At 62.6% G+C, this 57039-nt stretch carries 45 protein-coding genes and 2 pseudogenes (2 of these 47 running past the window's edge); 18 read left to right on the plus strand and 29 right to left on the minus strand.

What is annotated here, in order from left to right; translation table 11 throughout:
- Positions 1-91, plus strand: partial view of a hypothetical protein gene (locus ACILSQ_RS03885; RefSeq protein ID WP_395742269.1) — the end only. 749 nt of this gene lie to the left of the window's left edge; only the last 91 of its 840 coding nucleotides appear in the window; the start codon falls outside the window, past its left edge; it ends in the stop codon at positions 89-91.
- A gap of 51 nt (positions 92-142) precedes the next feature.
- Here the strand turns inward: ACILSQ_RS03885 and ACILSQ_RS03890 are convergent, their stop codons facing one another.
- Complete coding sequence (locus ACILSQ_RS03890; protein ID WP_395742270.1) at positions 143-1534, minus strand: sulfatase; 1392 nt, start codon at positions 1532-1534, stop codon at positions 143-145.
- A gap of 22 nt (positions 1535-1556) precedes the next feature.
- On the minus strand, positions 1557-2420 hold the full coding sequence (locus ACILSQ_RS03895) for an alpha/beta hydrolase (RefSeq protein ID WP_395742271.1): 864 nt from the start codon (positions 2418-2420) through the stop codon (positions 1557-1559).
- Here ACILSQ_RS03895 and ACILSQ_RS03900 point away from each other — a divergent pair.
- The gene (locus ACILSQ_RS03900; RefSeq protein ID WP_395742272.1) at positions 2419-3432 is read left to right on the plus strand and encodes a VPGUxxT family thioredoxin-like (seleno)protein, type 2; all 1014 of its coding nucleotides are present in this window, start codon (positions 2419-2421) and stop codon (positions 3430-3432) included. The genes ACILSQ_RS03895 and ACILSQ_RS03900 overlap by 2 nt on opposite strands.
- On the opposite strand, the gene ACILSQ_RS03905 is transcribed toward ACILSQ_RS03900, so the two are convergent.
- Genes ACILSQ_RS03905 through ACILSQ_RS03925 form a run of 5 tightly spaced genes read right to left on the minus strand, consistent with a single transcriptional unit; the run spans position 3416 to position 6581 of the window.
- Positions 3416-4381: a right-handed parallel beta-helix repeat-containing protein gene (locus ACILSQ_RS03905; protein WP_395742273.1), complete on the minus strand. Its 966-nt coding sequence runs from the start codon at positions 4379-4381 to the stop codon at positions 3416-3418. The genes ACILSQ_RS03900 and ACILSQ_RS03905 overlap by 17 nt on opposite strands.
- A gap of 39 nt (positions 4382-4420) precedes the next feature.
- The gene (locus ACILSQ_RS03910) at positions 4421-5107 is read right to left on the minus strand and encodes an SDR family NAD(P)-dependent oxidoreductase (RefSeq protein ID WP_395742274.1); all 687 of its coding nucleotides are present in this window, start codon (positions 5105-5107) and stop codon (positions 4421-4423) included.
- Positions 5108-5143: 36 nt separating this feature from the next.
- The gene (locus ACILSQ_RS03915) at positions 5144-5569 is read right to left on the minus strand and encodes a DUF1348 family protein (protein WP_395742275.1); all 426 of its coding nucleotides are present in this window, start codon (positions 5567-5569) and stop codon (positions 5144-5146) included.
- Positions 5566-6171 carry a pyridoxamine 5'-phosphate oxidase family protein gene (locus tag ACILSQ_RS03920; RefSeq protein ID WP_395742276.1) on the minus strand — a complete coding sequence of 202 codons (606 nt, stop codon included), beginning with the start codon at positions 6169-6171 and terminating at the stop codon, positions 5566-5568. Before ACILSQ_RS03920 ends, ACILSQ_RS03915 begins: the two co-directional genes overlap by 4 nt.
- Before the next feature lie 38 nt (positions 6172-6209).
- A complete protein-coding gene (locus ACILSQ_RS03925; RefSeq protein WP_395742277.1) occupies positions 6210-6581 on the minus strand; it encodes a hypothetical protein in 372 nt (123 codons plus the stop codon).
- A gap of 120 nt (positions 6582-6701) precedes the next feature.
- On the opposite strand from ACILSQ_RS03925, the gene ACILSQ_RS03930 reads away from it, so the two are divergent.
- On the plus strand, positions 6702-7595 hold the full coding sequence (locus ACILSQ_RS03930) for a LysR family transcriptional regulator (protein WP_395742278.1): 894 nt from the start codon (positions 6702-6704) through the stop codon (positions 7593-7595).
- A gap of 5 nt (positions 7596-7600) precedes the next feature.
- Here ACILSQ_RS03930 and ACILSQ_RS03935 read toward each other — a convergent pair whose 3' ends face one another.
- From ACILSQ_RS03935 to ACILSQ_RS03985, 11 genes are all read right to left on the minus strand, one after another.
- Positions 7601-8488, minus strand: a complete 888-nt coding sequence (locus ACILSQ_RS03935) for a GH25 family lysozyme (RefSeq protein ID WP_395742279.1) — start codon at positions 8486-8488, stop codon at positions 7601-7603.
- Positions 8485-9204, minus strand: coding sequence for a phytanoyl-CoA dioxygenase family protein (locus tag ACILSQ_RS03940; RefSeq protein WP_395742280.1), 720 nt, complete (start codon positions 9202-9204; stop codon positions 8485-8487). Before ACILSQ_RS03940 ends, ACILSQ_RS03935 begins: the two co-directional genes overlap by 4 nt.
- Positions 9205-9237: 33 nt before the next feature.
- Positions 9238-10182: an alpha/beta hydrolase fold domain-containing protein gene (locus ACILSQ_RS03945; RefSeq protein ID WP_395742281.1), complete on the minus strand. Its 945-nt coding sequence runs from the start codon at positions 10180-10182 to the stop codon at positions 9238-9240.
- A 57-nt stretch (positions 10183-10239) separates the two neighbouring features.
- Positions 10240-12135 carry a sulfatase gene (locus ACILSQ_RS03950; RefSeq protein ID WP_395742282.1) on the minus strand — a complete coding sequence of 632 codons (1896 nt, stop codon included), beginning with the start codon at positions 12133-12135 and terminating at the stop codon, positions 10240-10242.
- Positions 12132-13436, minus strand: coding sequence for a sulfatase (locus ACILSQ_RS03955; RefSeq protein WP_395742283.1), 1305 nt, complete (start codon positions 13434-13436; stop codon positions 12132-12134). Before ACILSQ_RS03955 ends, ACILSQ_RS03950 begins: the two co-directional genes overlap by 4 nt.
- A gap of 26 nt (positions 13437-13462) precedes the next feature.
- A complete protein-coding gene (locus ACILSQ_RS03960) occupies positions 13463-14950 on the minus strand; it encodes a hypothetical protein (protein WP_395742284.1) in 1488 nt (495 codons plus the stop codon).
- Positions 14951-14985: 35 nt separating this feature from the next.
- Complete coding sequence (locus tag ACILSQ_RS03965) at positions 14986-16446, minus strand: sulfatase (protein WP_395740142.1); 1461 nt, start codon at positions 16444-16446, stop codon at positions 14986-14988.
- Positions 16446-18260: a sulfatase gene (locus ACILSQ_RS03970; protein WP_395742285.1), complete on the minus strand. Its 1815-nt coding sequence runs from the start codon at positions 18258-18260 to the stop codon at positions 16446-16448. Before ACILSQ_RS03970 ends, ACILSQ_RS03965 begins: the two co-directional genes overlap by 1 nt.
- 4 nt (positions 18261-18264) lie before the next feature.
- A complete protein-coding gene (locus ACILSQ_RS03975; protein ID WP_395742286.1) occupies positions 18265-22011 on the minus strand; it encodes a family 16 glycoside hydrolase in 3747 nt (1248 codons plus the stop codon).
- Positions 22012-22127: 116 nt separating this feature from the next.
- Complete coding sequence (locus ACILSQ_RS03980; protein ID WP_395742287.1) at positions 22128-23552, minus strand: sulfatase-like hydrolase/transferase; 1425 nt, start codon at positions 23550-23552, stop codon at positions 22128-22130.
- Positions 23553-23575: 23 nt separating this feature from the next.
- Positions 23576-24982 carry a sulfatase-like hydrolase/transferase gene (locus ACILSQ_RS03985; RefSeq protein ID WP_395742288.1) on the minus strand — a complete coding sequence of 469 codons (1407 nt, stop codon included), beginning with the start codon at positions 24980-24982 and terminating at the stop codon, positions 23576-23578.
- 106 nt (positions 24983-25088) lie between these two features.
- Between ACILSQ_RS03985 and ACILSQ_RS03990 the strand changes: the two genes are divergently transcribed.
- Positions 25089-25547: a hypothetical protein gene (locus ACILSQ_RS03990; RefSeq protein ID WP_395742289.1), complete on the plus strand. Its 459-nt coding sequence runs from the start codon at positions 25089-25091 to the stop codon at positions 25545-25547.
- Between the two features lie 4 nt (positions 25548-25551).
- Here the strand turns inward: ACILSQ_RS03990 and ACILSQ_RS03995 are convergent, their stop codons facing one another.
- Together ACILSQ_RS03995 and ACILSQ_RS04000 are read right to left on the minus strand one after the other, a co-directional pair.
- Positions 25552-26694, minus strand: a complete 1143-nt coding sequence (locus ACILSQ_RS03995) for a cytochrome P450 (protein ID WP_395742290.1) — start codon at positions 26692-26694, stop codon at positions 25552-25554.
- A gap of 111 nt (positions 26695-26805) precedes the next feature.
- Positions 26806-28218 (minus strand): sulfatase, encoded by a 1413-nt coding sequence (locus ACILSQ_RS04000; RefSeq protein ID WP_395742291.1) that lies wholly within the window; start codon positions 28216-28218, stop codon positions 26806-26808.
- A gap of 213 nt (positions 28219-28431) precedes the next feature.
- On the opposite strand from ACILSQ_RS04000, the gene ACILSQ_RS04005 reads away from it, so the two are divergent.
- The 4 genes from ACILSQ_RS04005 to ACILSQ_RS04020 all read left to right on the plus strand — a co-directional run bounded on the left by ACILSQ_RS04005 (position 28432) and on the right by ACILSQ_RS04020 (position 33473).
- Positions 28432-29802 (plus strand): sulfatase, encoded by a 1371-nt coding sequence (locus ACILSQ_RS04005; RefSeq protein ID WP_395742292.1) that lies wholly within the window; start codon positions 28432-28434, stop codon positions 29800-29802.
- A gap of 21 nt (positions 29803-29823) precedes the next feature.
- On the plus strand, positions 29824-31248 hold the full coding sequence (locus tag ACILSQ_RS04010) for a sulfatase (RefSeq protein WP_395742293.1): 1425 nt from the start codon (positions 29824-29826) through the stop codon (positions 31246-31248).
- A 78-nt stretch (positions 31249-31326) separates the two neighbouring features.
- Positions 31327-32862, plus strand: coding sequence for an arylsulfatase (locus tag ACILSQ_RS04015; RefSeq protein WP_395742294.1), 1536 nt, complete (start codon positions 31327-31329; stop codon positions 32860-32862).
- Positions 32863-32939: 77 nt separating this feature from the next.
- Positions 32940-33473, plus strand: a complete 534-nt coding sequence (locus tag ACILSQ_RS04020) for a hypothetical protein (RefSeq protein ID WP_395742295.1) — start codon at positions 32940-32942, stop codon at positions 33471-33473.
- A gap of 14 nt (positions 33474-33487) precedes the next feature.
- Here the strand turns inward: ACILSQ_RS04020 and ACILSQ_RS04025 are convergent, their stop codons facing one another.
- From ACILSQ_RS04025 to ACILSQ_RS04045, 5 genes are all read right to left on the minus strand, one after another.
- Positions 33488-34588: a radical SAM protein gene (locus ACILSQ_RS04025; protein WP_395742296.1), complete on the minus strand. Its 1101-nt coding sequence runs from the start codon at positions 34586-34588 to the stop codon at positions 33488-33490.
- 74 nt (positions 34589-34662) lie between these two features.
- On the minus strand, positions 34663-35859 hold the full coding sequence (locus ACILSQ_RS04030) for an NnrS family protein (RefSeq protein ID WP_395742297.1): 1197 nt from the start codon (positions 35857-35859) through the stop codon (positions 34663-34665).
- Positions 35856-37154: an SUMF1/EgtB/PvdO family nonheme iron enzyme gene (locus ACILSQ_RS04035; protein WP_395742298.1), complete on the minus strand. Its 1299-nt coding sequence runs from the start codon at positions 37152-37154 to the stop codon at positions 35856-35858. The genes ACILSQ_RS04030 and ACILSQ_RS04035 overlap by 4 nt, the downstream gene beginning before the upstream one ends.
- Before the next feature lie 14 nt (positions 37155-37168).
- Positions 37169-38665 carry a copper-containing nitrite reductase gene (gene nirK / locus ACILSQ_RS04040; RefSeq protein WP_395742299.1) on the minus strand — a complete coding sequence of 499 codons (1497 nt, stop codon included), beginning with the start codon at positions 38663-38665 and terminating at the stop codon, positions 37169-37171.
- Complete coding sequence (locus ACILSQ_RS04045) at positions 38662-39129, minus strand: group III truncated hemoglobin (protein ID WP_395742300.1); 468 nt, start codon at positions 39127-39129, stop codon at positions 38662-38664. Before ACILSQ_RS04045 ends, nirK begins: the two co-directional genes overlap by 4 nt.
- A 163-nt stretch (positions 39130-39292) precedes the next feature.
- Between ACILSQ_RS04045 and ACILSQ_RS04050 the strand changes: the two genes are divergently transcribed.
- The 9 genes and pseudogenes from ACILSQ_RS04050 to ACILSQ_RS04090 all read left to right on the plus strand — a co-directional run bounded on the left by ACILSQ_RS04050 (position 39293) and on the right by ACILSQ_RS04090 (position 52592).
- On the plus strand, positions 39293-39892 hold the full coding sequence (locus tag ACILSQ_RS04050; protein WP_395742301.1) for a hypothetical protein: 600 nt from the start codon (positions 39293-39295) through the stop codon (positions 39890-39892).
- Positions 39893-40017: 125 nt separating this feature from the next.
- Complete coding sequence (locus ACILSQ_RS04055; RefSeq protein ID WP_395742302.1) at positions 40018-41265, plus strand: alpha/beta hydrolase family protein; 1248 nt, start codon at positions 40018-40020, stop codon at positions 41263-41265.
- A 14-nt stretch (positions 41266-41279) separates the two neighbouring features.
- Positions 41280-42395 carry an acyltransferase family protein gene (locus tag ACILSQ_RS04060; protein WP_395742303.1) on the plus strand — a complete coding sequence of 372 codons (1116 nt, stop codon included), beginning with the start codon at positions 41280-41282 and terminating at the stop codon, positions 42393-42395.
- A gap of 52 nt (positions 42396-42447) precedes the next feature.
- Positions 42448-44898 carry a CehA/McbA family metallohydrolase gene (locus tag ACILSQ_RS04065; protein ID WP_395742304.1) on the plus strand — a complete coding sequence of 817 codons (2451 nt, stop codon included), beginning with the start codon at positions 42448-42450 and terminating at the stop codon, positions 44896-44898.
- 59 nt (positions 44899-44957) lie between these two features.
- Positions 44958-45503 carry a DUF6714 family protein gene (locus ACILSQ_RS04070; protein ID WP_395742305.1) on the plus strand — a complete coding sequence of 182 codons (546 nt, stop codon included), beginning with the start codon at positions 44958-44960 and terminating at the stop codon, positions 45501-45503.
- A gap of 64 nt (positions 45504-45567) precedes the next feature.
- Positions 45568-47916 carry an alkaline phosphatase D family protein gene (locus tag ACILSQ_RS04075; RefSeq protein ID WP_395742306.1) on the plus strand — a complete coding sequence of 783 codons (2349 nt, stop codon included), beginning with the start codon at positions 45568-45570 and terminating at the stop codon, positions 47914-47916.
- Positions 47917-48038: 122 nt separating this feature from the next.
- Positions 48039-49781 (plus strand): exo-alpha-sialidase, encoded by a 1743-nt coding sequence (locus ACILSQ_RS04080; RefSeq protein WP_395742307.1) that lies wholly within the window; start codon positions 48039-48041, stop codon positions 49779-49781.
- A gap of 87 nt (positions 49782-49868) precedes the next feature.
- Positions 49869-50345 carry an SRPBCC domain-containing protein gene (locus ACILSQ_RS04085; protein WP_395742308.1) on the plus strand — a complete coding sequence of 159 codons (477 nt, stop codon included), beginning with the start codon at positions 49869-49871 and terminating at the stop codon, positions 50343-50345.
- 122 nt (positions 50346-50467) lie between these two features.
- Positions 50468-52592, plus strand: a pseudogene (locus ACILSQ_RS04090) (NADP-dependent isocitrate dehydrogenase).
- Between the two features lie 520 nt (positions 52593-53112).
- On the opposite strand, the gene ACILSQ_RS04095 reads toward ACILSQ_RS04090, so the two are convergent.
- From ACILSQ_RS04095 to ACILSQ_RS04110, 4 genes and pseudogenes are all read right to left on the minus strand, one after another.
- Positions 53113-53697: a nucleotidyltransferase domain-containing protein gene (locus tag ACILSQ_RS04095; RefSeq protein WP_395742309.1), complete on the minus strand. Its 585-nt coding sequence runs from the start codon at positions 53695-53697 to the stop codon at positions 53113-53115.
- Positions 53698-53757: 60 nt separating this feature from the next.
- Positions 53758-54277 (minus strand): annotated as a pseudogene (locus tag ACILSQ_RS04100) (exonuclease domain-containing protein).
- Positions 54278-54534: 257 nt separating this feature from the next.
- Positions 54535-55161 (minus strand): dihydroxyacetone kinase subunit DhaL, encoded by a 627-nt coding sequence (gene dhaL, locus ACILSQ_RS04105; RefSeq protein WP_395742310.1) that lies wholly within the window; start codon positions 55159-55161, stop codon positions 54535-54537.
- Positions 55162-55244: 83 nt separating this feature from the next.
- Positions 55245-56213, minus strand: coding sequence for a 3-hydroxy-5-phosphonooxypentane-2,4-dione thiolase (locus ACILSQ_RS04110; protein ID WP_395742311.1), 969 nt, complete (start codon positions 56211-56213; stop codon positions 55245-55247).
- 98 nt (positions 56214-56311) lie between these two features.
- Between ACILSQ_RS04110 and ACILSQ_RS04115 the strand changes: the two genes are divergently transcribed.
- On the plus strand, positions 56312-57039 hold the 5' portion of the coding sequence (locus ACILSQ_RS04115; RefSeq protein ID WP_395742312.1) for a helix-turn-helix domain-containing protein. The gene runs 103 nt beyond the window's last position; the window shows 728 of its 831 coding nt (coding positions 1-728); the start codon lies at positions 56312-56314; the stop codon falls past the right edge of the window.

The following is a 57039-nucleotide window of genomic DNA, read 5'->3' on the forward strand; positions in this document are numbered from 1 at the left end:
GCCTGACCATAGTACACCAGAATATGTTGTCGAATTGAGCGATTATTTGGAAGAGAAAGAAAAGCAACGCATCATGGTTTATGAAGGTTAGCCGGGTCAGCTGACTCACAATCTCTTCAATTTGGCTGATAACAGCCCGGCATCAATCATCACCCTTCCCACCCGATGAGTCCGGATTCCTCGGTTCATCGTGTTTTGGCAGCCACTGCTGCAGCTCGGCTTTGACCTTGGCAGACTCCAGCTGGGTGGCGAGGTTGGTGCGCTCGAGCGGGTCTTTGTCGTGATCGTACAATTCCTCAGCGCCATCGGCGTAGCGGATGTAGCGCCAGCGGTCGGTGCGCAGGGCGTGGTTTTTGAAGCCAGCGGTGGTGAGAGCGGGACGGTCCCACGGCGCGGAGGGGTTTTTCAGCAGTGGCATGAGGCTCACGCCTTCGATGTCGGACTTGGCGGGGAGGCCGGTGAGAGCCACCAGCGTGGGGTAAAGATCCAGCAGGCTGACGGGATGCGTGCACACCTGCTGCGGAGCGACGCCCGGGCCGGCGATGATCAGCGGCACATGGGCGGAGCCTTCGCGCAGGCTGCCTTTGGACCAGTTGTGCTTTTCGCCAAACTCATAGCCGTTGTCTCCGCAGATGACGACGACGGTGTTCTGGCCGTTGGGTCCCTCGGTGAGGCCCTTCAAAATGCGGCCCACGCAGTCGTCCGCATAACGGGACGAGGCAAGGTAGGCGGAGAGGAGTTCTTTGCGCCGCTCAATGAGCACGGCCTCGGTCTTGTGCGACTTTTCGCGGACGGAGTCGGGTAGGCCCGCGTTTTCGTCGGCAGCAAGGTCGGGCACGGCGATGCGGGCGGGCGGGAAGAGGTCGAAGTACTCCTGCGGCACATACCAGGGTGTGTGAGGCTTCACGATGCCGCAGGCGAGGAAGAAGGGCTCGTCATGTTTTTTCGTGAGGAACTCCGCAGCCCATCCCGCCAGCTTCCAGTCCTCCATCTCCTCCTTGCTTTTGTAGAGCGGGCCCCAGGCGTGCTTGCCGATGGCGACCATGCCTTCGCCTTCCGGGGTGGGGGCGTGCTTCTTTTCTTTGCGGCCGAGATCGAGGCTCTCGGCCCAGATGCGCTTGCCCGCGGCGGCGGCGATGGCGGAGCTGAAGACTTTTCCGGCCCCTGCGAGGTGGTAGCCTTGATCGCGGAAATACGTGGGCAGCGAGATCCGGTTCTTCAAGAGGTGGTCCTTCGGCAGATTGTCCTGGCTGTTGTCATAGATGCCGGTGGTGGAGGGGCGCAGGCCGGAGAGAAAGGCGGTGCGTGAAGGATTGCACACGGGGGCCGCGCACTGCGCATTGGCAAACTTCATGCCGCTCTTTGCAAAGCGGTCGAGATTGGGCGTCACCGGCTCTGGTGAGACATCGGTGCGGCCGGCGTAACCGTTTTGATCGTCGAGCACGATGAGCAGGACGTTGGGCTTTGCGGTGGGAGCCGCCTGCGCTGAGGCCAGCGCAAGAAACAGGAGTGGGAGAAGGAGACGCGTTTTCATGGTGGAAATGGGAAGGCGGGTTTCAGGTCTTCGGCAGGCTTTGGAGCCACTCCAGCAGCAGCTCAGGCCACTTCGCGGGTGGGTAGCCGTTCTTCACGCGCTGGGGGATGAGATTGCCCACGCCGTGTGCGCCCTGATCAAAGACCGCCATGCGCACGGGCACGCCGAGCGTTTCGAGGTCGGCCTTGATGTCCTGCGACATCTCGATGGGCGCGCCACCTTGCAGGCCATCGTTTGTGGCATGCACGAGGAACACGGGCGGTGCATCTTTTGGAAACACAAAGGGCGATTCCTTCTGCCGCCAGTGCCAGGTGGCGAGGCCGACAGCGAAATCCGGGCGGCTGCTTTCGCGCTCGATGGGATCGGGCGACTGCGCATCGCCGCGATCAAAATTGGCCGCGAGATTCATGCTCAGATTGCCACCGGCGGAGTAACCGGCGATGCCGATCTGTCTGGGATCGATGCCCCACTCGGCGGCGCGATGCCGTACCAGGCGCACGGCGCGTTTCGCGTCCAGCAAGGTCAGGGCCTGGATGCCTGCATTGTCCACCTTGTGCGGCGGGCGCAGGCGGTACTTCAGGCCGATGATGGCCACTCCCTTCGGATTGAAAACTTGGGCTGCGTATTCCACATGCGTTCTCCAGTCCAGCGCGCCGTAGCCGCCGCCGGCGCAGACGATGAGGGCCATGCCGGTGCGCTTTTCCGCAGGCGGAAGAAAGAGGGTGATGGCCGGCACGGTGACATTTCGAATGGTGCCGCGCGCTTCCTGGATCTCCGCAGGTGCGTTCTCGAGAAACTGCGGCGGTTTGCCGGGCCAGAGAGGGATCGACTCCGCGGCACCGAGCACGGCGGCGGAACAGAACCAGAGGCAGCAGAGCAGTTTCATGGTCGGCCTCCTGAAACGCTGGAGTGGCGAAGTCTTTCGTGAAATAATCGGCCGGCCGCCGCCTCTCACCGGCATGAAGCCTGCCGTTTTAGCCCTCGCCCTCATGCTGCCTTCACTGTCCTGCACCGCCACCACCCCTGAACACGCCGAGGAGGCGGGCACGGTGCGCTGGGGCCGCATTCTGGAGACCGCGCTGGCTTCGAGCGGGCAGACGGGCAAGCCGGTGTTTGCCTTGTTTCAGGAGATCCCCGGCTGCGCGGGCTGCAAGCAGTTTGGGAGAGAGGTGATGTCGCATCCGCTGATCGTGGAGGCTGTCGAGACGGAGTTCACGCCGCTGCTCATTCATAATAACCAGGGGGGCAGGGACCTGGAGGTGCTGCAGCGTTTTGGCGAGCCTGCGTGGAACTACCAGGTGGTGCGCTTTTTCAATGCCCAGGCCGAGGACATCATCCCGCGCAAAGAACAGGTGTGGGACACCGGCGGAGTCGCCGAGCGCATGGTGGCTGCGCTCACCCAGGCGAAGCGCCCTGTGCCCGCCTATCTGAAGCTGCTGGCCGCCGAGCAGTCGCCACGGCTGAAGGAAGCTGTGTTTGCCATGTACTGCTTCTGGACGGGAGAGATGGAGCTGGGCCGCATTGACGGTGTGGTGACCACGGAGGCCGGATTCATGGATGGAAGAGAAGTGACGCGGGTCAAATACGATCCGCAGGTCATCTCGCTGCCGCAATTGATCACCGCGGCTGAGAAGGTGGAATGCGCCAATACGGTGTCTGTGCCGGCGACGGATCTGCCTGGGGCAAAGACGACTCGGCTCAAGGTCGGTACGATCTCCGGGTATCGAGCGGCGCCGAAGGATGATCAGAAAAAGCAGATCAGCGGTACGGCGGCGGAGAGGCTGACGCTCTCTCCGTGCCAAGCCACCAAGGTGAATGCGTGGATCCGCACCGATCCGGCGAAGGCGCTGCTGTTCCTCACGAAAGCGCAGCAGACGCAGCTCAAGGGCGGGGCTTGACGATGAGGGTCTCCAGCGGTGGTGCCTCATGTGCGCCGGTGTTTTCATAACCGGGCAGCTCCTTGCCGCCGTGGCGCTCCTCGCGCGTTTTTACATCCGGACCATAGGCCATGCGCAGGATTTTCAGGTCTTGGATTTTGTCCTCAGCGCGCAGGGCGAGCTGGGTGTGGTAGATGGCGCAGTCTTCGATGCGCACGCGGGCATCCCCACGGCCACCGGGGCCGCGTGCGCGGATGGCCACCTCGTTGTCATCAAAGACGCAAAGGGAGATGAGGGCATCGATGTGCTCCTTCAAATTCAGCGCGGCGCGTGTGTTGATCTGGCTGGGCTGGTTCCACCCGTGCATGTAGCACTGGCGGATGATGAGCTTGCAGCGTTCGCCATCGGGCGGGGTCTTGGAATCAAAGGCGTTCTCGCCCGGGCTCTGTCCTTTCTTGAAGCCGGGGGAGTCCTCGGTGAGAGGGCCGGTCCACAGGTGGCATTTTTCGATGGTGAGGCTGCCGCGCTGCTTGCGGTCGGGATCAAACTGGACGCAGTCGCCGGTGATGTGGGAGATGTCGCAGTTGCGGATGGTCACGTCTCCCCAGCGACCGGTGATGCCGTGGGCGTCGGTCTGATTTTCAAAGGTGCCGTTGAGCAGGTGATGGATGTGGCAGTTCTCAATGACCACCCGCGTGCCGAATACGCCCACGCCATTGCCGGTGCCGTTGAAGATCTCGCAGTTTCTCAGCGTCACATCATCCGCGGTGATCTTCACAATGTTGCCGCCCGCACCCTGCGCATCCACGCGATAGTTTTCATACACGCCGGGCTTGGTGATTTCCAGACGGTGCACGAGCTTGGCACCTGACTGGGGGCCTACAGGGCCGGGTGCGCCGGCGAGGTCCGCAGCGTGCAGCGAAGGCAGGAGGGAGACGACGGCGGAGCAGAGCAGAAGCGTGCGTTGCATGGCAACCCAGAACGTCGCTTCAGGCCCGATGCTTCCAAATCACCATGGAATGACCGCCCGGTCCTTGAGGAACTTTCCGCGCAGGGAGTGCGGTGCTTCCAGCGCCAGCCAGGTCAGCGTGTCCGCGCCTTCGCCGGGGCTGCGCGGTGCATTGCCGCCGCCCATCTCCGTGCGGCACCAGCCGGGGCACATGCTGTTCACCATCACCTCCGGCAGGGCGAGGGAAAGCTGCTGCGTGAGCATGTTCACGGCAGTCTTGCTGATGCAATAAGCAGGCGCCCAGGCCTGAGAGACGCCGTTCAGACTGCCCGCGCCGCTGGACACATTGATGATGCGCGCCGCGCTGGATCTGGCGAGCAGCGGCGCAAAGGCCTGGCTCACACGAAACGTGCCGACGACATTGGTGTTAAGCGTCTCCAGCAGCACCTCGGGCTTAAGGTCCAGGAGACTCTGGTAGTGGTCCAGCACGATCGCCGAATTGTTTGCCAGCACGTCCAGCCGGCCAAACTGCGTGTCGATTTGCGCCACAGCGGCCTCGACGCTCGCAGGGTCCGTGATGTCCAGCGTCACACTGGCGGCGCCGCGCCCGATCTTTTCGGCGGCTGCGGCGGCACGGTCTTGATCGCGGCTGGCGATGATGACCTGCGCACCGTGTGCGGCAAGCTGGCCCGCCGCGGCAAAACCAATGCCGCGCGTGGCTCCAGTGATGAGGATGATGGGTGTCATAAGAAGAGAAAGGAAAGCGTGCCGGGCTAACGCGCCTCAGGCGCGCTCCCAGCGGAACTTACGCTCCTCTTCACGAATCGGTTGATCGTTGATGCTGGCGTAGCGCTTTGCCATGTAGCCGTTTTCATCAAACTCCCAGTTCTCATTCCCGTGGCTGCGCCACCACTGGCCTGCGTCGTCATGCCACTCGTATTCAAAGCGCACGGCGATGCGGTTTCCGGTGAAGGCCCACAACGTTTTCTTGAGGCGGTAGTCCTGCTCCCTGGCCCACTTCTTTTTCAGAAACTCCACCACCTCCGCGCGGCCATTGAGAAAGACATCGCGGTTGCGCCATTCGGTGTCGGGTGTGTAGGCCAGCGAGACGCGCTCGGGATCGCGGCTGTTCCAGGCGTCTTCGGCGGCCTGGATTTTCGTGATCGCGGTTTCTTCGGTGAAAGGCGGGAGTGGCGGACGTGGGTTCATGGTGTGTGGAGCTTGAGCTGGGATTCGAGTTCGGCAATGCGGGCTTTCAGCGGAGCGATGGCCTCCTGCACCTCGGCGGCGGTGAAGCGCGGTGTGATGAATTTCGGGCAGTTCCAGTCATAGGACAAAACGCTGATGACAAAGATGCGCTCCACCTTGGCGGCATGCCCTCCGGGCGGTGTGATCTTCTCCGCCAGTTCGGGGTGCTCCCGCGCGTCCAGCACCTTCGCGTGGCCGAGGATTTTCAGCCGCTCACGGGCCGGGTAGTCCATGAGGAAGAGGCTCACGCGGTCATTCCTGGCCAGGCTGCCCACGCTGATCATCTGGCGGTTGCCGCCGTGGTCGGCGAACATGAGTTCGTTCGGTCCGGTGACACGCAGGAAGCCCTTGGCCCCGCCGCGGTGCTGCAAATACGGCCAGCCGTTTTCCGTGATGGTGGCCATGTAGAAGGAGTCGCGCTGTGCGATGAACTCCGCCTCCGCAGCCGTGAGAACATCGTTCTCAGGTGCGGAGTCGAACGCGGGGTAGGTGCGTCCGTAGAAGTGCCGCTCCGCCTCGAGCACGGCAGGCGTGAGCAGGGTATGCATGTAGCGGTCAGCCATGGTCGAGGGGGAGGGTGGAGGTTGAAGTGGTTTTGTTTTTAGAAGACGAGCGTCTGCCAGCCTTCCGCGAGATAGCGGCGGATGCTTGCAAAGCCGGGCGTGCCGGCCAGTGCGTAGTCCTTGAGGTGCGGCAGGCCGCAGGCCTCGACCTGCTCCGTGGCGCCAAACACGGCGGAGCAGCCGCAGGACGCACCGGTGACGACGGGCCGCACGCTGTTGTAGAGTCCATTGGCAGGATGCGTGACCTTCGTAAATTCGGCGGGCCAGCGCACGCCGGTGCCGGCAAAGACGACGTTCACTTCGTCGTTCTGCGCCTGGGCTTCTGCCGCGAGGGCGAGCGCATTGAAGGCGCGGCCGAGGGCTTCTTCGCCGTTTTTGGGATCGGAGGTGATGATGATTGCGAGTTTCATGGGTGTGGAGTCAGGGTGATGTGCTCTTGATTGAGCAATGCCATGGTGCCGCACGCGCCGGACCGCGGGTAATGCCGCTTCCTTGTTGCCGTTATGCCGGATGTGCATAGCCTCTGCGCCATGTTGGACCGCATCAAAGCTCTGCTCACTGTGATTGAAGAAGGCAGCGTGAACCGCGCAGCGGTGCGACTGTGCATCACCCAGCCTGCGCTGAGCCGGCAGATGCAGGCGCTGGAGCAGGAACTCGGGGGCAGGCTGCTGGAGCGTGAGACGAGCGGCGTGAAGCCCACGGGCCTGGGGCATGCCCTGGTGAAGGCCATGCGGCCGCTGGTGGCGGACTATGACGCCGCGCTGGCGGAACTGCGCCGCCAGGCACGCGGAGAGCGCTCCGAGCTGCGCGTGGGCTACCTCGCCTCCGCCGCGCAGAGCATGCTCACGCCAGCCCTGGCAGCGCTGCGAAAAGCCCAGCCGCAGGTGAGGCTGAAGCTGCATGACATGTCTCCACGTGAAATGCTGGAGGCACTGCGCACCGGGGAGCTGGATGTGGCGCTCATCGGCCAGGAGGGCGTGGCGGCGGCGAGAGAGTTTCACAGCGCCAGGCTCTGCTCCCTGGATGTGTGCGTGGCCGTGGCGGATGATGATGAACTCGCTGCGCGAAAGAGCATCGCACTGAAGGAGCTGAAGGGCCGCGACTTCATCGGCGTGGATGAAGACGAGGTGCCGGGACGCAACCGCTGGGTGGCGGCGCTTTGCAAAGGTGCGGGCTTTAAACCGCGCTTTGTCGCGGTGGTGGATGGTATTTCCAATGTGTTCTCACAGGTCGTCTCGGAGTCCGCCGTGACACTGCTTCCAGGCTACTTTGAAAGGCAGCAGCATCCCGGCGTGAGTTTCATTCCCGTGAGCGATGAAAAGGCGCGGTGGGATTTTTTCGTGCTGTGGCAGAAAGGCCGCGCCTCCGCCGCCACACGTGCGCTGGTGGATGCGCTGAAGCAGGCGGCAGCGGCGCTGCGCTGAGCGGATCAATGCAGCGGCAGGCCATGCTGCTGCCAGAAGGACTGCATGGCCGCATGCGAGCCGTTGAACACGTTGCGCTCCACCGGACGGTCCAGACTGCCGAAGTAGAGGCTGTTTCGGTTCATGCCGTGATTGTAAACCTTCGGCTGTGAGCGGCCACGCGCCCAGTCCACGCCGCCGTACTGCCACATGGCCCAGTCTGACCATACCTGGTACTGGTGGAGCAGGCCGCGGGGCGTGCCCGGGGCCGGGTACACAGGCCCGGCGCCGCTGTCATGCGCATACAGCGCCAGCCAGTAGGGCATGCGGCGCAGCTTCGCTTTGGTGGCGGGGTCCGCGCTGCTGAGGAGCTGCTTGAGGTGCGTGCTGTTTTCCAGATAGGCCACGGGCACCACACCGGTGCGGGATTCCACCCGCTCCATGAAGCGCAGAATGTCCGAGAGGCCCGAGTGCGCATCAAAGTCCGCGCACAGCAGCAGCGCGGGCGCATTCCACGCGCGGCCTCGCGCCAGGGAGTGTGCGCGTGCGCAGAATTGATCCGCCTGCTTCACCGCATCCACATGCGTCTGCAGCCGGTAGTAAACGCCCGGCAGCATCCCCGCGCGGTCAGCCGAGGCGAGGAAATGCGCACACTTCTCGTCCAGATTTCCGCCCTTGCCCGCGCGGGCGATCAGCGCACTGGCCCCATTGGCGCGCAGCGCGGACACATCGTGCTCGGAGTAGCCCTGGCCGGGACGTTGTTTCTCCTTCGGATCATAAGCCGAGACATTGACGACCTGCGGCATGCCATATGACGACATCGGCGGCTGGCTCTCCGGCGGCCCGCCGGCGGGGGGTGTGGTGGCGCAACTGGCAAGAGCAAAGAGGAGCGGCAGCAGCAGAGTGTGTTTCATGCGGATGTATTCGTCAGTGACACCAGTGATGGACTGCCGGGCTTTTGGCAAGGGGCCTCATGCCACTCAAGCGGCTGCGGCAGCGTGAAGCCGGCGAACTCAACGTGCAGCACACGGCGGCGCCTCGTGCTGGAGGAGCGGGAGGAGGCGTGAAGCAGCAACGGACGCATCAGCAGCACATCGCCAGCCCGGGCCTCGCAGAGAATTTCGTCGCGGGTTTCCCGCCAGCCGCGGATGGCCTCGGCGCTCAGCCGCCCTGAGCGATGTGTTCCTGGAATGACTTTCAAGGCTCCATTCTCCGCATCGGTGTCGTCGAGATGCAGCCGCGCGGTAAGCATTTGCTCCAGCAGGCGCACGGGTGGCTGCACATGCGGCACGCCATCCTTCACGCTCCACGGGCCGAACCCCGGAACTTCGGCCTGTTCCCTGAGCGCGAGAGTCAGGTCCTGATGCCAGGCCACCAGCCAGTTCATTTCAGGCCGCTTGTCAAAGTAGATGCCGCGTACAGGGACGGGCGCGCTGGGAAGATATGGGCGTGCGAGGCGGCTCAAAGCAGAGTGCGCAAGATCAGCCACCGCCTGCAGGCGCAGCATGCCGCGCATGCCTGCGCCATCGGCATCGCCCAGCAAGGACGCCAGTGAACGGCATCCATCCGCATCGAGCACATTCGGCACGATGGCGAATCCATGGATGTCCAGATGAGGGGCGAGGGTCATTCCGCCGATGACTTGCATGCCCGCGGCAGACCTTCAAGGAGCCTTTGCATCCGCCAGATGCTTCAGGAAAAACGCCGTCGTCTGCTGATCGATCTCCGCGATGGTCGGAGAGATGGCGTCGCCGCTGAAGCCGTGGCCGGCGCCTTTGGAGATGATGCACTCGACGGAGGCCCCTTTCGCCTGCGCGGCATCTCGCAGAGCGATGGCGTTGTGCACGGAGAGGACTTTGTCATCATCTCCATGCGCCACCAGGATGGCGGGACTGTCTGCGCGGAGGAGATCGATGGGGCTGAGCTTCAGGGCGAGCTCGCGCTTCTCGGTGAGCAGGCCGCCGAGCAGGGGAATCATGCGCTGCGGGCGCTCGAAGTTGCCACCCTTCATGCACTCGGCATCCACAAACGAGACCAGAGGATAAAAGGCCGCCACGCAGCGGATCTTTGCGGGTGGTCCTTCCATGGTGGGATCGCAGGGGTAGTCGCTGTCTTTGCCGAGGGCCGTGACCAGCGTGAGGTGTCCGCCGGCGGAGGAGCCAAAGGTGCCGATGTGGTCCGTGTCGATGCCGTACTCCGGCGCGTGCTTCACCAGAAAGCGCAGTGCGTCCTTGCAGTCGGCCACGGCGTCGGCGGCCAGCGTGGGTTTGCCATCCACCAGGCGGTACTCAACGCTCGCGCAGAGGAACCCGGCCTGATTGAGGCTGCGGATCACGCCGATGACATCGGGCCGCAGCACCTTGTACCTGTCGCCACCGCCCCAGCCGCCGCCGTGGATGTACACGACGAGCGGTGCTTTTTCGTACTTCTGCACCAGCGGCTGAAACAGCATGAGGTCCAGCTTCTTTTCGCCCACCTGCTTGAAGGTGATGTTATCGACGATTTTCAAATCCGCGGGCAGGCGCGGCTCGCTGCCTTTGCGTTTGTCAGCAGCGTTCGTGAGGTGCGTGCTTAGCAGCAGAGCGCAGAGAATGAGGAGAGGTTTCATGCGGTGCGTCCTGAAACGCACACAGTCTCCTCATCTGGCGCAACATTTCGCGTTCACTCAAAAATCCGTGCGTGTGACCTTGCCGCCATCTCCTGAACGCAGTTCGATCCAGTCGATCTCCACCGGCTGCTCCTGCATGGGCAGGTACAGGCGCACGATGCCGAGGGGGCCGGTGGCGGGGAGGGTCACGCTGATCTCCTGCCAGTCCGTTCCTTGGAGCGTGAAGGGCACGCGCTGGGCTTTGCCACCCGTGGGCACCCAGTCGAAATGAGAGGTGCCGGGCCTGGCCTTGATGCGGAATTTCGCTGTGGTCGGTCCGCTGTGCTTGCTGGCGGAGAAGCCGAGGAAACATTCAAAGCCGATGTTGGTCACGCTCACGATGCTGTTTTTCACCGTGGCCTTGCAGTCGCGGGCCTTCCAGCCTTGCATGGCGGGATCGCTGTCGTCCTTGGCAGGTGCTTTCGCCTTGGCCTTGGGCTGCGGTTTGCCTTCGAGCTCCGGGTGGTACTGCTTGGGATCAAAGGCCGGATTGGGCACGGGCACCACGGCATGGGTGTCTTTGAGGAAGGTCTCGATCAGCGTATCCAGTTCCTTCACGAGTTCGGGCTTCTGCGCGGCGAGATTGGTCTTCTCGCCGGGGTCATCGTGGAGATTGAAGAGCAGGTAGCGGTGCGCGCCGTTCTCTCCCGCGTGAAAGAGGCGAATGAGTTTCCAGTCATCGCGATGCACGGAGACACCGGGCGGCAGCCAGTCCGGCACGCTGGTGGAGGCATGCGGGAAGTATTGGAAGAGGGCTTTGCCGGGGAGGTCGCCGCCCTTCAGCGCGGGCAGGATGCTGTGCCCGTCAAAAATCTGACCGGGTGCGGGCTTCAGCGCCAGGGCCTCAAGCAGCGTGGGGTAGTAGTCGTCGCTCTGCACCAGCGCATCGCTCCGTGCTCCCGCTTTGGCGATGCCGGGCCACACGATGACGCCGGGCACGTGGGTGCCGCCTTCGAAGAGGCAGCCCTTGCCGCTGCGCAGCGGTGCATTGCTGGTGGGCGTGGTGCCGTCCACCGTGTCATACATGTTGCCGCCGTTGTCAGAGGTGAAGATGATGATGGTGTTGTCAGCGATCTTGAGGCGGTCCAGCGCATCCAGCAGCGTGCCGATGGCGTCGTCCATGCTCTCGACCATGGCGGCATAGGTGGGGCTGTGCTGCGGATCTTTGGGATCCACACGGGTGCGGTATTTTTCGATGAGCGCCTTCTTCGCATCAAACGGCGCATGAACGCTGAACATCCAGTAGTTCAGGTAAAACGGCGCGCCCTTGTGCTTTTCCATGAAAGCCACGGCCTCCTTGGCCATGCGATCCTCGATGTGCTGGTCCGGCACGTTGGGATCCGCATCGAAGTCCGCGAACTTCCACGGCGCCACATAGCTGCCCGCAGGCCCGGGCCCGGGATGATGCGGCACATCCACATCAAAGCCCTGCTGCAGCGGCGAGTAGGGCTCCGGGCCCAGGTGCCATTTGCCGAAATGGCCGGTAGCATAGCCTGCGTCATGCAGAGTCTCAGCCAGGGTGCGGTATTCGGTTTTGAGCCGGGTGGGCGGAGTGGGCTGCAGCACTTTCTGGTCCGGTGCGGCCTTCTTTGGCAGCGTGGCCTGCAGGATTACCTGGGGCATGTGGCCGTTCGGCACGGTGATGCCTGTGCGCGCGGGATTTAGCCCCGTGAGAATGGCGGAGCGCGTGGGCGAGCACAGCGGGCTGGCCGAATACGCGCGCGTGAAGGTCATGCCGCGCTGCGCCAGCCGCTGCACATTCGGTGTCTGGTAGAGCTTCGTGGTGCCGTAGAGCGTGGTGTCGCTCCAGCCGAGATCATCGGCGAGGATGATGATGACATTGGGCTGTGCCGCAAATGACAGCGGCAGCATGATGAAAAGGGCCAACAGGGTGGTGGGAAGAAAAAGCCTCATGGTGCGGAGACGGTCTTTAGATGGGTCGCGAGACGCTCGCGCATGCGCTTCATGCGCTCTGCCTGCGCCGGTTGGTCGGCGAGGTTGTGCAGTTCGTCACGGTCGGTACGCAGGTCGTACAAAAGCTCGCCGCCGTTTTGATCCCAAACTATATAGCGAAAAGCGTCCGTGCGCACACTGTGGCCGGTGAGCTTTGTGTTGGTGGCCACCATGGTGCTGACGGCCATCTGGCGGCCCTTGGCGGCGGGATCATCGAGCATGGGTTTCAGGCTGCGGCCCTGCAGGTGCTTGGGGCGCGGCAGCCCGGCGAGATCGCACAGCGTCGGATACACATCGACCTGCTCCGCGAGTCCCGTGCGCACTCCCGGTTTCACCCCGGGCGCGGCAATGATGAGCGGCACGTGAGTTCCGCCCTCAAACAGCGTCTGCTTTGCCCACAGGCCGTGTTCGCCCAGCTGATAGCCATGGTCACCCGTGAGCACGACGATCGTGTTCTCTGCGAGCTTCAGCTCATTGAGCCTGGCGAGAACGCGGCCAATCTGCGAATCCACAAAACCCGTGGCTGCCAGATAGGCCTGCAGCGCATCAAGGGCTTCGTCATGCGTGCTGAGCCGGTTTTTGTCGATGGCCTCAAAGAACGCCCTTGGGGCCACATACGGAGTGTGCGGCCGGATGAAGCCCACCGCCAGGAAGAAGGTTTTCTCTTTGAAGGCATCCAGCGTGGCGATGGCATCATCGGCGATCTGATAGTCGGTAAAGTCAGCCGCCGGTCGCGCTGAGGCAGCGTAGGCGCGGTTGTAGCCCTCTCCCTTGGCGGTTCCGTGTGGCTTGTCACCAGGATCATTCGCCGCCTTGGCTTCGACGAAATTGTCGGTGTCCTTGTGCAGCGCGGTGCGCAGCTCCACATCGAGCTTCGTCTTGGGGTCGGCCACATGGAAGACTTTTCCGATTCGCCCCGTGGCATAGCCATGATCCTTGAAATACTGCGGCAGCGTCACCACCTCAGGCAGCGCCTTTCTCAGGCTGGTCGTGAGATCCATCACGCCCGTTTTCTCCGGATAGCAGCCCGTCAGAAAGGAGCAGCGTGAAGGGTTGCACAGGGCAAACTGCGTGTAGGCATGCTCAAACCGCACACCACGCGCCGCCAGCGCATCCATGGCTGGAGTGTGCACGCTCGTATTGCCATGGCATGAAAGGGTGGTCGTCAGGTCGTCAACAATGATGAACAGCACATTGGGACGCGCTGCGTGCAGCACAGGCGCGCCGAGCAGTGCCAGAAAGAGTGCAAAAGAGCGCATCATTGGCGGCTGTGGAGTTTGGCTTTCGTTTACGGCTTTGTGCCCCCGCTTTTCTTGTGCAGCTCATCACATTTGGCGATGGCAGCTTTGAGCGGCGTGAGAATCGGATCAATGGGCTCCTCGTGGTCGCTGATAAAACCCTCGCGGTAGAGAGTGCCGCGCTGCTCGTAGGATGAGATTTCCCTGGCGTCTCCTTTCTTCAGGGCGGCCAGATAAGGCTGGCGCAGACCACGCACGTAGCCGCAGTGATGCCAGCCGATGAACCACGGCTGCGCAAATAACTTGGTCAGAGTCTCATCGTAGGTCTGGCCGAGCGCCTGATAAAACTCCGGGTTCCCGCCATTCATAGCGCTGTCCGGCCAGATGGGCTTGCAGGTCGTGTCCCCGTTGATGATGGGCAGGCCGCTCTCCTGATGCACGCTGGCGAGCGTGGCCACCTGCTCGTCGGCAGGGGCGTAATACTGCACGCTAATGACATCCACAAAGCCATGCATCTGCCGGAGGCTTTCCTTCCGTTCCGCAGGATGTTTGCGATCACGGTTCATGTTCAGCTTGTCACCCAGAATGAGATGGTGCGCGTCGTGTTTGCGAATGCTTCGGGCACGCTCCTCATACCAGCGGTGCATGAGGGCGGAGAGAAAAGCGCGGCTGTCGGCGGCAGCGGCATCGGGATTTCCCAGCTCGACCCATTGCGTGCAGGCGGCGATCTCATCCCAGCTTGTGGCTTTGAGCGCATACACTGCAGCCGCCTTGGCCGGGTCGGCGTGGCGCTTTTGCAGCAGGGAGATCCACGCCTGCTTGCCCGCGGCTGTGGCCGGTTGTAACATCAGGGCATGCACCCATGGGTGCAGCCTCTTTTGCGCAGGAGAGAGCTTCGCATAAGCCGGACTTCCTTCTTCATCATCCACCGTCCATGGCGGGCCGTCGGTATAAGCGTAGCCGAGCAGTCTAGGATCTTGCGCACGCGGTTTCACAAGCTTGTCAGCCACCGCGGCAAGCTCCACGAGGAAACGGTCGTCAAACACATCCGTCGGCCGCTTCGCAAACTGGCGCACCAGTTCCGCGCGCTTCATGTTCCAGCCCCACGGCACTTCGACTGGCAGATGGCACACGTAGTAGCCGCCGACTGCCTCCTGCAGGCTTCTGGAGAGCGGGTTGTGAAACCCCAGCGTGTTGAAACTCCATGCCTTGAAGTTCGCCGCCACGCGCGAGGCCCACTTTTTCACCGCCGCGGATTCATCGTCATACGAGCCGTCTCCACGGAAAATCTCTCCTCCATAAGTGGCGCGAACGAAGCTCGTATTGCGCGGACTCTGCCAGTAAACCGGCTCGACATGGTTGGCACCGATGGACAAGAACGTTTCTCCCGCCTGAGAGCGAAACCACCAGACACCTTCGATCTGGCAGAGGCTCACGGCTGGCTGCGCATCAGCAGCCATGACCATTCCTGCCGTCAAAAGCACACACGAGACCAGCTTCACACGAGCGACTAAGAAGGAGCAGAGAATTCGAATCATAGCAAATAGGGGGCAGGATCAACATGCGAAGTGGTTCAGTCGCCTGAGGCCTTCTTTTCCTCCTCGGCACTCGTCCACCACCGCTTTTCATCGAAGCCAGGATTTTGGGTTGGCAGCCTGGCGCCCGTCCGTTCCAGCCAGGCATTCAGCGCTTTGATCAGGTGCGCGGCTTTTTTGGGACGCTCGGCGGCGAGATCGTGCGCCTCGCTGAGGTCTTCGCGCATGTTGTAGAGTTCAGTGCGCGGACCGATGACGAGCTTGCCATAAGGCTTGTCGTCCGGGGTGAATCCCGTCGTCTCCAGATAGTCGCCAAACCAATGAATGAGCTTCCAATCGCCCTCACGGATGACGGCGCAGGGCGTGCGGCCATAGTTGGTGGTGTAGGTGGGCATATGCCAGTGCAGCGCGGTGCGTTGAAGGGCGCCGCTTTGCTCCAGTAGTGGCAGCAGGTTCTCGCCATCGAGCACATGCTGTGCCGGGGGCGTGGCTCCTGCGAGCGCCGCATAGGTGGGATAAAAATCGACGGCATGCACCGGCACGTCGGATGTGCTTCCCTCTTTCACCTTTCCCGGCCAGCGCACGATGAGCGGCACGCGGATGCCGCCTTCATACGGCGAGCCCTTGCCTTCGCGCAGCGGGGCGTTTTTGGTCACACGCGAGAGCCCTCCGTTGTCGCTGGTGAACACCACGGCCGTGCGTTCACGAAGCCCGAGTTCGTCGAGTTTTGCGAGCAGGCGGCCCACCTGGTTGTCGAGATGCTCCAGCATGGCGAGATAGTTTGCGATGGGCCGCTCGGTGGCGCGGCCTTCGTTCGTCGCAGCACGCTGATAGCCGCGAGCCACATGCTTTGCGATCAGAGCCTCCGGCGCTTCCAGCGGCGTGTGTGGGCTGAAGTGAGAGACAAAGGCAAACCATGGTCTGTCTTTGTTCATTTCCACGAAATGAATGATGTCATCGGTGATAGACGTCACAGTTTTGTCTTCGTGATGCTCCGCTCCATTTGCCGGACCGGCAAAATCAAAGCCGTAGGCGTCGAAGTATCCGCCCCCGTCGCGTTTCCTCAGCGGGGCCACGGAGGCATTGTTGGCGATGTGCCACTTTCCGCTGATCCCCGTCGCATAGCCCGCCTTTCTCAGTGTCGTCGCCAGCGTCGCCACTTTCGGAGCCAGGGCGTCATTGGCTGCGGGAGACAGCATCGGTGCCCTTGAGGGCTCTTTCTCATTGAGCACCTTGAACACGCCCGTGCGTGCTCCGTATTGACCGGACAAAAAGGCCGCGCGGGTCGGCGAGCACTGCGCATCCGCATACGCAGCAGTAAAGCGCATGCCTTGTGCTGCAAGACGGTCCAGGTTCGGCGTGGCGACATCCTTGTTGCCATAGCAGCTCAGGGCGTTCCATCCCATGTCGTCCGCGAGAATGTGGAGAACATTGGGCTGCGCCGCGAGGGACGAATCGCCCAGGATGCAAAGAAAGATCAGGGAGCAGAGTCTTTTCATCAGTTGGCAGGTTTGAAGTCCAGCGTGCGAAACTCCGCCGCTCCGGGCGGCAGATGCACACGCACATGGATGACACGCCCCTTGGCCGGAATCGCCACTTCCTGCGTCTGCCATTCACCGCCAGCCTTCACTTCAAATGGCACGCGGTTCGCAGGGAGAAAGTCTTTGTCTCCATCCATGCGCCACGCGATGGCACCCTGGCCGGAAGCGGCCGTTTTAAAGACGATTTTGGCGGTGGCAGGCGCTGGCAGCTTGATCTGGCTGTGGGTGATGAAGGTTTTAAAGACGATGGCAGGCGCTGGCTGGCTGTGGGTGATGAAGGTGCCTTTGCCAGCCTTGTCCGGCGTGAGCACGAGCACTCCGTTTTGGTTGACGAGGCTGCCTCCACGCGCCAGCCAGCCGCGGGTGGCTTTGGTGTCGGGCTGGTCGGCTTTGGCCTCGGGTTTCGGCGCAGGCTTTCCTTCGAGGTAAAAGTCAAAATAGTCATTCCACACCGGAGCCATGGGCCCAAGGGCGAGGCCCGGTGGATTCAGCTCCGCGCACCACGCGGTGAGTTTGCCACGCAGCCGTGTCGCGATTTCAGGATGCTGCGAGGCGAGGCTGTGCTTTTCTTCCAGGTCAGTGGAGAGATCGTAAAGATACTCGCGCTCACCCCCGCGCAGCAGCTTCCAGTTTCCCTCGCGGATGGCGCTCTGCGCCATCCAGCGCCACATCAGCGCCTCATGCGGCGACCGGGTGTTTTCACCTTTGAGATACGGAAGCAGATTCACACCATCGAGATCTCCGGGCTTTACCGAAACGTCCGCCAGCGCCGCTGCGGTGGCCGCGACATCCAGCGCGCTCACCGCAGGCTCATACGTCTGCCCGCCCGGGATCGTGCCCGGCCATGCGATGAGGAAGGGCACATGCATGCCGCCCTCGCTCAGCATGCCTTTTTCACCATTGAGCGGAGTGTTTAGGCTGCCATCCCAGCCCCCAGCATCGCCATCCAGTGGCGAGTCGGTTTTGTGAATCTTGAGCGGCGCGCCGTTGTCACCAATGAAAAAGATCAGCGTTTTTTCGGTCAGGCCGTGCTGCTTCAGCGTGTCCGTGATCAGCCCCACGCCATCGTCCACAGCCGCCAGCATGCCCAGCGCAGCGCGGCGGCGCTCCGGCATCGGGCCGGGGAAACGGTCCTTGTACGACTGCGGCGCATCCACCGGCGTGTGCGGCGCGCGCAGAGCGATGTACAAAAAGAACGGCTGCTCCTTGTAGCGCGTGACGATGGCCGCCGCCGCCCGTGTGCAGCCCTCGATGTGATACAGCTCCGGCCTCATCTCGCCCATGGGCTGGTCCTTGCCATCCACCGTGATGTTGGCAGTGAACTTCTGCTGCCCGTGCTGCGAGTAGGCATGGGTGAAGCCGTGCCTGGTGATCCCGTTCGTGGGCCCGAGGTGCCATTTGCCAAACTGCGCCGTCACATACCCAGCCCGCTGCAGCCGTGTGGCGATGGTGGTCTCCTTGTTAAAGCCATCCAGCGCGGAGTTGTTGTTGTCCAGATTGAAGCGCCCCTGAAACTTCCCCGTCATCAGTCCCCCGCGCGACGGCACGCACTGCGGCGCGGTGCTGTAGCCGTTCTTGGCAATGACACCGCTGCGGGCGAGTGCATCCAGGTGCGGTGTCTTCACATCCTTCTCCACGCCGCGAATGCCGAGATCGGCGAAGCCGTGGTCATCGGTGTAGAAGACAATGAGGTTCGGCTTTTCAGCGGCCGGGCTAGAGACCGCCAGTGCGACTGCAAGCCAGCCACAAGCCCATGAGAATCGCTTCAGCATAAGTTCACTTCTTGAACATCTTGTTCCGTTTGTCCGCACCCGAAAGGATGTAGGCGATGAGATCTTCCACTTCGTCCTGGTTCATGCTGTTGATGAGGCCCGGCGGCATGAGGGAGACAGGGGACGCTTTCCGGGACATGACCTTGTCGCTGCGGACTTCGGTGATCTCGCCGGGCGCAGCAGGGTTGGTCGCGACTTGCAGGAAGCCGCCTTCCTCGCCAGTGATGCGACCCACGACGGTGCCTCCATTCCTCAGCGTGATGATGCTGCTCTCATACTGGTCGGAGATGACCTTGCTGGGATCGATGATGTTCTCCATGAGATCCCGCAGAGTGTAGCGGTTTCCGGCGCCGGTGAGGTCCGGGCCTACGCCGCCGCCTTCATTGCCGAGGCGATGGCAGGCCTGGCATGCGGCGGCGATGAAGAGCTCGTGCCCGCGCTCGAAATTGCGCCCGCTCTTCGCGTTCTTGGCGAAGGCCACGACTTCATCGATGCTGTAGTTTTTCCCGGGCCCCTTTGGTGGATGAATCACGACGGGTGCAACGTTCTGCACTTTCGGAATGGCGAGAGCTGCGAGCTGTGCGCGATCCTTGGCCTCCGGCACGGAAGCGAGCGCATCCATGCGGATGGTGTCGAGGAATCCGCGGAACTGATTGCCGCCTTGCCACGGTCCCGTGCTGGCAAACCAGGTGAAAAATTCGCGGCGCAGCTCCGGTGTCCAGCCTTCTTTGGTAAAGCGCAGGCCATACGCATAGGCGAGCTGCTGCTGGTTGGGCCGTGCCTCGCCGCTGCGCAGGAAATTGGGGCCGTAGCGGTCATTGCGCGCCATGCGCTCCACCGAGAGCCAGGAGACCGGATCGTCCTTCGCGCCGCGCATGAGCTTGAGCGTCTTGGCGACGACTTCCTTTGAACCCAGCGCTGCAAGCGTGCGCGAGAGCTCGCGGTTGAGGTCGTTGGTCTTCGCGGGAAACACCGCGTCCAGCCGGGAGATCGTCTGCGTGAGCGAGTCTCCCTCCGGCAGGCCGCTGCGTGCCACCGTGACCTCATACACGCGCACCAGGGCGATCTGCTGCGCGGCATCGAGCTTGGCAAAATTGAGCGCATTGAGCATGGCCAGCAACGCCGGCTGGTTTTCCTTTCCACCGAAGCGGGCGAGCGCGAGCCCGCTCTCGATCACGGCCCAGGGCTCCGTCTGTTTCAGAGCACGCGCGGCCCAGAGCTTCGCGGGCTGGCGCTCGATGGCTACCCGCGCCGCGTAGCGCACCAGACGATCCGCATGACCGAGATGGGGCCATGCTTTGTCGATGGCCTCGGGGCCGGTGCCTTCTTCGTGCAGGCGCTCCAGTTCCACGCGCAGCTTGTGCTCTGGTGTTTCGGCGGGTGCTGCGGCCGGAGCGGTACTCTCCTTGCCCTCATAAGTTACGCGATACATGGCCGACTGAGTGCGGCGGCCGCCAATAGTAAAATACATGGCGCCGTCCTTGCCGATGACGGCATCGGTCAGCGGCAGGGGTTTGCCATAGATGAACTCCTCCAGCTTCGCCTCATAGCCCCCGCCCTTTGGCGTGAGATGCACGGCGTAGAGTGTGCCGTAGGTCCAATCGCAGGCGTAGATGGCGTGCTGATACTTCGCAGGAAAGGCTGCGCCGAGGCCGGAGACGACCCCAGTGGGACAACCCGGGCCCACTTCCACCAGCGGCGGCACGATGTCCGGGCAGTAGCCCATGAGCTTGCCTGAGGACTCGCGGAAGCCGTAGTCGCCACCGCTCACCAGATGATAGATGCGCGTGGGCCGGTACCAAGGCATGCCCGCGTCCCACTCCATGTCGCTGTCATAAGTGAAGAGATCGCCCAGGGCATTGAAGGCGCTGTCGAAGTGATTCCGCATGCCGTCGGCGATCATCTCAAAGCGTTTCCCATCGGGCGAGACCTTGAGCGTGAAGGCCTGCGGCTCTGTATCGGAGAACTCCGCGCCTTTGCTGGTGCGGGGCACGATCTGGTCATCCGCAAAAGGCCGCGAACCGCGTGTGTGCTCGATCTGCGGCTGCACCGTGCCGTTGCCGCAGGAGAGATACAGGCTCTTTCCATCCGGCGAGAGCGTGACGCTGTGGTTGCCGTGCTCGCCCTGGCCTTTGATCTCACGCAGGAGAATCTTTTCATCAAACTGGCCGGTGCCCTTGGTATCGCGCAGGCGGTAGAGGCCCGCGACATTCGGCTTCTCATTCACGAGGGCATACAGGCTGTCGAAGGCATAGAGCAAACCGTGCGCGCCATTGATCTCCGCGCTGAGTTTTTCCACCTGCGCCTTGTCACCGCTGCCCACCGGGGGCGGCGTGAGGCGGAAAAGGCCGCCGTATTGGTCCGTGGCCAGAATGCGGCCTTTGTCATCCACCGTCATTCCCACCCAGGAGCCTTCAGTGTCTTTCGTGACCTTGTGGATCAGCTCCACTTTGAAACCGGGCAGCGCCTTGATGTCTGACGGGGCGATGACTTCATCCGAAGTCGCTGCGGCGCTTTTTACACGGTCTTTGTTGAAGATCTCGCCGTACGGTTTTTTGCCGTAGGTGTTCACTACCTTGGCGGGCTTCCATTCGTCCGTCTTCGGCGCTGCCGCCAGCCATGAGGCATCGGTGAAGATGCTTTGCTCCTTCCCATCGGCAAAGGTCACGCTGAGCACGGCGAGAAATCCGGCCGCGCTGCCTTTGTTGGTGGCTTCAGCGCGCAGTTCGTTCATCCCGCTCTTCAGCTTTTTCGTCACATCCGCCTGCGTGGGCCGCTGCCAGTCGGGGTTTGTCAGCACGAGTTCGCCATTGAGGAAAACCTGCGCGCCATTGTCGCAGCTCACGCGCAGGACTGCTCGCTTGATGGCAGCTTCACCGAGATCGAACTCCTTCTTCAGCCGCGCGGCGTCCTTTGCGATGGGCGCGTCGCTCCACAGCCATTTCCACTCCGCGGTCGCTGCTGCATCGCTGGCAGCGGGCGGGGGCGTGACCACTTCGGCTTTGGGCTGCGCCTTGGCTTTGGCCTTTGCTTCCAGCGGCTTCGCGTTTGCGATGATGCTTTTGTCAAAGGCCGCCACGCCACCTTCGGGCAGTTCCTTGAGCATCACGTCCTTGATCTGCACCTTCATGGCCGGGCCGCGATGAATCTGAAAGGCGAGGATGCCTTCGAGAAGCTGGGTCTTTGCGCCGAAGTCCAGCAGGTCGATGGTCTGCTGACCGTCGATCTTGTGCACGAGATGGTTTCCTTGAGCAATGACCGTGTACTCATGCCATTCGGCGATGTCCACCTTCACGGGTTCGTGCTCGCCCGTCAGCCACTTCGCACCGCTGGGATCGATCACCACCTTCTGCCCGTTCTGCACCAGGATGCCGCCCCACTTCTCGCCATAGACCATGGCGTTGTTTGGAGCTGAGGGATGGATGTCGCACTGGTAGCCGCCCACGGACCATTTGCCGGTCTCGGGAAACTCGCGGCTGCGGTACTGGATGCCGGTGTTGTTGCCCGCCTCCTTCACCTTCACCCGCAGCTCGAAGTTTTTCAGCACGCCGCCGCGCCAGATGAGAAACTGGTTGTACTTGAGCTGCTCAGGCCCGGTGGTTTTCCCGGTGATGCAGCCGTCTTCCACGCTCCACAGCTCGGGATTGCCGTCCCAGTCGGTGAGGTCTTTGCCATTGAAGAGCGGTTTGAAACCTTCCTGGGCCGGGGCGGTGGTGGCAAACAGGAGTGAGAGAAGGAGGATGCGAGTCATGGTGCGAGCGTGGTAAAACGTCCGCTCTTGTCTGGAAATACCGGCAAAGGATGTGTCGGATTCCGCAATTGAGCCGTGCCGGCCTGCGATGCTGCGAGCCGGCGCGACAGAGACTCTTATTTCGCCTTTTTCTTTGGCTGCTCGATCAAGGCATTGGCTTCCTGCCCCAACTGGCCGGGCTTTGCGGCGTCTTTGAGGAACTCCGCCAAACGGGCGCGCATGGCGGCCACGCGCTCGGGCTCGGCGAGGGCGAGGTTTTTCTTTTCGCCGATGTCGGTGGCGAGATTGTAGAGAGCGAGGGTTTCGCCGAACTGCGCCGCAGTCGCGGAATCCGCGGTGGTGGATTTTGCCTTTTTTCCCTTTCCTTTCCCTTTGGCGCCTGCGGGGGCGTTTTCGCTGTCGGCATCGCTGCCGTTCATGACGAGCTTCCAGTCGCCCATGCGCACCGCGGCCACGGTGGGGGACTGCACGCACAGGATGGCATCGTGCGGCGAGGGCGCGCCCTGGGTGAGCATGGGCCAGACGTCCTTGCCATCGAGCGGCGTCTTTTGTTCCAGGGAGCCGCCGGCGAGTTTCACCAAGGTGGGATACCAGTCCACGGTATGCATGGGCTCCTTGAGACGTTTGCCCTCCGGGATGTGGCCGGGCCAGTTGGCAAAGGCGCAGCCGCGCACGCCGCCCTCGTAGATGCTGCCTTTGAAAGCGCGCAGAGGTGTGTTGGTGCCTGGAGGCGGGCCGCCGTTGTCGGTGGAGAAGATGATGAGCGTGTTTTCCCGCTGTCCGCTGCTTTCCAAGGCGGCGACGATTTGACCGATGGCCTCGTCCACCGCGGCGAGCATGCCTGCGAGTCTTTGCCGTCCGCCCGTCAGAGCGCCGTAGGGTTTCAGATATTCATCCGGCACTTCCAGGGGTCCGTGCACTCCATTGAAGGGCAGGTAGAGAAAGAGCGGCTTTGTCTTGTCCTTCTCCGTGATGGTGCGGCAGGCCTCCTTCGCGAGGAGATGGGTGGTGTAGCCTTCTTCTTTGATCTGCTGGCCATCGCGGTACCAGTCGAGATCCGGGCCGCGCATGTGGGTGAAGTAGTCCAGCATGCCGAAGTAGTGGCCGTAGTGGTGGTCAAAGCCGCGCGCGGTGGGCAGATAAGCAGGTTCAAACTCACCCAGGTGCCATTTGCCGATGATGGAGGTGGCGTAGCCCGCGTCATGCAGCGCATTGGCCATGGTTCGCTCCGTCAGTGGCAGGCCCCAGGTGGCGTGCGGGCGCACGATGGTGTACACGCCCGTGTGCGTGGCGTAGCGGCCGGTCATCAATGCGGCGCGTGTGGGAGAGCAGACAGGCTGCACGTAGAGCGACTCCAGCACGGTGCCGCCGGCGGCGAGCTTGTCGATGTTTGGGGTGTGGATCTCCTTGCCGCCATTGAAGCCGCAGTCGGCGTAGCCGAGATCGTCGATGAGCAGGAAGACGATGTTCGGGCGTTGCTCCGCAGCGAATGACGAAACCAGAATGAGGAATGACGAAACAAGAGTGGCGATGATTTTCATGGGATGAGAATGGAGATGAGTGGTCATTTGGCTTTCTTCTTTTTACCGGCACCGGGATCGACCATCGTCACCGGTTCGCCGATGAGGAGAGGTTTGCCAAAGACGGTTTGCTTGTCGCCCTGCTGCTGCATCCAGGCATCCACATCGGCGCGCATCCGCTGGAGGCGGTCGGCTTGCGCGGGATCGGCGGCGAGGTTGCGCAGTTCGTTGGGATCGCTCTTCACATCGTAGAGTTCCTCCGCGGGGCGTACCGAGTAGCGCTTCACCGTGGCGGCAGCGGCGGGGCTGGTTTCGGCGGCGGTGAGCCAGCTCTGCCAGTAGTTCAGCCCGCTGGTCACCTTGCTGGAGCGGGAGATGTGGGTGTGGTGCTGGAATTCGGGATGGAGATTGCGGATGTACTTCCAGTCACGCGTGCGCACGCTGCGGATGGGATAGACATTGAAGTCGCCATCGCCGCTGTGGGTGGTGAAGATTTTTTCGCGGTGAGCGGTGGCTTTGCCCAGCAGCACGGCGGCGAAGGACCTGCCGTCGATGCCCTCCGGCACGGTGCCGCCGCCGAGCTCGATGAAGGTGGGTATCAAATCTGGCCAGGCGATCATGGCGTCGTTCGTCGAGGCAGGTTTCAAATGACCGGGCCACACGGCGATGAAAGGGATGCGGATGCCGGCATCGTAGAGATTCCACTTTCCAAACGGCCACTGGCCGCCGTGGTCGGCGGTGTAGATGAAGAGCGTGTCTCCTGGCACCTTGTCTTTGGCCAGGGCACGCAGCTCACCTAGCAGCGTGTCCGCACGCGTGATGTCTGAGCAGTAGCGGGCGCGCTGCTCGCGGGTGGCGGCGGTGTCCAAATGCGTAGGCGGGAGCTTGAGGGTGGCGGTATCATAACCGGCGTTTTCGCCCCAGGGGACATGGGGATGGTGCGTGCCGAAGAAGAGGCAGAGCGGCTTGGAGGCATCGCGGGTGCTGAGGAATTTGGCGACTTCCATGGTGTCCGTATCACCGATCTGATTGCCGCCCATCACATCAAAGCCGTGGTCTTTGCCGTAGTTGCCATGCGCCACCTTGCCAAAGGCGGCGACTTCATAGCCCAGTGCATGCAGCACCGGCGGCAGAGATTTCACGTCGGGATTCTTGGCCTTGTGATTTGGCTCCGCGCCATTGCGCGCCGGCCAGAGCCCCGTGCACAGCGTGGTGCGGCTGGGGCCGCAGGCCGGAGAGGCAACGAAGGCGTGGGTGAACTTCATGCCTTCCGCGGCGAGTTTGGTCATGTTCGGCGTACGGATGTCCGTGGCACCGTAGGGCTCGGAGTCCAGCATGCCGTGATCGTCCGAGATGAAGACGACGATGTTGGGTCGCGGCGCTTTTTCCGCGGCGAAGAGCGGCAGGGAGATGAGCGCGACGAGGAGCAGGATGACGGACGGGCTGGACATGCGCCCGGTAAACGAACGGTCCCACGCCAACATCTCAGCAAATGCTGTATCGGATTCAGCATCGAGGCTTGTCATTCGGCGGGGGGCATTTTAGCCTGCGGCCCTCATGAGCCCGAAACCGACCGCCACCACCGCCAAGCAGTCCGCTGAATACGCCATCTACAAGCCCAACGGCCGTGGCACCGGCGGTGTGATCCGGTTTGAGTTCAATCGCGCCAAAGGGGCGGTGTTTGTGGATGCAGCTTCGCAGAGCGGGGAGAAGCAGTTCGACTGGGAGCAGAAAATCACCATGAAATGGGGCCTGTCCGATCTCGGCACCGTGCTGGCCACGCTGCAAGGCCGCCAGGAGCAGGCCAAGCTTTTCCACCAGTCTGAAAAGGCTAACAGCGCCTTTGAACTCACCTTCCGCGATGATCCGCAGAAGGCGCCGTACTTCATGAGCATGTCGCGTCAGGAGGCGGCGTCGAAGAGTGTGAAGAAGGTGACCATCCCCGTGACGCACTCAGAGGCCGCGATTCTGGAAACCGCCCTGCGCGCAGCGATCACGCGCTTGATTGGGTGGTGAGAAATCAAAGGCCCTCCAGCTTCACCGTCAGCGAGTCATACCCCAGCGTGCGGTCAAACTTGGCTTCGTGCTCGACGCGCTCCTCAGCTTTCAGAATGGTGATGCTCTTCACGCGCTCGCAGGACAGACGCAGGAGGGTGCGGAGGATGAGACGGGCGTGCGGGGCGCCGAGGCAGAGGTGGGTGCCGAAGCCGAAGCTGAGGTGCGGGTTCGGTTTGCGGTCCAGGCGAACTTCCTCGGGCTGGGGGAAGGCGGTGGAGTCGAAATTGGCGGAGGCCCAGGCGAGTGAGATGCGGTGGCCGGCTTTCACGGTGACGCCGTTGACGTCGGTATCCGCGGGGCAGACGCGGCCGATGTGAGTGAGCGGCATGAAGACCCGGAAAAATTCCTCGCTGGCGAGGGTGATGCGCTTGGGATCTGCGCGCAGAAACTCCAGCGCCTCCGGATGCTCCGCCAGATAACCGAGCGCGCAGGAGATGGTGTGGATGATGGTGTCACGTCCGCCGGCGAAGGCGAGATTGGCAAAGCCCATCATCTCCTCCCGCGTGAGCTTGCGGCCCCGATACTCCGCCTGTGTGAGAGCGCTGAAAAAGTCCGCGCCGGGATTGGCCTCGGCGCGGTCAAACTGAGCGTGGAGATAGTCTTCCAGCACGTTGCCGGTTTTGAATTCGCCACCGGTGACCTTGAACACATGGATGCCCCAGCCGATCCACGTTTCGCCTTCGGAAGCGGGAACGTTCAGCAGGTGGGTCAGGGCACGTGACTGAATGGGCAGCGCGAACTCGTTCACGATCTCAATCGAATCGCGGCCCAGCGCCTGCGTGAGCATGCCGTCCATCAGCGCCTCCACCTGCGCGATCATCGCAGGGTCTTTGGCGCGCTGGAAGAAGGGCTCGACGATGGCGCGGTAATCCGTGTGCTCCGGCGGATTCGTCTCGATGGGGAGCTGGCGCATGGTGCGCACGGCCTCCTCGGAAGGAATGGGCACGCGGAAGGGCGCGTCGGAGCTGAAGGTCTGCCAGTCCTTGGCGGCCTTGCGCACGTCCTCGTGGCGCAGGATCATGGTGATGTCTTCGCCGTGAAAGGGGCACTGCATCACGCCAGAGGCGCTGCGGACTTCGCGGAAGGGATCTGAAAAAGCGGGCATGGCGAGAAAATGACGAATGACGGAATCATGCAACGCTGAATGCTGCCTGCTTTCTGCGCAATGGCTGCTCTTTGTAGAATGATGCCTGCGGCCTGTGATAAGGCCGTCTGGTCATTTCTTTTTCGCTTTTCCCGCCTTGGCGGCGGGTTTGGCCGGAGCGGTGGGGTCTTCGTTGGGAGAGCCGTGCCACTGCGGCGCGATGTTTTTGGCATTCCAGTCGTCCCAGGCTTTGGAAAGTTTGGCCACAAGCTCCGGCTTTGCTGCAGCGAGGTCGTGCTCCTCGCTGATGTCTGTGCTCAGATCGTAAAGCTGCCAGCCGGACTGGGTCTTGGTCTCCATGTCGCGCACGTCCACGAGCTTCCAGTTTCCCTGGCGGATGGCTTTCTGCGGGCCAAAGCGCCAGGCCAGGGTGTCATGCGGAGGGGTGGTGGCTTCGCCTTTGAGGTGTGGCAGGAGGTTCACGCCTTCGACACCGTCCGGCTGTTTCGCCGCGGTGATGGCGCAGGCGGTGGGCAGGATGTCCATGGTGCTCACCGGCTGGTCGTAGGTTTTGCCAGCGGGCAGTTTGCCGGGCCAGCTTACGAAGAACGGCACGCGGATGCCGCCCTCCAGCGTCTGGCCTTTGTCGCCACGCAGCGGGGTGTTGACGCCGGTGTTGTAAGCAAAGAAGGGTTTCCGGCCGGAGCCGCCGTTGTCGCTGAAAAAGAACACCAGCGTGTTCGGGTGCTTCGCCTTCAGTTCGGCGGTGACACGGCCGATGTCATCATCCAGCGCCAGAAGGAGGGAGAGGTAGCCGCGGCGGTTTGGGTCGGTGACATCGGCGGGAATGCGGTCCTTGACTCTGTCCGCGATCTCCAGCGGGGTGTGCACGGCGTTGTAAGCGAGGTAGAGAAACCAGGGCTTCGGCGCATGGCGGTTCATGAAGCCCACCGCCTCATCCGTAAAGAGATCCGTGGTGTAGCCGTCGAGGTGCTGGAGCTCGCGACCGCGGTAGATCATGTTGTGCGAATGCGCGGAGCCGAATTCGGGATCGGCATCGTGATGCAGCAGGTAATTGTGACCGCCGACGAGGAAGCCGAAAAACTCATCGAAGCCGCGCGACTGCGGGTGATGCGCGGCATCAAAGCCCTGGTGCCATTTGCCGATGAGCGCGGTGGCGTAGCCGTCATCGTGCAGCACATTCGCAATGGTGCGCTGGTCCAGGGGCAGGCCCAGCTTTGCCTCATCGCCCACATGCGGATTGAACTCGTGGCCAAAGCGTGTCTGCGATTTGCCGGTGAGGAAGCCCGCGCGCGAAGGGCTGCAATAGGGCGCGGTGACATAGCCGTTCGTACAGCGTACGCCGCTGGCCGCGAGGGCGTCGATGTTTGGCGTGGGCACCACCTTGCCGCCATTCACGCCGATGTCCGCGTAGCCGAGATCATCCGCGACGATGACGAGGATGTTGGGCTTTCCCTGCTGCCCGAAAGCTGGGGCAAGGGTGAGGCAGGCGAGGGCAGAGAGAAGCACAGGGAGGAATTTCATGGTCGGTGTTTAACGAAGCGCGAGAGGCAGTCTGCCAGCAAAAAAATGGATGCGGGTGGTTTTTCATTTCGTACCGCGAAAGTCTTTATGCCGGGCTTCGGAATCTGCTGATCGATCCGGGCAGGCCTTTCGTTCAATACGAAATGCGCGGAGGCGAGAAACGCGCGCCATACCGACTGAATGCAGCTCCAGCCCATGCCCATGCCCTCAACCATGAAAACACTGATCCTGCTCCTTGCGTCATTCATCCTCTCGCATGCGATCTTCGCCGCGCCGCCGAATGTGGTGCTGGTGATGGCGGATGACCAGGGCTGGGGAGACACGGGCTACAACGGGCATCCGGACCTGAAGACGCCGAATCTGGATGCGCTGGCCAAGAGCGGGGTGCGGCTGAACCGTTTCTACACGGCTCACTTCAACTGCTCCCCCACGCGCGCCAGCGTGATGACGGGGCGGCACCCGGACCGCATGGGCACCTTCAATCCGGGCGCGCCCATCCGGGCCGAGGAACTGACGGTGGCGAAGGTGCTGCAGGCGGCGGGTTATGCCACGGGGCACTTCGGCAAATGGCACCTCAATGGCAAGAACGGCGACAAGAACACCACCGACATGCCAGGGCGCGCCATTCTGACGAGCGATCCGCTTTCGCCTGGGAAAATGGGTTTCGATGAATGGGTCTCCGCGGACAACTTCTTTGACCTGGATCCCGTGCTGGGACGCCAGGGGGTGCCGGAGAAATTTCACGGCGACAGCTCGGACGTCACCACGGATGAGGCGCTGAAGTTCATCAAGAAGCAGGCCGCGGCGGGGAAGCCCTTTCTGAGCGTGGTGTGGTTTGGCTCGCCGCATGTGCCGCACATCGCACTGCCGGCGGACAAGGCGCCCTACAGCGGTCTTTCCGAGGAGGAGCAGAACTACTATGGGGAGATCACCGCCGTGGACCGGAGCGTGGGGCGGCTGCGCGCGGCGCTGAGGGAGCTGAAGGTCGCGGACAACACGATCTTCTGGTACAACAGCGACAACGGCGGACATGCGGGCCCGAAGTCCACCGGCCATCTGCGCGGTGAAAAGGGCACGCTGTGGGAGGGCGGGCTGCGAGTGCCCGCGGTGGTGGAGTGGCCGGCGCGCATCACGCAGCCCTTTGTCAGCGAGACGCCCTGCTCCACGCTGGACATCTACCCGACCGTGCTCGCGGCCACCGGGGCCGTGGCGCAGCAGCAGATCCAGCCGCTGGATGGCATCAGCCTGCTGCCGTTGTTTGACCGGCAGACGGAGACGCGCAGCAAGGCGATCCCCTTCTGGGCGCACGGGCGCGACGGCGGAGGCCATGCGGCGCTGCTGGAGTGGCCCTACAAGCTGCACACGAATCCGGCGGGCGCGCGGGGCAGGAAAAAGAAGAAGGATGAGGCCGTGCTGCCCACGGTGCTGCTGTATGATGTGTCCAAAGACCCGAAGGAAACCACCGACCTGGCGGCACAGGAGCCTGAACGGGTGGCGAAAATGACGGCGGAGCTGAACGCCTGGAAAGCTTCCGTGGAGAAAAGCCTGACGGGCACCGACTACGTGCAAAGGGCGGGGAGGTAAGCTGCGTATGGATGTCCTGCCATGAAGAAGATCTCCCTGATCGCACTCACTCTGCTGACCGGCGGCATGCTGTGGCAGAGCGCCTTTGCAACGGCGGCGCCGAATGTCGTCATCATCCTGGCCGATGATCTCGGCTACGGAGATCTGGGGTGCTACGGGCATCCGAAGATCAAGACGCCGAATCTGGACCGCATGGCGGCGGAGGGAACGAGGCTGACGCAGTTCAACTGTCCCGCTCCCTTTTGCGCGCCCACGCGCGCCGCGCTGATGACGGGGCGCTACCCCTTTCGCTGCGGCATGACGGCGAACCCCGCGCCTGATGGCGGCCCCGCGGCAGATGCGCTGCATCTGCCGGAGAAAGAAGTCACGCTGGCGCAGGTGCTGAAGTCCGCCGGCTATGCCACGGGCATGGTGGGGAAGTGGCACCTGGGGCACAAGGCGGGCTTTCTGCCCACGGAGCGCGGCTTTGATGAATACTACGGCATCCCGTATTCCAATGACATGCGGCCGGTGCAGGTGCTGGAAGACACGCAGGTCATTGAATACCCGGTGGTGCAGGCCACGCTGACACGGCGCTACACAGAGCGGGCGCTGGGCTTCATCGAGCGCAGGAAGGACCAGCCGTTTTTTCTTTATCTCGCCGAAGCGATGCCGCACAAGCCGCTGGCGGCCTCCGAGGCCTTTTACAAAAAGAGCGGTGCGGGACTCTATGGCGATGCGGTGGCGGAGCTGGACTGGAGCGCGGGCCAGGTGCTGGCGAAGCTGAAGGAGCTGGGGCTGGATGAGAACACGCTGGTGCTTTTCAGCAGTGACAATGGGGCGTGGTTTGGCGGGAGCACCGGCGGGCTGCGCGGCATGAAGGGCGCACAATGGGAGGGCGGCTACCGCGTGCCGATGATCGCGCGCTGGCCGGGCAAGATTCCCGCGGGACGTGTGAGCGAGCAGATGGCCATCACCATGGACCTCTTTGCCACGGTGCTGGAAGCGACGGGCGCGAAGATGCCGGACGAGCGTGTGCTGGATGGCCGGAGCCTGCTGCCGCTGCTGAAGGGGGATGGGAAGCCGCCGCATGAATACCTCTTTGGCCATCTCAACTCCAAGCTGGCGAACATCCGCGATGCGCGGTGGAAGCTGCACGTGCTGCCCGCCACGCAGCTCAAGCTGAAGGCCGAAGCGGACGGCAGGTGGCTGGACCCGCGCGCGCCGGACGGGGTGACGATTCTCGCGCCGTATGAGCAGTACAATCTGGACGCCTTTCCGGGCCTCAACACCGGAGATGCGGCGGCGAAGATGCAGCTCTTTGACCTGCAAAACGACCCCGGCGAGCAGCACGACGTGGCGGCACAGCACCCGGAGGAGGTGAAACGCCTGCTGGCCGCGTATGAAGCGATGAACAAGGACGTGCCTGTGGTCGAGGAGGTGAAACGCACGCCGTATAAAAAATAGCCGCGCCTGCCCGTGCGACCCGCATTGTTTGTTTGAAAGAGCAAGGCCGCGCCTGCGTCCTCACATTCCCGACCCATCATGAAACTCGCCCTGACCTTTTTCTTTGCCCTGGCCCTGCATGCGTTTGCCGACCTCGCCGGCAGCAGGCCGAACATCATCCTCGTCATGTCGGATGACCAGGGATATGCGCAGATGGCCTGCCAGGGGCACCCATGGCTGAAGACGCCGAATCTCGATGCGCTGCATGACAAGAGCCTGCGCTTCACCCGCTTTCTGGTGAGCCCCACGTGCTCGCCCACACGCAGCGCCATCATGACGGGGCGGCATGATCTGAAGAACGGCATCACACACACGATCCTGGAGCGCGAGCGCATGACGCTGAACGCCACCATCCTGCCGCAGGTGCTCAAAACCGCAGGCTACACCTCCGGCATCTTTGGCAAATGGCACCTGGGAGATGAAGACGCGTATCAGCCCAACAAGCGCGGCTTTGACGAAGCCTTCATCCACGGTGCGGGCGGGATCGGCCAGGCTTATGACTGCTCCTGTGCCGATGCGCCGGACAACAAGTACACCGACCCCGTCATCCGGCACAATGGCAGCTTTGTGAAGACGCATGGCTTCTGCACGGATGTGTTTTTCACCGCAGCGCTGGGGTGGATCAAACAGCAGAAGGACAGCGGCAAGCCCTTCTTCACCTACATCGCCACCAATGCGCCGCACGGCCCCTACACCGCGCCGGAGAAGAATGCGAAACGCTTCACCGACCTCGGCTTTGCCAAAGATCAGGCCGGGTTTTATGGGATGATCGAAAACATCGACGAAAACATGGGGCGCCTGGCGGAGAAGCTGAAGGAGTGGGACCTGTACCAAAACACGGTGGTGATCTTCATGTCTGACAACGGCACCACGGGCGGCGGGCCGGGGGCGGCCATCGGGGGCAAGGAGATCATTCCCGGCTATCCCTTCTTCAATGGCGACCAGGTGGGCATGAAGGGCTCCACCGATGAAGGCGGGGTGCGTGTGCCGTTTTTCATCCGCTGGGACGGGCACATCACTCCCGGCCGCGACATCAAGACCATCGCCGCGCACATCGACCTCCTGCCCACCTTTGCGGCGCTGGCGAATGCCGAGCTGCCGAAGAACCAGGTGGAGGGCCGCAGTTTGCTGCCGCTGATCGAGGACAAGGCGGCGAACTGGGAGGACCGCTATCTTTTCACCCATGTGGCGCGCTGGCCCACGGGCACGGAGCCGAATACGCAGGAGTTCCTCAACTACGGCGTGCGCAATCAGCGCTTCCGCTTTGTGGGTCCGCGCATGGGCCCGGGGAATCCGAAGAAGAAACAGCAGGCGCCTGCCGCGGCCGCGAAGCAGCCCGGCAAGGGCGCGCTGTATGACCTGGAGGCTGATCCTTACCAGAAGACGGATGTGAGCGGGGACTACCCTGAAGTGGTGCAGAAAATGGGCGCTGCGTATGAGGCCTTCTGGAAGGAGGCGCGCCCGCTGATGGTGAATGAAACCGCGCCCATGTCTCCGACGCGGCCCTTCTGGGAGGCGTATGAGAAGCAGCAGAAGGCCGGGGGGATTCCGGACTGGACGCCGCCTGCGCTGTGAGCGGGGAGGGGGGGCGGGACTATCCGGGTCTCGCGTTGGGCCGTGGATCGCGCTCCCCTGCTGTGCTACGTGTCCCGATGTATATCGAGAGCCTTCAGCGCGAGATCGCCGTCTGTCCGCATGCGGAGGTGGAGGGATTTCTGGCGCGCGAACCCGGCCGCTGGCACGTCATCAGCATTCGCGAACCTGCTCATCCTGAAGCCTCGCTGAAGGACGCATTGAGAAGCCGGATCTTTGTGTTTCTGGATGTCCAGGTGGGAACCGAGGCGGAAAGCCCCAGCCGGGCGCATCTGGAGAGCATTCTGCGCTTTGCGAAGCAGTGCCGGAATGCGCCGCTGCTGGTGCATTGCTGGGCCGGTCGTTCGCGCAGCACCGCGGTGGCGCTCGTCATCATCCTTCAATCCTTATGGGATCAGGGTGTGGATGGCGTTGAGCTGGTGCGCAAGGCGTTGGACGCCCTGCTTTTGATCCGACCTCTGGCAGCGCCCAACCGGCTGGTACTGCGTCTGGGGCTGGAGCAGTTTCTGCCTCCGGCGCTTGCCAGTACGCTGACCAAAGCGGTGCTTTCAGAGCCGCGCCTCCAGAAGAATTTTCAGTTTCTGCAATCCTAGCGTTCGGCTCTCAATCATGCATTTGCACCCGCCAGCCTTGGCTGATACACACACGCCGGATCCTCTGCAAAGGGATCGCCTGTGACGCCGAACGCGCGGGCTCGGGAGCCGCCGCAGACGGTGCGGAACTCGCAGCGGCCGCATTTGCCGCCGAGGGCGTCGTTGTCGCGCAGGGAGACGAAGAGCGGGTGATGGCGGTAGATGTCCGCGGGTTGTTCATGGCGTACGTTGCCGCAGTCGAAGGGGAGGAAGCCGCTGGGCGAGACCACGCCGGTGTGGGAGATGAACATCACACCGCGCCCGTCGCGAATGCCCAGCGGTGAGCGCATGCCCGGGCGCTGCCTGCCGCCGGCGCCGTGTTTCTGAATCAGCACGCGGCGGAAGTGGTGGCCCTCCGTGGTCTTGATGGCAAAGGGCGCCTTGCCGACCAGTGAAGCCATGTCTTGAAAAACATGCTCGATATCCTGCGGATCGGGCAGGTCCGCGATGCCGGCGCGGCCGGTGGGCACGAGCAGAAACACGCTCCACATGGCGGGTTTCAGTTCAAACATGAGCTGCTTGAAGGCCTCATACTCGCGCAGGTTTCCGCGCGTGAGGGTGGTGTTGATCTGCACGCTCAGGTCCGCGGCGTGGGCGCGGTGCACGGCGGCGATGGTGCGGTTGAAAGTGCCCTCCACACCGCGAAAGGCGTCGTGTGTTTCGCGCGTGGCACCGTCGAGGCTCAGGGAGATGCGCTCCACGCCCGCGGCTTTGATTTCGGCAAAGTCCGCATTCATGAGGCGCGCTGTGGCGGAAGGGCTGAGCCCAACGTGCAGCCCCGCAGCCGTGGCCTCGCGCACCAGGTCCAGCGCGTCCGTGCGCATGAGCGGATCGCCGCCGGTGAGGATGAGCATGGGTGGCTTCAGTTCGGCAAGCTGGCGGATGAGGCGGCTCGATTCCGCGCGGTTGAGTTCATCAGGATGGCGGCGGGGCTGTGCCTCCGCGCGGCAGTGTTTGCAGGCCAGTGCGCAGGCCCGCGTGATCTCCCAGAAGACGAGGAAGGGCCGCTCATCGAAGCCATCGTAGGCCATCGATTCGACCCTGGACCATTCGGGATTGCTCAGTGCGGGGTTCATAAGAGAACTAACGGGAGGATGAGGTTTCCGTCCCTTCTGTCCGTGGGGAATGATGTGCTGATTTTGCGGGAAGACTACTCCTCATCCCTCTTCACGAAGCGCCGGCGGTGCCAGAGCAGCCAGAAGAGGGCCAGCAGGGCCCAGGTGACGGCGGCGTAGATGTGGTGGGAGACGGTGGTGGACGGAACCCAGGCGGGGGTGGCGCGGGTGATGGCGGCCAGCACGCCGAGGAAGATGAGGAAGCGCACCCATTTGCTTTTCACAAAGAAGCCTTCGAGATCGCCGCTATGACCGAAGAGCACGCGGCTGCCCACGACGAGCATGAGCATGCCGAAGCCGCCGATGTAGAGCAGGTGCTCCACGCTGACGTGCTGCGGGTAGAAAAATCCGGCGAGCGCCAGCCCCAGCCCGCCAAGGGCGAGCGCCCAGAACAAGCCGGTGGTGAGCGAGCCGCTTTGCGAGGTTTTCCAGCGTACTTCCATCAGGAGATAGGCCGCAGCCACGAGGGCTCGCAGCGAATAGCCGGACAGCACCCAGCCCTGTGCCTCCATGACAAAGCTGACCACGAGCAGGAGCGCCGCCACGAGGGCGCGGATGAGTTTGATCCGGCTCTGGGCGGGGGTTTTGGGATCGCCGAAATCTCCGCCTAGCATGCGGGGAAAAACGAAGGCACCGATGCCGAGCACCGGCGGCAGCAGCAGGCCCTGGTAGAGCAGGAGAGTGGCGAGACGCAGGCGCTGGGGATCCAGCAGGGTGGCATTTGAGAGCAGCAAGGAAGAGCCCGTGATGCCGCAGATCAAGCCGGTGAGCGCCAGGAGCAACTGGGGCGGCGGCGCTTCTTGGCGGAACTTCACCACACGCACCATGAGGCAGAGCAGCAGCGAGCCGAGCAGCACGATGAAACATTCATCTCCCCAGGCCATGCGCAGGGAGAGGTGCGCGATGCCGCAGGCCTGATGCAGCGCGAAGAGCCAGAAGAGCTCCAGCGGGGTGAGCTTTGGCGCGGTGGCCATGCGGGGGCCGGCGGTGCCGAGAAAGCCGACCACAAACGCTCCGCCGAAGGCCTCGATCATGATGCGGGCGTGGACGAAGCCGGGGTAGAAGCCGATCTGCTGCGCGTAAAACAATGGCCACAGCGCCACGCCGATGATGCTCCACACGGCGCCGCTGAAAAAGAAGAGGCGATACGGCTCCGCCGCGAGCCAGCGCAGGCCAGCGCGGCGCGGACCGGGGGCGCGGTGTTTCTTGTGCTTGCAGGCGGGAAAACTCATGGCCGGGGGGGCGAGGTTTGCGGCAAATGCCGCGTCACCGCTTCGATGACGGGGCGGATGTCTGCATCGAGCGATTCATGGCGGGCGATCACCCGCCCGCTTTCATCCAGTGCCACGATGAGATTGGAATGGGTGAAAAAGCCATCGACCCTGGAGTACTTGAAGTCCAGCAGCACCGCCGCCTGCCGCACGATTTTTTCCTCCGCGGAGAGGAAGGTCCAGCGCGCGGGATTCATGTGCCGGTCCCGCAACACGCCTGACATCTGTGCAGGCGTGTCTTCCTCGGGATCGATGGAGAGAAAGACAAAGCGGACCTTGTCCGCAGCGGCGCCGAGTTCGCGCTCGATGCGCTGCATGTCGCCCAGGATGCGGGGGCAGGAAAACCTGCAGCGCGTGAAGCCCATGGTCAGCACGCGCACGGTGCCACGCAAACTGGAGAGATCCACCACGCGGCCGTCCTGCGCGCGCCATTGGCCGGGGAGGTCATCGAGCGTGGTCAAGGTGGAGGGCGCGGGTGCCCGCGGTGTCTCGTGCGCGGACTGAGCGCAGCGGAAGCCGAGGGTTCCCACGCAGTAGGGGCCCTTGAGGCTGGAGCGAAAAGCGTAGCGCATGAATGCGGCGTAGTTTCCCGCATCTGCCGCCAGCAGCGAGCCCGCGCCGCAGAAGAGCTTGGGGTCAGGAGAGCCGTCACTCCGTGAGTCCGCGCCTGCCATGGTGGCATTGAAATCTTCCACCCATTCCCAGACCTGGCCATGAAGACCGCGGAGGCCGTACACATTGGCCGGCGTGCCGCGGACGTCATCCAGGGCGCTGGTGGCGGGGCGGGAGTACCAGGCCAGAAGCTGCTGCACAAACGCGGGGTCCTTGCTTGCATCCGGCCGCGTGGCGTCCGCGCGCGCCACGAACTCCCACTCGTCCTGCGTGGGCAGGCGCCTGCCATGGGCCGCGCAGTAGGCCCTGGCGGCGAACCATGAGACATGCGTCACGGGTGCGGCACGCAGCCTGTCGCTGCCAAGATCCAGATCACCGGCCCAGTGGGAGAGATAGTTTGGATCCGCGAGGCTGCGGGGGACGCGCGAGCGCCGCCACTCGGGGTGCTGCTTCACAAAGTCGAGGAACTGGCCATTGGTGACCTGGGCTGCATCCATTAAAAACGCCTCCACCACACGCGCCCTGGCGTCCGTGCCAAACGCCGGAGCATAACGGCCCGCCGGGATGGCGACCATTCCTGGTGGCGGCTCTGCGGCGGCCAGGGAGACCACCGCCAGGAGGAAAGATGAGAGAAGCAGGCGCATGAGGGGAGGTCTGATCACTGCGCACCCGTCGGGGCTGGCGCAGGGGGCGCGGCGGCGCGGACTTCCTTTACCAGCGCTGGCAGCACTTCCGTACCGTTGTTGCCCCACTGGCTGTAAACATAGGTGAGGGCATTGGCCACCTGCTCATCCGTCAAGCCGAGCTGCGGCATGATGCTTTCATACGTCTCGTTGTTGACGGTCACCTTCCCCTGCAGGCCGTGCAGCACGGTGGCCACGGCCCGTTTGGCGTCGGCATTCAGGTAGTCCGATTTTGCCAGCGGCGGAAACGCCTTGGGAATGCCCTGCCCTTCCAGCTGATGGCAGGCAAAGCAGACGGAATTGTACACGAGCTTGCCGCGGGCGATGCGCTCCGCCTTGTCCGCCGCGGGAGGCTGGGGCTGGGCGGCGGGATGCGCGATGGACTGCAGCGCGCCTCCTTCCAGCTGGTAGATGCGGTCATCCTGCTTGCCGGAATAGGCGAGCTTATTCTCCGCACCGGCGACCTTCAGCATGCCCACCGCGCCTTTGTTGAAGGCACGGAAGATCGAGTGGTCCACCAGCAGGTAGTTGCCCGGAACCTCCAGGCCGAACTCCACAATGGTGGCGCCTCCCGAGGGAATCATCGTGGTCTGCACCTGATGCTGGGCGGCCAAAGTTCCCCCCTCGAGATACACGGTGTCAAAGATCTCGCCGATGACATGAAACGACGACGTGAGATTCGGTCCGCCGTTTCCGACAAACAGCCTCACCTTTTCCCCCACGCCGGCCTGCATGGCGTTGTCGCCAGAAAGGGCACCCACCGATCCGTTGAACACGACATAGTCCGGATTCTCGCTGAGCGCCTTCTCCATGCTGAAGGGCTGCAGGCCGGCCTCGCCATACCGCCCTTGGGTGTAGAACTCGGACTGCATCACGTAGAACTCACGGTCCACCTGTGGCAGGCCTCCCGCCGGCTCCACGAGGATGAGCCCATACATGCCATTGGCGATGTGCATGCCCACGGGCGCCGTGGCGCAGTGATAGACGAAAAGCCCGGGATTCAGCGCCTTGAAGGAAAACACGGATTCATGCCCCGGTGCTGTGAACGAGGAGGCCGCACCGCCGCCCGGTCCGGTGACCGCATGGAGATCAATGTTGTGCGGCATCTTGCTGTCCGGCCGGTTCATGAGGTGGAACTCCACCTCATCATTCTGGCGGATGCGGATAAACTTGCCCGGTACACGCCCGCCAAAGGTCCAGAACATGTAGTCCACGCCATCGGCCATGCGCATCATCACCTCATGAACTTCCAGGCGCACGATGACGCGGGCGGGGTGATCGCGCGTGATGGGCGGAGGGACGTTTGGGGCGTCGGTGAGCACGGCTACTTCAGTGCCGGAGACGGGCTTGTCCGGCTGCTGCGCGGCAGGCGCGCTCAGATTCTTGCCGCCTGCTTCGGGCTTTCCCTCTCCGCAGTGTGTGAGGAAGGCTGCGGCGCAGAACGCCAGGATGGTGTGGGTGGTCGGCTTCACGGGGTGACGGGCTGGGGTTTGTACTGGGCGTAGCGCGCCCGCTGTTCGGGCGTGAGGTTTGCAGGATCAAAGCGGGGGTCCGGCACCTGGTTGATGCGCGAGTAGATCACATTGGCCATGTCGGCGGCGCAGCTTTTGATGTGCTCGGCCCGCTCTCCGGCAAAGAGATCGTCCACGGTGGCGTGGAAGAGCCGCAGCCAGTGGTCGAACTTGTCGCGGCCCATGTCTGTGAGCGGGACGAGTTTTGCGTGTGCGGCGAGCGGATTGCCCGTGTAGCCGCCGCTGCGGAAGAGCACGGTCTCCCAGAAGGCGTACATTTTGGGAAGATGCGTGGTCCAGCGGGTCTGGGCGACGTCGTTGAAGATGAAGCCGAGCACCGCGTCGGCGCGGACGCGGTCGTAGAAGGCATTGACCAGGGTCTCGATCTGAGCGCGTCCGGCGATGTCAGGCTTGTTGTGAAACATGCATGCACCATGCAACATTCACCGGCCCTGTCGCTGCCCTGTTTCTGTGACGTTGTGCGCAGGAATTGGCGCGGAGTGCCGCGCGCAATAAAAGCGCATCGCTGCGCAGGATTGGTGGATTGATGTATCGGCGGTGCAACTTATTAAAAGGCCCAACCAAACCATGAAACTCATCCTATCATCCATCGCCACCATCACCGCCGTCATGACTCTGCTGGTCAACGCAGCCGCGCTCGCGGTCGATCCAGCCGCAGTCGCCACTGAAACCGCCGCGAACACGGTCTGCCCGATCAGCGGCCAGCCGGTGGATTCTGTCATCACCACCGACTATGAAGGGCGCAAGTGGGCCTTTGCCAAGGAAGCCTGCAAAACGAAATGGCTGAAGGCGCGCGAGGACAGCCTGTACCAGAAACTCGGCGGCAAGGCGGCCATCGACGCCGTGGTGGACGCCTTCTATGTGAAAGTGCTGGCCGATGACCGTGTGAAGCATTTTTTTGACGATGTGAGCATGGACAAGCAGCGCCGGAAGCAGAAGGAATTTCTCAGCGCCGCCTTTGGCGGACCGCTGCCATGGACGGGCAAGGACATGCGCAAAGCGCATGCAGGCATGGGCCTGACGGAAGAGCACTTCAACGCCATCGCGGAAAACCTCGTGAACACCCTGAAGGATTTCAAGATCAAGCAGGAGCTCATCGACCAGGTGGTGGCCGTGGCGCTGACGACCAAGGACGACGTGCTGGGCCGCCCGAAGAAGGCCAATTGATAACCGGACGCCTCCCCGGTGCCTGGTTTGCCGCCGTCGTGAGCGCCGGGAGTCGCTCGCGGCGGCGTTTTTTTGGGTAAAAAGAGGCTGAATCATCAGCCGCGGCGGCGTTTGATCTCCCCGCCATGAGGTTTTCTCTTTTCATCCCCACCATCTGTTTTGCCACCGCGCTCCATGCCGAGAAGGTCGGCCCCTGGGATCTCGACGCCCTGAAAAACAACGTGCCCGCGATGAAGTGGGTGCGGCAGGACCAGCCCATTCATTCGCTGACCTACGCGGGAGAGAAGTACCTGGGGAAGGACACGGAGGTGTTTGCCTTTTATGCCTCGCCCGTCACGCTCGGCGAGGCGAAGCCGGGCACGAAGTTTCCGGGCGTGGTGCTCATCCACGGCGGCGGCGGCACGGCCTTTGCCGACTGGGTGCACCTGTGGGCGAAGCGTGGCTACGCGGCCATCGCCATGGATTTGAACGGCTCGCGGCCGCCGGAAGTGGAGTTTGATCCGAAGACCGGCATGGCCATTGGCAACGGGCACCGCGGCGTGCGCACGCGCCTGGCCAATCCAGGGCCCCAGCACGGCCACCCGGAGAAATTCGACTGCGTCCTGACCCCGGATACGAGTGATGACTGGCCCTTTCATGCCGCCGCCAGTGTGATGCGCGCGCACTCGCTGCTGCGCAGTTTTCCCGAGGTGGATGCGGAGCACACCGCCGTGACGGGCATCAGCTGGGGTGGGTACACCACCTGCCTCGTGGCTTCATTGGATGACCGCTTCAAAGCCGCCGTGCCGGTGTATGGCTGCGGCTTTCTGCATGAAGGCGAATCTGTGCAGAAGCCCAGCATCGACAAGCTGGACCCCGAGCACCGCGCGCTGTGGGTGAAGGAGTACGACCCCGGCAGCCTGCTGCCGCGCTGCCATGTGCCCATCCTCTTTGTGAACGGCACCAACGACGTGCACTACGTGCTGGACAGCTACATGAAGAGCTACAACGCGGTGCCCGGAGAGAAGCACATCCGCATCCAGGTGAAAATGCCCCACGGCCACCCGCCCGGCTGGGCCCCCCAGGAGATCGGGCTGTTTATCGACTCCAAATGCCGTGGCGGAGATCCTCTCGCGAATCCGGCCGCTCCTGTGGTTTCAGGCGACAAGGTCACCGTGAAATGCGAGAGCAAGATCCCGCTGAAGAAGGCCGAGCTGAACTACACGACGGACACCGGCCTGCGTTCCAAGCGCGAGTGGAAGACCGTACCCGCCATCATCGAAGGCAGCACCATCACCGCTCCCAAACCGCCTGCGGATGCCAACACCTGGTACATCAGCGTGAGCGATGAACGCGACGCCATGGTGAGCACGGTGGTGGAGTTCGCGAAATAAGCTTCCGGAAAAACATGCCCGCGGCCGCGCCCAGTTCCAACCGGCTTGTCTCCATCGACGCTCTGCGCGGTTTTGACATGCTCATGATTGCCGGGGCAGGGCAGTTGATTCATCAGCTCCAAGGAAAAACCGGCTGGGCCTGGGTGGATGCGGTGGCGAAGCAGTTTGTGCATCCGGCGTGGTTCGGCTTCACCTTTTACGACTGCATCTTTCCGCTGTTCCTGTTTCTCGCGGGAGTGTCGATCCCGTTTTCACTGGCGAAGGCCATCGCGCAGGGCACGCCGAAGAGCGAATTGTACAAGAAGGCCTTCGTGCGCCTGCTGATTCTGCTCGCGCTCGGCTTTCTGGACAAAAATGCACCGATCCCCTTCTCTGACCCGCAGCACATGCGGCTGGGCAGCGTGCTGGGGCGCATCGGCCTCGCGGGATTTGTCAGCGTGGTGCTGTATCTGAACCTGGGCACGGTGAAGCGGCTCTGTGTGGCGGGCGGCATCCTGCTGGCCTACTACGCGGCGTTGTTCCTGATTCCGGTGCCGGGCTTTGGCGCGGGAAATCTCAGCTTCGAGGGCAATCTCGTCGGCTGGTTTGACCGCACGTATCTGCCGGGCCGGCTGCTGCAGGGGACGTATGACGAGCTGGGACTGCTCACGCAGTTTCCCGCCATGTGCCTGACGATGTTTGGTGTGTTTGCCGGAGAGCTGCTGAAAAGCGCCGGCAGCGCGCCGGCGGCCAAATTCCGTCAGCTCCTGCTCGCGGGGGTGGTCTGCGTCGCGCTCGGTTTGCTGTGGAGCCTGCATTTTCCCATCGCCAAACGGTTGTGGAGCAGTTCCTTCATTTTGGTGACGACGGGGATTTCCTTTGTGCTGCTGGCGGTGTTTTATGGCGTCATTGATTGGATGAATTTCCGGCGCTGGGCCTTCCCGCTCGTGGTCGTGGGCATGAACAGCCTCACGATTTATATGGTGTATCACTTCGTGGATTTCGGCCACACGTCGAAGCTGCTCTTCAGCGGGCTGTACCGGCCGCTGGATCCGAAATGGTACAGCGTGCTGGAAAGCACCGGGGCGCTGCTGCTGGTGTGGCTCTTTCTCTATGCGCTTTATCGGCGGCAGATTTTCTTCAAGGCGTGATCAGGGACATGACGGCGGTCAGGATGCGGTCTTTTGCAGCGTATTCAGGTTCATGCTCCTGAAACTCACGCTGTTCCTTACGTTCCTGGCCTGCATCGTCGCACCTGCAGCCGAACCCCCGCCGGTGGTCGAAGTGGAGGGCCAGCCGCTGGCGGCGAATGCGCAGCGTCTCGTGCAGGCGCTGGACGCTCTCGGCGCACCGCTGGCTCCGGAGCTGCGAACGAAATTGCAGGCCGCGATCACGGCGCGGGATGGCGCGGGCGTTCAGGCAGTGCTGGATTCGCAGGTGCTGTGCGTGGTGGACATCAATCCGGAGTCGCGCGTGAAAGCTCGGCGCGGGCCTGCTGCGGCACAGCTTCAGCAAGGGGGCTACACGCCGGTGCTGATCAAGGTGATCAATCACGCCAGCAGCTTGGCGCGGCTGAAAATCACCAGCCCGCAGGCCGGACCTTCTTATGCGGGCGTGGCGAAAGGGACGATGGAGCGCGAGCGGCAGACGCATCTGCGGGAGAATGAGAACACGCAGGGCGTGGACCGCTTTCTGGAGGTGGGCATACATGAGTCTCCACCCATGACGGCGAATCTCAGCGGGCTGGAGGCGGAATACGCGATTGCTCTCATCTACTCCAGCGAAGCGGGCAAGCGCGAGGCCACGCTGGTGTTTGACATCGGGCAGGGGACGCAGGACCTCGGCTTTCGCGCGGAGGTGCCGGTACTGTTTCAGATCTCACCGGCCGTGACGGTGAAGCTGGACGTGAAAGACTTCGACGGAAAGGACACTACCGCGCGGCTGACCTTCACCGATGCGCAGGGCCGCGTCTTTCCGCCGCAGGCACGGCGGCTGGCGCCGGATTTCTTTTTCCAAAAGCACCTGTATCGCGCCAGCGGTGGCAGCTTGCTGCTGCCGCCGGGAGAGTTCACCATGGAAGCCTCGCGCGGGCCGGAATACCGCACGGTGAAAACGAAGGTGACGATCCCGGCGGCGAAGGAAACCACGCAGGCGGTGAAGCTGGAGCGCTGGATGAACGCGGCGGATTTCGGCTGCTACAGCGGGGACCACCACATCCATGCCGCAGGCTGTGCGCACTACACCTCGCCCTCCGAGGGCATGCGGCCGGAGCACATGTTTCAGCAGGTGAAGGGCGAGGGGCTGAATGTCGGCTGCGTGCTCGCCTGGGGTTTCTGCTTTGACTATCAGCGCCAGTTCTTTGGGCCGCAGGTGGACCGCTTCAGCGAGCCGCTGACACAGATGAAGTATGACATGGAGGTGAGCGGCTTCGGCTCCGCCGCTCTCGGCCACGTGTGCCTGCTGAACCTGCGCGAACTCGTCTATCCCGGCGCGGACGGCATCAAGGGCTGGCCCACCTGGACGCTGCCCGCGCTACGCTGGACGAAGCAGCAGCGCGGCTTCACCGGCTACCCGCACTCTGGCAGCGGCATGCAGGTGAATGCCGGCGTGGCGGCCAAGCGCCTGCTCGATCTCTACGACACTAGCAAGGATGCGCGGCTCACCGCTGAAGAGGCGCAGTCTGCGCTGCTGCCGGAGCCGTTTGAGAAGATCGATGCCGACCACGATGGCGGGCTCAACGAGGCCGAGCTCAGCAACAGCCATGAGCGTGTGCTCGATACGCTGCCCAATGTCGCTATCCCCGACGCGGGTGGCCATGAAATCTTCGTCACCACCGCGCACGGCGTGTGTGATTTCATCAGCGCCATGGACACCGCGCGGCTGCTGGAGTGGAATGCATGGTATCACCTCATGAACTGCGGGTTTCCGCTGAAGGCCGCCGGTGAGACGGATTTCCCCTGCATGAGCGGCACGCGCGTGGGCCAGGGGCGCACGTATGTGAAGCTGGGGAAAATCGACCGCATCGATTTCACAAAATGGTGCGAGGGACTCGCGCAGGGCCGCAGCTATGTGAGCGATGGCTACGCGCACGCACTGGACTTCACCGTCGCCGGTCAATCCTCGGGCGATGAAGTCCGCCTCGCACAACCCGGCCGTGTCGAAGTGAAAGTAAAGGCCGCATTCAGCTCTGAAACGCCGCTGGAGATCGCCTACGGTGGTGCGACACCCATCGCGGGTGCGCGTCTCACGGGCGACACGGTGAACTATCACGATGTGACCGCCGCGAAGCCTTATGCCGGAGGCAAACGCAAGGTGGAGCTCATTGTGAACGGCCTGCCTGTGGCGACGCGGGAAGTGCCCGCGGATGACCATGTGCATGAGATCGCCTTCAGCGCGGACATTTCACGCAGCAGCTGGGTGGCCGTGCGGCAGTTCCCGCAGATGCACACGAATCCGGTGAGCGTCATCGTGGCCGGCCAGCCCATCCGTGCCTCGCGCCGCAGCGCGCAGTGGTGCCTGGCCTGCATCGAGCAGCTCTGGCGTGTGCGGGAGAAAAACATCGCTCTGCCGGAGCGGGACGAAGCCCGGCGCGCGTATGAGGCGGCGAAGGAAATCTACCGTCGCATCGCTGCTGAGGCGTCGGAAGGGAGCTGAGGTCGAAAGGACAAAATTTGCTGATGGGGGAGGGCCATGGCCTACGTTGCATCGGAGCGATGAAATACCCGACGCCCGAGGACATTGCGGAGATGAAAGCGCGAGGCTATGAGGCCGAGACGATCCGCCGGGCGGAATGGCAGATGGAGCGTGGCAAAGAAGCGCAGAAGCTATGCGTGCTCATTGAAACGGCATTTCATGGAGTCAAGCTCGGTGACGGCGTCGGGCTGTTTCAAGCCCAGGGACTCGACGACTATGAAAATGCGGCGACCTGCGCCGCCTACCGGGCGAAGGATGAAAAGGAGGACTGGAGACGCATAACCGCCGCAGACCTCAACCGCTGTCACAGCAGCCTGAGCTTCTTCGATGCGGAGGGAATGCGGTTTCACCTGCCTGCCTACCTCATTCTGGATCTGCGGGGCGAGTGTGACATGGGCATCACCTTTCATCTGACCTACGCTCTCGGCGACCGGCCCAAATTTGACCTGCTTACACCTGAGCAGCGGTCCACCGTCCGCACCTATCTGCTTTTTCTGCTAGACGACCCGAATGAGGAGTTTCATCACGCCGACATCCGGCACGCGCTCGACCATTACTGGATTTGACCGCGCTCATAAAGTCGAAATTCAGTGATGGGCGCGGGGTCTCGCTGACGTTGCATCGGCACGCATGAAACGAAAGATCTCCCGACGCACTGGACTGAAACTGATGACGGCAGGAACCCTCATGGGCCTCGGCGCCCGTGGCAGCGCGACCGCTGCGCCAGCCAAGTCTGTGCCAGCGGATGCCTGGGCGCAAACACATGACCGTGTGTTTCTCGGCGGTGAGTTCTGGGCCAATCCGATGGAGGACTGGCGCGTGAGCGAGGGCGGTGCGGAGTGCCTCAGCATGGGTGGCGGACGCAGCGTGCATTCGCTCACCCATCAGATCACGCAAAACGGTGCTTTCACGATGAGCGTGACACTGACCCGGCTGGAGATTGGCAAGGCGGATGGCGGCGCGGGTTTTCGCATCGGCATTCGCAGCGAGATCAACGAATATCGCAGCAACTGCTTTGTGCAAAAGGGCATCAATGCCGGGTGGCAGGGCGATCAACTGGTGCTGGGCCCGAAGACTGTGCCTGTGAAAGACGGCAGTGCCGTGAAGCAGGTGAAGCTGACGCTGAAAGGCGCGGCCGAAGGTGACACGTGTGTGCTGACGCTCACGGCCTCTGCGGCTGACTCGGGCGCGGAACTGGGAACCGTCTCGCATGCGTTTTCGGCGAATGAACTCCTGGGCAATGTCTCCATCGCCAACAACTTTGCCGCCGGAGCGGTGGCTGGGGCCAAGAAGAACAAGGCCAAGGCGGGTGCGGCTGGCGCAGGGCGCTACCGCTTTCAAAACTGGGCGATGGAGGGCAGCGCCTTCACCGTCTCGCCACAGAATCAGTTTGGGCCGCTCCTGTGGTCCATGTATTCGCTGAGCGATTCGCGCACGGACGAGGGCTTTGTGATGAAGCTCAGCGTGCTGACTGCGCCTCTGGGAAAAGAGGACAATTCATCGGTCAGCCTGTTCGTGAAGGAGGGTGAAAAATGGAAACCGCTCGGCAAGGCTGACCTGGATCCTGACGCATGGGTGGGAACTTTTAGAATTCCCAAATGGAACGCCAAGCAGGCCACACCCTACAAGGTGGTGTACTGGGAGACCCCCAAGAACAGCATGCACGCCATCATGCATGAGTGGACCGGCACCATCAAAGCGAATCCCGAGGGGCGCCCCCTGCGCATGGCCGCTCTCACCTGTCAGAACGACTACGGCTTCCCCTACGCACCCGTGGCAGAAAATCTGCTCAAGCTCGACCCCGATCTTGTCTTCTTCTCCGGCGACCAGATCTACGAAGGCCACGGCGGCTTTGGCATCATCCGCGAGCCTTCGGATCGTGCCATCCTGAACTACCTGCGCAAGTTCTACCAGCATGGCTGGGCCTTCCGCGAAGTCATGCGCAATGCGCCCACACTCTGTCTGCCGGATGATCATGACGTCTTTCATGGCAACCTGTGGGGCGAGGGCGGCATGAAGATGCGCGAAGGCGGCGACACCTCCTCCGATGGCGGTTACATCGAGCCTGCGCGCATGGTCAATGCGGTGCACAAGACGAATGTGGCGCACCACCCGGATGCGTATGATCCCAAGCCGGTGTTGCAGGACATCAGCGTGTATTACGGAGACATGGTGTATGGCGGCGTGAGCTTTGCGATCATCGCCGACCGCCAGTGGAAGAGCGGGCCGCAGCATGTGCAGACGGGAGGTGGCCGTGGTGATCATGTGGAGGATGCCGACTTTGACACCTCCACGCTCGACAAGCCGGGCCTCGTGCTGCTGGGAGAGCGGCAGGAGGAATTTCTCAAAAAGTGGGCGGAGGACTGGCGCGGGCATTCGCTGAAGGCCGTGCTGAGCCAGACGGTGTTCGCCAATGCGGCCACGCATCATGGCAGCTTCGACGGCTATTTGAAAGCGGACCTCGACTCCGGCGGCTGGCCGCAGACGCCGCGGAATCGCGCGGTGGAAATCATGCGGCCCTCCATGGCGCTGCACATCAATGGCGACCAGCACATCACCACGCTGATGCAGTACGGAGTGGACAAGCAGCGCGACAGCAATTGGTCCTTTTGCACGCCGGCCATTTCCGCCGGCTACCCGCGCTGGTGGCGGCCGGATGAACTCAAGATGCCGCATGAAAACCGGCCGAAGCATGGGCTCTCTGACACCGGCGAGTACCTCGACGGCCTGGGCAACAAGGCCTACGTGTATGCCGTGGGAAATCCCGTGGTGGGCCAGGCGCCGAACCGCTACGAGAAGGCGCATGAGAAAGGCAGCGGCTTCGGTTTCATCACCTTCGACACGGAGAAGAAGACCTACTTCATCGAGTCCTTCCGCTTCCTCATCAACGCCACCGATGGCAAGCCCGGCAATCAGTTCCCCGGCTGGCCGGTGACGATCCACCAGCAGGAGAACCGCGGGGAGAATGTGATTGGGTGATGCAAACGGCAGCAGTAGTGCGGGCAATCCTGCCCGTGCTGCTTCCATGCCACTGGTCTGCGCATAGAACCAGAACACCATGGGTACAAGTGCGGTGATTCCATGCGTACAAGAAAGCCACCATGAGACTTCCCCTTCTCCTGCTGCCGCTGCTCAGCACATCCCTCTTTGCGGCAGACTCCCCCACGCTGCATCCGAAAGCTGCGGCGCTGCCATTCACTCATCAGGGGCCGTTTGTCACCACGGCGGACGGCGGTGTGCTGTGCATGGATGCCAAGAACGCGCTGCGGAGCAGGGATGAAGGCCGTACGTGGAGCGAGGCGCCGCTGTTTGCGGAGCCGGCGAAATTTACCGTCAGCAATGAGCGCGCGCTGCTACGCACGCGGGAGGGTGTGATTATCTCCGCCTGGATGAATCTTGCTGAGAAGAAGGCGCCCAAACGCTGGCACTGGGGCGAGACCGACGTGGACTGGCATGACTTTGTGCTGCCCACCTACTCCTGCCGCAGCGCCGATGATGGCAAAACCTGGGAGACACCGGTGAAGCTCAGCGATCCCTGGTGCGGCTGCATTCACTCGATGATTCAGATGAAGTCGGGGCGCATCGTGCTGGTGGGGCAGGAGATCATCCCGCAGTGGCGGCATGCCACGGTGATGTGGGCCTCTGACGACCTGGGCAAAACCTGGCAACGCGGCGACATGCTGGACTATGGCGTGGGCACGCACGATCACGCGGGCTCCCTGGAAGGAACCGTCATCGAGCGCAAGGACGGCTCGCTCTACCTGCTGCTGCGCACGGAGTCGGGTTTTCTGTGGGAGGCCACCTCGCGCGATGGCTTGAAATGGGACGGGCTGAAGCAGACGCAGATCGCTGCGGTCACCTGCTGCCCGCAGATGGCGCGTTTGAGTGACGGGCGCATCGCGCTGCTGTGGAATGCGCCGCCGCGGCACGACCGGCAGAGCGGCTCCAGCCGTGCGGAGCTGTCGCTCGCGTTTTCAGAGGATGAGACGGCCACGTGGTCAAAGCCGGTGATCGTGGCGGCGAATTATGGAGTCGGCGGCCGGGTGTCCTACCCGTATCTTTACGAGCGCAAACCGGGCGAGCTGTGGATCACCACGATGCAGGGCGGCCTGCGCATGAAGGTGAACACGGCCGAGCTCGGCGCGGGGGAGATCCCCGTCTATGTCCCACCGCCCAAGCCGGTGCCGAAACCCGGCAGCATCATCATGTTTGGAGATTCCACCACCGCGCCGCGCGGCAGCCTGAAGGTGTATGCCACGCGGGTGGAGGCGGCGCTGCAGAGCACAGGGGACACTCTCGGTGTCTTCAATGCGGGCATTCCCGGCAACACCACGCGCGATGCGCTGAAGCGCCTGCAAAACGATGTGCTGCAGTACAAGCCGCGTCTGGTGGTGATGCAGTTTGGTATCAATGACTCCGCCATGGACGTGTGGAAAAAGCCGCCGGCCACTGCACCGCGCGTGCCGCTGACCGAGTATCTGGACAATCTGCGCCGCATGAGCGAAGCCGCGCAGCAGCAGGGTGCGAAGGTCATCCTCATGACCACGAATCCCCTGCGCTGGACGCCGAAGCTCAAGGAGCTCTATGGCAAGCCTCCCTATGATCCCGCTGCGGAAGACGGCTTTGATTCCGCCACCCTGGCCGGATACAACGACGCCCTGCGCAAGCTGGCTGCGGAGCTGAAGGTGCCGCTGGTGGATGTGCGCGCCGCCTACCCGGATTTTGCCGCCCGGCACAAGACCACCGTGGAGAGAATGCTGCTGGACGGCATGCACCCCGGTGATCTGGGCCAGCAGCTCGTGGCAGAGCTGCTGCTGCCCGCGATTCGCGAGGTGCTGCGGTGAGTTTCCTCGAATCTGACAGGCAGATGAAAATGGCGCTTGAATATTTAACCGCTTGGTTAATTAATTGCAGCGAACCTGAATATCCCCATGACCACCTCCCACGCCGCCAATGACACCCTCGAAGTGACCCGCCTCTTCAAAGCGCCGCGCGAGCGCGTCTTTGCCGCCTTCACCACGCCGGAGTACATGAACCAGTGGTTTGGCTGCGGCGGGAAGGTCACCACCTGCACCACGGACTTTCGCGTGGGTGGCGGCTACCGGCTCGAAACACACCAGCCGGAAAGCGGGGAGGTTTTCATTGTGAAGGGGGTCTATCGCGAGATCGCGCCGCCGGCCAAGGTCGTTTTCACCTGGACGTATGAAGGCGATGAAGACTGGGCGGGCTGCGAGTCCGTCGTGTCAGTGGAATTTAACGCCCGTGGTGAGGAAACCGAACTGCGGCTGACACAAAGCGGCTTCCCATCGGCCGAAAGCCGGGGCAACCACGGTCAAGGCTGGAACACCTGCCTGGAAAAAATCGATGCTTTGCTCGGCGGCCGGCCTATGCCTGCTTCGGCCCACTGAGGCGCGGAGGGGGAACGGTTTTTTCGGCGGCCGGGCGTCAGCTTTAGAACCTGCGCACCTTGGCGTTGCGCAGGCGCGGGGGCTCGCTTAGCTCTGCGGCTCTCCAAATTCCCCCTCAAATCATGTCCGCGAAGATCATCTACACCCTGACCGACGAAGCTCCCCTGCTGGCCACTTTCTCCTTCCTGCCCATCGTTCAGGCCTTCACCAAACCCGCGGGCATCACGATCGAGACGCGCGACATCTCCCTGGCAGGCCGCATCCTGGCGAATTTCCCCGATTTCCTCACCGACGCGCAGAAGCAGTCCGATGACCTCTCCTACCTCGGCAAGCTCTGCCTGGAGCCGACCACGAACATCATCAAGCTGCCGAACATCTCCGCCTCCGTACCGCAGCTGAAGGCCGCCATTGCCGAGCTTCAGGGCAAAGGCTACGCCGTGCCCAATCTCCCCGAGAATCCGCAGACCGATGCCGAGAAGGACATCAAGGCCCGCTACGCCAAGGTCATGGGCAGCGCCGTGAACCCCGTGCTGCGCGAGGGCAACAGCGACCGCCGCGCGCCGAAGGCCGTGAAGGACTACGCCAAGGCCCACCCGCATTCCATGGGCAAGTGGAGCGCCGATTCCAAGACCAGCGTGGGCACCATGGGCGGCAAGGGCGACTTCTTCTCCAATGAAAAATCCGTCTGCGTGGATGAAGCCACGGACGTGAAGATCGAATTCGTCGGCGCAGACGGCAGCACCAAGGTGCTCAAGGAAAGCACCCCGCTGAAGGCCGGCGAAATCATCGACGGCACCTTCATGAGCAAGGCCGCGCTCGTCAGCTTCCTTGCCGAGCAGATCGCCCAGGCCAAGAAAGACGGCGTCCTTTTCTCCCTGCACATGAAGGCTACTATGATGAAGGTCAGCGACCCCATCATCTTTGGCCGTGCCGTGGAGGTCTTCTTCAAGGACCTCATCGCCAAGCACGCCGCCACCCTCAAGGAGCTCGGCGTGGACTTCCGCAACGGTTTCGGCGACCTCGTTGCCAAAATGGAAAAACTCCCTGCCGACAAGAAGGCGGAGATCGAGGCAGACATCAAAGCCGCCTATGAAAACGGCCCCGCCCTTTCCATGGTGAACAGCGACAAAGGCATCACCAATCTCCACGTGCCGAGCGACGTCATCGTCGATGCCTCCATGCCTGCCATGATTCGCGCCGGCGGCAAAGTATGGGACGCCAAAGGCCAGACCGGCGACACCCTCGCCGTCATCCCGGACAGCAGCTACGCCGGTGTGTACCTACGGCAGCCACAACAAGACCTTCGAAATCCCCGGCAAAGGCACCGTCAAAGTCACCGACAAGAGCGGCAAGGTGCTCCTCTCCCACGACGTGGAGGAGGGCGACATCTGGCGCGCCTGCCAGACCAAGGACGCTCCCATCCAGGACTGGGTGAAGCTCGCCGTGAACCGCGCGCGCGCTTCCAAGACCCCCGCCGTCTTCTGGCTCGACAAGAACCGCGCCCACGACGCCCAGATCATCGCCAAGGTGGAGAAGTACCTCAAAAATCACGACACCGCCGGCCTCGACATCCGCATCCTCGCCCCGGCCGATGCCTGCACCTTCTCCCTCGAGCGCATCGTCAAAGGTGAAGACACCATCTCCGTCACCGGCAACGTGCTGCGCGACTACAACACCGACCTCTTCCCCATCCTCGAAGTCGGCACTTCTGCGAAGATGCTCTCCATCGTCCCGCTCATGAACGGCGGCGGCCTGTTTGAGACCGGCGCCGGCGGCTCCGCGCCGAAGCACGTGCAGCAGTTCCTCGAAGAAAACTACCTCCGCTGGGACAGCCTCGGCGAGTTCTTCGCCCTCGCACCCAGCTTTGAGCACATCGCCGAAAACTTCAGCCTGCCCAAGGCCAAAGTGCTCGCCGACACCCTCGACGCCGCCACCGGCAAGTTCCTCGAAAACGACCGCAGCCCCGGCCGCAAACTCGGCACCATCGACAACCGCGGCAGCCACTTCTACCTCGCCCTCTACTGGGCCCAGGCCCTCGCCGCCCAGACGGCGGATGCGGAGCTGCAGGCCAAGTTCAAGCCCGTGGCCGAAGCCCTCACCGCCAACGAAAGCAAAATCGTCTCCGAACTCCTCGCGGTGCAGGGGAACCCCGTGGACGTCGGCGGCTACTACAAGCCGGATACCGCGAAGGCCGACGCCGCCCTGCGCCCCAGCGGCACGTTCAATGCAGTACTGGCGGGGCTTTGATTTCTTTGTCTTAGCGGAAAAGCCATCTTCACTGAAAGCCACTTTGCTCGAAAGGCGGAGTGGCTTTTTGCTGCCCAGGGTCAAAGCGTCAGGCTTTGCAAGATCACCCTGCCAACTCTGGATGGGTGGTTTTCAACCACTCCAAGACGTCGTCCCGCAAGGATTCCGCGAAGGACCTGAGTTCATCCGCCTCAGACTGGCTGACGCAGCCGGCCACATCATATTCGGCGGTATTCCGTTTGGCACGACAGGCGTCCAGATAGTCTGCATCATCATTGCGGCTGCTCCCCAGGATCAGCGGCAGGGCCTGCAGCGTCCGATAATGCGCGAGATTCTTCTCCGGCCGGTAGCCGCTGGCATAGAGCAGAATGGTGCAGAGTTTCAGCGCCGCATTGTAGGCGATGCCAAACTGCCAGTCCGCGGAGACACGCTCCGAGCGTCCGCCAGATCACGCACGACGATGGCCAGCAGATCGGTGACCTGCTGCCTGTTCGTCTGGTGGGGACGCAGCCAGCCGTTTTTAGCCCAGCTTTCCAAGCTCATCGTCACTACCTTTCAGCCAAAGTTTGGGTTCGCTCAACACACGATTCACAAAGACATTCCTGCCCGCATGTTTCTGCTTCCACTCCTCAGGCGTCATGCACACGGGATTGATCTCGTGCTCCAGACGAGATGGGACACCCCGCAGGGCAGGGGTGATTTTCCTCAGCCCGGCGCTGCCGATGACGAGCAGATCGACATCGCTCCCGGACCGGTCGGTCCCGGCGGCAACAGAGCCAAAGATGAAGGCCAGATCGATGCCCGGCACCTTTGACAGCACCTGCCTCAGTTCCGCAGCCACGCCTGTGGTCTTCACCACCAGACTGCGCAGCTCGGGATGGATGGGGTGGGCTGTGTCCGCCTGAAAATAGAGCCGGTTGCCATCCCTGCGGCTGCGCACCAACCCCAGCTCACTCAGAAAAACCAGCTCCCGCTGCATCGCCGCAGGCGTCAGCCCCGCGAGACGCGCCAGATCACGCAGATAGATCTCGCGCCTTGGTTGTGCAAAAAGCAGCCGAAGTGTCTCGGCGCGTGCTTTGGGAAACAAGGCTGTCAAAGCGTTCATCGTTGACTATAAATAAACGATTGTTTGCTTTTAGTAAACGGACATTTTTCGCAGACACCTTTACAATCTGATCTTCAGCCCCATCTCATCCTTCATCGTCAGCAGAGCCTCCGCGTTCCCGATCGCATCATCCACGGGATGATGCGTGTGCTTAGTCCGGCGCAGATGTTTGAAAGTCTGAAACGTGTCCTTCACCATCCCCTTGTACAGGCTGCCCAGATTCATGGACGAAAAACCGAAGGGATTGGCCCCGGTGAAGTGGTGGAAGTACCAGTTGATGAACCCCCAGTCGAATCCGTTGTTGTCGGCGATGAACAGGAGGCGGTCCTTGGAAATGCCGCGCAGCCATTCGGCAAACGTGTGCATCACCTCCGCAGGCTCCGGAAACTGCAGCGTCTGCTCCCGCGTGAATCCGCTCACCGCCAGCGCCTGCGGAATGAAGCGCTCCGAGAAGGGGGCGCAGCTGCCCATAAAACGTGCGGCTCAGCCCCGGCTCCACCACGACCGCACCAAAACAAATCATCGAGTAATCTCCCGGAATCGGACCGTCCGATTCCACATCAACCATAATATAGCTCATATCAGATGCAGAGAGTCATGCCGCAAGCCTTAGGCCTTTGCATGCGGATTTTTACCGGTACCGTGACTCAATTTGGAACACAAGTCATTATCAAGACGAGGCGAGAACATCTGCACATAGGCAGAGTCACTCAGCAGGCAGCGTGGCGGATGGCCTTCCAGTTGTAGAAGGACCTGTGCAGAATGATTCTCTAGCAAAGTCCGGCTTTTTTGACGGTAACCGGTTCAAAAAACATCCGTCTGGCAAGGTGCATGGGGCTACGCCTTCACAAAATCCCGCATCGTGTTCAGCATGACCACGACGGAGCAGGCGCCGGCGTCGGGGAATCCGAGGCAGGCTTCGCCGAGGGTTTTGGCGCGGCCGAACTGGGCAATCATGTTTTTGCTGGCTTCCGTGCCGGATTCCGCAGCGGCGGCGACGGCGGTGAGGGCTTCGGTGAGTGAGAGACTTGTAGACTCGCGAGCTTTTTCGGCGGCGGGGGCGAGGGCGTCGATCATGGTTTTGTCTCCGGGCTTGGCGCCGCCGCGTTTCATGACGCCTTCGAGGGCGGCATTGAGAAGGAGAGAGACTCCTTCGGCGTCGAAGGCCGGGCGGCCTGCGAGCGCTTTGCCGCCGGCGCGATAGACGGTGCCGAAGAGGGCACCGGAAGCGCCGCCCATGCTGGTCATCATGGCGGTGCCGGTGGTGACGAAGACCTGCTCCACACTGGAGGGGTCCATGGGCTCAAGCTGGGCTTTCACCGCCTCCATGCCGCGCTTCATGCCGAGGCCGTGGTCGCCATCGCCGAGATCGCGGTCGGCTTGGGAGAGCATGGGTTCGGCGGCGATGATGGCATCGGCCACTTGAAGCATCATGAGGCGGACCTGGTTGGGTTTGAGTTGCATGATCGGAGCAGGAAAGGTTGGGTTGGAAGAAGGGGGATCAAGATGATCCCCCTCCTGTGAATGCGTTTGGGTGGCTTGAAGGCTTACTTCTTCTTCAGCTCCTTTTTCTTGAGGTCGTTGTAGAGTTCGAAGGCCTTGTTGGCATTGAGGCCGCCGTGGACCACGCCGTGGACGGCCTGCATCATGGAGACGGGGGCGTCGCTCTGGAAGATGTTGCGGCCCATGTCCACGCCGCTGGCGCCTTGCTTGATGGCATTGGCGCACATCTTGAGGGCGTCGAGCTCAGGGAGCTTCTTGCCACCGGCGATCACGATCGGCACGGGGCAGCAGCTCGTCACGGTGTCGAATTCCTTCTCGGTGTAGTAGCACTTCACCACGTTGGCGCCGAGCTCTGCCATGATGCGGGTGGCGAGGCGGAAGTACTGAGGCGTGCGGGCCATGGCACGGCCCACGGCGGTCACGCCCATGACCGCGATGCCGTAGCGGCTGGCGGCATCGACGAGATCGGTGAGGTTCTTGAGGGACTGGCGCTCGTAGGCGCTGCCGATGAAGACCTGCACGGCGAGCACGGCGGCGTTGAGGCGGATGGCTTCTTCGATGTTGAGAGCGGTGCTCTCATTGGAGAGGGGCTCAAAGCCGGGGCGGCCGAACTTGGCTTTCTTGCCGTCGATCTCGCCTTCCCATTCTTCCATGGGGCTGATCATCGAGGTGCCGCCGGAGGCGCGCAGGGCGATGGCCTTGGTGGTGGAGGCGGGGATGACGGAGCGCTGGATGCCGCGGGTGAGCATGAGGCAGTCTGCCCAGGGGGCGAGGGGGAGGATGGTCTGGTCCACGCGCTCCAGGCCGGTGGTGGGGCCCTGGAAGTAGCCGTGGTCAAAGGCGAGCATGACGGTGCGGCCGTCCTTGGGATTGAAGACTTTGCTGAGGCGGTTTTTGAGACCCCAGTCGTACTGGTGGCAGCCTTTGAGGAAGAAGCCGGGGGCTTCCTGGGGGACGCTGGTGAAGTATTCCTTTTCCTTCTTGTCTGCTGCGCTGGTGGAGATGTCTGCCATGGTATTCTAGAGTGCGGGTTGAGCGTGGATTCATAAACATTCCCGGCTTGCCGTCCATGCCGGGGCTCGCCAGATTTGTGTCGGATTTGGCAATGACCATGAAAAACGACAGCATTCTCAGCCTTGTGCCCTCCGGCTCCCAGCATCGGGTGCAGGGGGAGCGGACGGTGGCGCTGCCGGGGGTGGCGGTGGACATCCTGACCACGCGCAAGATCGAACTGCGGCAGTGGGAGCTGCGGCGGCTGAATGATCCGTACTGGAGATTGTACTGGCCGGTGAGTCCGGGAGGGGTGGTGGAAATCGACGGGAAAAAGACGGCGCTGGAGCCGGGCTGCATGTATCTGATTCCGCCACACACGACTTTCAGCACGACGACGACGCGGCCGTTCAGCAAGTGGTATGCGCATTTCAACCTGGGGCCGGTGGCGGACCGGGTGGCGCCGGGGATCCACCGGTTTCCCACGACGGCGCTGATGCAAAGCCTGATCCCGGGGCTGATGAAGATGAGCAAGGAGAAGGTGCCGGTGCGGTTTCCGTGGCCGACGATCCAGCTGGTGATCGCGGCGGTGGAGTGCCTGCCGGAGAGCGTGTGGGAGAAGCAGCACTTGGATGCGCGGGTGCTGCGGGCGATGGAGTTCATGCACCAGCATCTGGGGCTGAAGCTCACGGCGGAGCAGGTGGCGAAGCATGCGGGGCTGAGCCTGCGGAATTTGAACCATCTGTTTCAGCAGGAGCTGCAGCAGCCGCCCATGCGGGTGCTGCTGGACTACCGGCTGGACGAGGCCTGCCGCCGGCTGCGGCATACGCAGGAGAGCATTGAGACGAT

The organism is Prosthecobacter sp., from assembly GCF_044227185.1.
Taxonomy (GTDB): domain Bacteria; phylum Verrucomicrobiota; class Verrucomicrobiia; order Verrucomicrobiales; family Verrucomicrobiaceae; genus Prosthecobacter.

Excerpts from the sequence above, each read along its gene's own strand:
- ACILSQ_RS03975 (WP_395742286.1), bottom strand. The coding sequence starts at position 22,011 with ATGACTCGCATCCTCCTTCTCTCACTCCTGTTTGCCACCACCGCCCCG.
- ACILSQ_RS03945 (WP_395742281.1), bottom strand. The coding sequence starts at position 10,182 with ATGAAACCTCTCCTCATTCTCTGCGCTCTGCTGCTAAGCACGCACCTC.
- ACILSQ_RS03900 (WP_395742272.1), top strand. The coding sequence starts at position 2,419 with ATGGTCGGCCTCCTGAAACGCTGGAGTGGCGAAGTCTTTCGTGAAATA.
- ACILSQ_RS03905 (WP_395742273.1), bottom strand. The coding sequence starts at position 4,381 with ATGCAACGCACGCTTCTGCTCTGCTCCGCCGTCGTCTCCCTCCTGCCT.
- dhaL (WP_395742310.1), bottom strand. The coding sequence starts at position 55,161 with ATGCAACTCAAACCCAACCAGGTCCGCCTCATGATGCTTCAAGTGGCC.
- ACILSQ_RS04025 (WP_395742296.1), bottom strand. The coding sequence starts at position 34,588 with ATGAACCCCGCACTGAGCAATCCCGAATGGTCCAGGGTCGAATCGATG.
- ACILSQ_RS03970 (WP_395742285.1), bottom strand. The coding sequence starts at position 18,260 with ATGCTGAAGCGATTCTCATGGGCTTGTGGCTGGCTTGCAGTCGCACTG.
- ACILSQ_RS03980 (WP_395742287.1), bottom strand. The coding sequence starts at position 23,552 with ATGAAAATCATCGCCACTCTTGTTTCGTCATTCCTCATTCTGGTTTCG.
- ACILSQ_RS03890 (WP_395742270.1), bottom strand. The coding sequence starts at position 1,534 with ATGAAAACGCGTCTCCTTCTCCCACTCCTGTTTCTTGCGCTGGCCTCA.
- ACILSQ_RS04060 (WP_395742303.1), top strand. The coding sequence starts at position 41,280 with ATGCCCGCGGCCGCGCCCAGTTCCAACCGGCTTGTCTCCATCGACGCT.
- ACILSQ_RS04010 (WP_395742293.1), top strand. The coding sequence starts at position 29,824 with ATGAAGAAGATCTCCCTGATCGCACTCACTCTGCTGACCGGCGGCATG.
- ACILSQ_RS03995 (WP_395742290.1), bottom strand. The coding sequence starts at position 26,694 with ATGCCCGCTTTTTCAGATCCCTTCCGCGAAGTCCGCAGCGCCTCTGGC.
- ACILSQ_RS04015 (WP_395742294.1), top strand. The coding sequence starts at position 31,327 with ATGAAACTCGCCCTGACCTTTTTCTTTGCCCTGGCCCTGCATGCGTTT.
- ACILSQ_RS04000 (WP_395742291.1), bottom strand. The coding sequence starts at position 28,218 with ATGAAATTCCTCCCTGTGCTTCTCTCTGCCCTCGCCTGCCTCACCCTT.
- ACILSQ_RS04035 (WP_395742298.1), bottom strand. The coding sequence starts at position 37,154 with ATGCGCCTGCTTCTCTCATCTTTCCTCCTGGCGGTGGTCTCCCTGGCC.
- ACILSQ_RS04080 (WP_395742307.1), top strand. The coding sequence starts at position 48,039 with ATGAGACTTCCCCTTCTCCTGCTGCCGCTGCTCAGCACATCCCTCTTT.
- ACILSQ_RS03965 (WP_395740142.1), bottom strand. The coding sequence starts at position 16,446 with ATGAAAAGACTCTGCTCCCTGATCTTTCTTTGCATCCTGGGCGATTCG.
- ACILSQ_RS04075 (WP_395742306.1), top strand. The coding sequence starts at position 45,568 with ATGAAACGAAAGATCTCCCGACGCACTGGACTGAAACTGATGACGGCA.
- ACILSQ_RS04030 (WP_395742297.1), bottom strand. The coding sequence starts at position 35,859 with ATGAGTTTTCCCGCCTGCAAGCACAAGAAACACCGCGCCCCCGGTCCG.
- ACILSQ_RS03910 (WP_395742274.1), bottom strand. The coding sequence starts at position 5,107 with ATGACACCCATCATCCTCATCACTGGAGCCACGCGCGGCATTGGTTTT.
- ACILSQ_RS04110 (WP_395742311.1), bottom strand. The coding sequence starts at position 56,213 with ATGGCAGACATCTCCACCAGCGCAGCAGACAAGAAGGAAAAGGAATAC.
- ACILSQ_RS03940 (WP_395742280.1), bottom strand. The coding sequence starts at position 9,204 with ATGACCCTCGCCCCTCATCTGGACATCCATGGATTCGCCATCGTGCCG.
- ACILSQ_RS03985 (WP_395742288.1), bottom strand. The coding sequence starts at position 24,982 with ATGTCCAGCCCGTCCGTCATCCTGCTCCTCGTCGCGCTCATCTCCCTG.
- ACILSQ_RS03935 (WP_395742279.1), bottom strand. The coding sequence starts at position 8,488 with ATGAAACACACTCTGCTGCTGCCGCTCCTCTTTGCTCTTGCCAGTTGC.
- ACILSQ_RS03955 (WP_395742283.1), bottom strand. The coding sequence starts at position 13,436 with ATGATGCGCTCTTTTGCACTCTTTCTGGCACTGCTCGGCGCGCCTGTG.
- ACILSQ_RS04055 (WP_395742302.1), top strand. The coding sequence starts at position 40,018 with ATGAGGTTTTCTCTTTTCATCCCCACCATCTGTTTTGCCACCGCGCTC.
- ACILSQ_RS04095 (WP_395742309.1), bottom strand. The coding sequence starts at position 53,697 with ATGAACGCTTTGACAGCCTTGTTTCCCAAAGCACGCGCCGAGACACTT.
- ACILSQ_RS04050 (WP_395742301.1), top strand. The coding sequence starts at position 39,293 with ATGAAACTCATCCTATCATCCATCGCCACCATCACCGCCGTCATGACT.
- ACILSQ_RS04020 (WP_395742295.1), top strand. The coding sequence starts at position 32,940 with ATGTATATCGAGAGCCTTCAGCGCGAGATCGCCGTCTGTCCGCATGCG.
- ACILSQ_RS03895 (WP_395742271.1), bottom strand. The coding sequence starts at position 2,420 with ATGAAACTGCTCTGCTGCCTCTGGTTCTGTTCCGCCGCCGTGCTCGGT.
- ACILSQ_RS03925 (WP_395742277.1), bottom strand. The coding sequence starts at position 6,581 with ATGAAACTCGCAATCATCATCACCTCCGATCCCAAAAACGGCGAAGAA.
- ACILSQ_RS03950 (WP_395742282.1), bottom strand. The coding sequence starts at position 12,135 with ATGAGGCTTTTTCTTCCCACCACCCTGTTGGCCCTTTTCATCATGCTG.
- ACILSQ_RS03960 (WP_395742284.1), bottom strand. The coding sequence starts at position 14,950 with ATGATTCGAATTCTCTGCTCCTTCTTAGTCGCTCGTGTGAAGCTGGTC.
- ACILSQ_RS04005 (WP_395742292.1), top strand. The coding sequence starts at position 28,432 with ATGAAAACACTGATCCTGCTCCTTGCGTCATTCATCCTCTCGCATGCG.
- ACILSQ_RS04085 (WP_395742308.1), top strand. The coding sequence starts at position 49,869 with ATGACCACCTCCCACGCCGCCAATGACACCCTCGAAGTGACCCGCCTC.
- ACILSQ_RS04065 (WP_395742304.1), top strand. The coding sequence starts at position 42,448 with ATGCTCCTGAAACTCACGCTGTTCCTTACGTTCCTGGCCTGCATCGTC.
- ACILSQ_RS04070 (WP_395742305.1), top strand. The coding sequence starts at position 44,958 with ATGAAATACCCGACGCCCGAGGACATTGCGGAGATGAAAGCGCGAGGC.
- ACILSQ_RS03930 (WP_395742278.1), top strand. The coding sequence starts at position 6,702 with ATGTTGGACCGCATCAAAGCTCTGCTCACTGTGATTGAAGAAGGCAGC.
- ACILSQ_RS03990 (WP_395742289.1), top strand. The coding sequence starts at position 25,089 with ATGAGCCCGAAACCGACCGCCACCACCGCCAAGCAGTCCGCTGAATAC.
- ACILSQ_RS04045 (WP_395742300.1), bottom strand. The coding sequence starts at position 39,129 with ATGTTTCACAACAAGCCTGACATCGCCGGACGCGCTCAGATCGAGACC.
- ACILSQ_RS03920 (WP_395742276.1), bottom strand. The coding sequence starts at position 6,171 with ATGGCTGACCGCTACATGCATACCCTGCTCACGCCTGCCGTGCTCGAG.
- ACILSQ_RS03915 (WP_395742275.1), bottom strand. The coding sequence starts at position 5,569 with ATGAACCCACGTCCGCCACTCCCGCCTTTCACCGAAGAAACCGCGATC.